Raw genomic sequence first — 55857 nt, forward strand, 5'->3', positions numbered from 1 at the left:
CATGAAGGCCTGGCCGCCAAGCCCATGCACGAGGTCGAAGAGCGCGGCGCGCCGCCCTTCGTCAAGATGGGCGGCGATCTCGTCCAGAAGCAGGATTGGCGCATAACCGGTCATGTCGGCCGTCAGGCGCGCATGGGCGAGCACAAGCCCGATCAGCAGGGCCTTCTGCTCGCCGGTCGAGCAGCGGGCCGCGTCCATGTCCTTTTCGCGGTGGCGCACGAGAAGGTCGGAGCGGTGCGGCCCATCGAGCGTACGTCCGGCGCTGGCATCGCGGCCGCGGCTGGTGCGCAGCATCTCCAGGTATTCCTCCTCGAGATCGGCCGCCGGGCGATCCATGGCGCCATCGAGAAAACCTTCCAGCGCCAGGACAGGGGTGGGGAAGGGGGTGTCGCCACTGCCGGCCGAAAGCCGGCGCAGCAGACCCAGCATCTCATGCCGTGCGGCCGCCATGGCGATACCAAGGCCCGCCATCTGCGCCTCGATCGCCGAAAGCCAGGCGGGGTCGAACCGACCTTCCGAGAGCAGGCGATTGCGGCTGCGCATGGCGCGCTCGAAGTCACCGGCGCGGCGGCCATGGCCGTGGTCGAGCGACAGGACGAGCCGGTCGAGGAAACGGCGGCGATCGGCTGAGGGGCCGGTGAAGAGCCCGTCCATCGCCGGCGTCAGCCACAACACGCTGAGATGATCGGAGAGCTCTTCGGTGGATTTGGCCGGCGTGCCGTTGATGCGCAGCTTGCGCGAGACCGTCTCGCTCTCGTTCGGTTCGATGCCTGTACCGACCGCGACTTCCCCTTCCATGCCGTCGAGATCGGCAAAGATGGTGAAGCCCGCTGGCGCGCCTACCCGCGTGACATCGGCCAGCACAGCGCGGCGCAGGCCCCGTCCCGGCGACAGGAAGGAGACCGCTTCAAGCAGGTTGGTCTTGCCGGCACCATTTTCCCCGGTCAGTACCACATGCCGCCCGTCGAGTGCCAGCGCGGCTTGCGCATAGTTGCGAAAGTCGGTGAGCTTCAGCCGGGAGAGGGAGGTCTTCTGCGCCATCAGGTATCTTGGGTTCGTTGCAGCAGGAGCTAAGGGCTCCGGGCCCGGATGGCAAGCGCGCATCGGTTTTCGGGGTGAATATTGCAGTCGAGGACCGGAGGACGATGGGGTTGATTCTGAGGCGCGGCTACGAAGCCGACGTCAAAAAGATCAATGCCAATTTGTCGTTAGTGAGAAAATAGGGGTGGTGACTAACAGCACGTTAAAGGCCGATTGCTAGATGTGTCACATCACCCACCATGCATCTCATCGCAGACCGCCATGTGGAAATAATCTGACAAGGGGGTAGCCTTGAGCGACCAGAACCGTAAGAACGACCTCGACGACCGTCTTGAATTTGCAGGCATCGGTCCGGAGCAGCGGCGTCAGCTCGCCGCGATCCAGCCGATCGTCAAGCAGGCGGCCGACAGCGCGCTCGACGTCTTCTACCGCAAGGTCAAGGCGCATCCGCATACGAGCAAGTTCTTCTCGAGCGACGCTCATATCGCGCATGCCAAGAGCAAGCAGGCCCAACACTGGGAAAAGATCAGCTCCGGCAAGTATGAAGCCAATTATGTCGAAGGCGTCACCGCCATCGGCAAGGTGCACGCCCGCCTCGGGATCGAACCGCGTTGGTATATCGGCGGCTATTCCGTCGTGCTTGACGGGCTCATCCGCGCCGTCATCGCCAACGAGATGAAAGGCTTCTTCCATGAGAAGAAGGGCAAGGTGCTGTCCGACCAGGTGACGGCCATCGTCAAGGCGGCGCTGGTCGACGTCGATTACAGCATCTCGGTTTATCTCGATGCGCTGAACGAGGAACGCCAGCGCGTGGAAGCTGAACGTCATCGGGTGCAGTCGGAGCAGGCGACGGCAGTTGCCGCGATCGATGCGGCGCTCCGCAGCCTCGCGGACGGCGATCTCACGGCCGAACTCTGGGCACAGCTTGCGCCGGAATTCACCAAGCTCAAGGAAAACTACAACTCCTCGCTCGCCGAGCTCGACGCTGCGATGCGCGAAATCAACGCCTCCGTGGAGCAGGTGCGCGCCGAAGCCGGCGGCATTTCGTCTGCCACAAACAACATGGCCAAGCGCACCGAACAGCAGGCGTCGGCACTCGAGCAGACGGCAGCTGCGCTCGAGCAGATCACCACGATTTCAACACAGTCCGCCCAGCGGACCCGCGAGGTCCAGACGATCGTGCGCGAATCCGCGTCCGACACCGTTCGCTCCGGCGAAGTTGTCCAGCAGGCCGTTGCCGCCATGGGCGAGATCGAGCAGTCTTCGCAGAAGATGAACCAGATCATCGGCGTCATCGACGAGATCGCCTTCCAGACCAACTTGCTCGCACTGAACGCCGGTGTTGAAGCCGCGCGTGCCGGCGACCAAGGCAAGGGCTTTGCGGTCGTCGCCCAGGAAGTTCGCGAACTGGCGCAGCGTTCGGCTGCGGCGGCCAAGGAGATCAAGGAACTCATCGACCGTTCGTCGGCCGACGTCGTACGCGGCGTCGATCTCGTCAACCGCACCGGCGAGGCACTTGTCGGCATCGGCCAGCGCGTGAAGTCGATCGACGAGCATATCAGCTCGATTGCCCGCTCGGCGCAGGAGCAGGCGTCCGGCATCGGCGAGATCAACGCAGCTGTCCGTGAAATGGACCAGATCACCCAGCAGAACGCCGCGCTGATGGAAGAAACCAATGCCTCGACCGAAAGCCTCGTCGGCATCAGCAGCCGCCTGGCGTCGCTGCTTGGCCGCTTCAAGACGCGGTCGACGGTCCGGGCCGTGCGCGAAGAGCGCCCGCGGCTCATCGCCTGAGCTTGACCCATGGACCTTGCGCTTGCCACTGATTAAGAAGCGGCAGCGCAAGGAGGTTCAACGGTCATGACCGACGAAGACAGACTGATACGGCTCGAGGAACTCGCCGCCCATCAGGCCAAGGTGATCGAGGAACTTTCCGACCAGCTTGCCGAACAATGGAAGGTGGTCGAGCAGATGCGGGCAAAACTCGATCGGCTGACGGAGCGGTTCCTCACGCTCGAAGAAGCATCGCTCGATGCGCCGCCGATTACCCGGCCACCGCACTATTGAGCAACCACAAACAAGAAACGCCGGCCACGAGGGCCGGCGTTTTTTGTTTTTGGCTCTGTCGGCAGCCTAGCTGTCGAAGAATTCCTTCATCCGAGCGAAGAAGCCCGTTGATTCCGGGTTGTTTTCCTTGGACGAGATTTCCTCGAACTCCTGAAGCAGTTCGCGCTGCCGCTTGGTAAGCTTCTGCGGCGTCTCGATCTGGATCTGGATATAGAGGTCACCCGTCTGCGACGAACGCAGCACCGGCATGCCCTTGCCCTTCAGGCGGAACTGCTTGCCGGGCTGGGTCCCTTCCGGCACCGTCACGCGCGACTTGGTGCCGTCGAGCGTCGCCACGTCGAAGGTCCCGCCCAGGGCGGCCGTCGTCATGGAGATCGGCACCGCGCAATAAAGGTCGGCTCCGTCGCGCTGGAAGAACTGGTGCGGCTTTACCGACAGGAAGATGTAGAGGTCCCCTGCAGGTCCGCCGCGGGTGCCGGCTTCGCCTTCGCCCTGCAGGCGAATGCGGGTGCCGTCCTCGATGCCGGCCGGGATGTTGACCGACAGCGAACGCTCTTCCGTCACGCGGCCCTGGCCGTGGCACTTGATGCAGGGATCGGTGATCGTCTGGCCGCGACCATGGCAGGTGGGACAGGTGCGTTCCACCGAGAAGAAACCTTGCGAAGCGCGTACGCGACCGGAGCCTTGGCAGGTGCCGCAGGTCTTGGGCTGCGTGCCGGGCTTGGCGCCCGAGCCGGAACACACGTCGCAGGTGATCGAGGTCGGAACCCGGATCTGCGCCGTCTTGCCGGTAAAGGCTTCTTCCAGCGTAATTTCCATGTTGTAGCGAAGGTCGGCGCCGCGTTCGCGTCCACCGGTGGACCGGCGTGCACGTCCGCCACCCATCATTTCGCCAAAGATGTCTTCGAAGATGTCGGAGAAGCCGCCAGCGCCGGCCGAGAAGCCGCCGCCACCACCCATGCCGCCATGCTCGAATGCGGCGTGGCCGAAGCGGTCATAGGCTGCACGCTTCTGGGGATCCTTCAAGGTCTCGTAGGCCTCGTTGATCTCCTTGAACTTCTTTTCGGCTTCAGCATCACCCGGGTTCTTGTCCGGATGATACTTCATGGCCAGCTTACGGAAGGCGCTTTTCAGCTCCTTCTCGTCAGCGGATCTGCCGACACCCAGCGTTTCGTAAAAATCTGCTTTTGCCATCAGGTAACCGGCTCCGGAAAGGATTCCGGCTGCACGATGGCAGCCGGATTACTTAAGTCAACTATGGTTCAGAACTAAAGCCATCAGACAGCCGGCGATCAGGCAGACTTCTTGTCGTCCTTGACTTCTTCGTAGTCGGCGTCGACGACATCATCGTCCTTGCCGCCTTCGGCAGAAGCACCGCCTTCAGCCTGCTGGGCTTCGTAGATAGCCTGACCAAGCTTCATGGAAACTTCCATCAGGGTCTGCGTCTTCGCCTGGATGTCGTCGGCATCCGGCTCGGATGCTTCAACGGCAGCCTTCAGCGATGCGATCGCATCCTCGATGGCCTTGCGGTCGGCCTCGGTTACCTTGTCGCCGTACTCGCTCAGAGACTTCTCGGTCGAGTGAACGAGGCTTTCGGCCTGGTTCTTGGCTTCAACGGCAGCACGACGCTTCTTGTCGGCTTCGGCGTTGGCCTCGGCATCCTTGACCATCTTTTCGATCTCGGCATCAGACAGACCGCCAGAAGCCTGGATACGGATCTGCTGTTCCTTGCCGGTACCCTTGTCCTTGGCCGAAACCTGCACGATGCCGTTGGCGTCGATGTCGAAGGTGACTTCGATCTGCGGCATGCCACGCGGTGCCGGCGGAATGCCGACGAGGTCGAACTGGCCAAGCAGCTTGTTGTCGGCTGCCATTTCACGCTCGCCCTGCGACACGCGGATCGTCACGGCCTGCTGGTTGTCCTCGGCAGTCGAGAAGACCTGGGACTTCTTGGTCGGGATCGTCGTGTTGCGGTCGATCAGGCGGGTGAAGACGCCACCGAGCGTCTCGATGCCGAGCGACAGCGGGGTCACGTCGAGAAGCAGGACGTCCTTGACGTCGCCCTGAAGAACACCGCCCTGGATGGCAGCGCCCATGGCAACCACTTCGTCCGGGTTGACGCCCTTGTGCGGCTCCTTGCCGAACAGCTGCTTGACGACTTCCTGGACCTTCGGCATGCGGCTCATACCGCCGACGAGAACCACTTCATCGATTTCAGCTGCGGTGACGCCGGCATCCTTGAGCGCTGCCTTGCACGGAGCAACGGTGCGCTGGACCAGATCGTCAACCAGGCTTTCGAACTTGGCGCGGGTCAGCTTCAGCGTCAGGTGCTTCGGACCGGAAGCGTCAGCCGTGATGAACGGCAGGTTGATTTCGGTCTGCTGCGAGGACGACAGTTCGATCTTGGCTTTTTCGGCAGCTTCCTTGAGGCGCTGCAGGGCGAGCTTGTCGTTCTTCAGGTCGATGCCGTTGTCCTTCTTGAACTCGGATGCGAGGTATTCGACGAGACGCATGTCGAAGTCTTCACCACCGAGGAAGGTGTCGCCGTTGGTCGACTTCACTTCGAAGACGCCATCGCCGATTTCGAGAACCGAAATATCGAAGGTACCACCACCCAGGTCGTAAACGGCGATCGTCTTGCCGTCCTTCTTGTCGAGACCATAGGCGAGAGCGGCTGCCGTCGGCTCGTTGATGATGCGCAGCACTTCAAGACCGGCGATGCGGCCGGCATCCTTGGTTGCCTGGCGCTGCGCGTCGTTGAAGTAAGCCGGAACGGTGATGACGGCCTTCTCGACCTTTTCACCGAGGTAGGACTCGGCGGTTTCCTTCATCTTCTGAAGGATCATCGCGGAAATCTGTGCAGGCGAATAGGGCTTGCCCTGTGCCTTGACCCACGCATCACCGTTGTCGCCCTTGGCGATCTCGAACGGAACAAGGCCCTTGTCCTTTTCAACGGTCGGATCTTCGTAGCGACGGCCAATCAGGCGCTTGACAGCAAACAGCGTGTTGGTGGGGTTGGTAACAGCCTGGCGCTTTGCCGGCTGGCCGACGAGGCGCTCGCCATCATCGGTAAATGCGACCATGGAAGGCGTGGTACGTGCGCCTTCAGCGTTCTCGATCACCTTGGCATCCTTGCCGTCCATGATAGCGACGCAGGAGTTCGTGGTGCCGAGGTCGATGCCAATTACTTTAGCCATTTCTTCTCTCTCCTTTAAGCGAACCGCCAGAACCCCTTGAAGGCATTCCTTTGACAGTTCCTCGACTGGGATGGTTTTCGCAGCATCGGCTGCGGTATGCGGCGTATATAAGGATGGGTTTTTGCGACTGCAAGGCGGGAAATCGCTTGCAGTTCAGCAAATAAAGCGACTCGCGCACGGGCTTTGCGGGAAATCTTTTATTCGCCCATCAGGATGTCGAAAAGCGTGGTCCGACGCCCTTCCGGATAGTTGTCGACGACCCCGACTTCACCCGGCGGAATAGGTCCGCGACGGGCACCTGCAGGCGCCACCGGCACGGGTGCGTCATAGGGCTCGCGATACTCGCGATACTCGCGATAGTCCCGGCGACCACCCACATCGGCGGGCGGCACGACGTCCCCATAAGTGCGGCGATAGTTGGGTTCCGGGCGCGCCTGATAGACCGGCTCATCCGGGTAGATGCGAGCCGGGGCAGGGGCGGCGCGGTTGCGTGAAACGGGCGGTTCGATCGAGGCGGAATCCTGGACAGGGCGCGGCGGCGCCGGTGGATATTCGTCCGGTGCCGGCTCGTTGCGGCGCGTACCGCCGCCGGGCAGGATCCCGGACAGGAAATCGCCGATCGACTGTTCGGGCTGCTGTTCGACGGGAGCTGGTGGCGGAAGCTCGAGGCTGCGGCCGGTGCCGAACAGCGGCGTCGGCGAATAGCCCTTCATCGCAACCGTCATGTAGTCCTTCCAGGCCCTGGCAGGCAGGCCGCCGCCGGTCACTTTCTTCATATAGGCGCCGTCGTCGTTGCCGAACCAGATCCCGGTGGTCATGATGCTCGTGTAACCGACAAACAGCGCATCGCGGAAGGACTGGGTGGTGCCGGACTTACCGGCTGCCTGCCAGCCATCGAGCCTGGCGGCCTTGCCGGTACCTTCGTTGATAACGCGGTTCATCATGCTGTTCATGGTGGCCGCCACCGGCTCGCTCAGCACGCGCGGCGGATTGGTATAGTCAGCCTCGTAAAGGACCTTGCCGTCCATGTCGCTGATGCGCTTGACGATATGCGGCGTCGCCTTGTAGCCGCCGTTCATGAAGGCGGCATAGGATGCGGTGAGCTCGACGAGCGAGACTTCCGACGTGCCGAGCGCGATCGAGGCATTCGGCTGGATCTCGGAGTCGATGCCAAGGCGGTGCGCAAGGCTCACGACCTTGTCGGGGCCGACCTGGTTGGCAAGTTGCGCGGCCACCGTGTTCAGAGACTGCGCCAGCGCCGAGGCGATGGTGACGGGTCCGCGGAACTTCTGGTCGTAGTTTTCCGGCGACCAATTGCCGATCTTGACCGGCGCGTCGTTCATCACAGTGTCCGGAAGGGCACCAGCTTCGAGCGCTGCGGCATAAACGAACGGCTTGAATGCTGAGCCCGGCTGGCGCTTCGCCTTGGCGGCACGGTTGAACTGGCTCTGGGCATAATCACGCCCGCCGACGACAGCGCGGATGGCGCCCGTCGCATCAACCGAGACGAGAGCGGCTTGCGAGGCGTTGAGCTTGGCGCCTTCCTTTGTCAGGATGGTGTTGAGCGCCTTCTCGGCAGCTTCTTCCAAGCGAAGATCGATGGTGGTCTCGACTACGACATCGGCCTTGGGCTCGCCGATCAGCGTCTTGACCTCGTCCATCACCATGTCCGCGGCATAATGCTGCGCGCCCGACCAGTAGCTCTTGGCCTTGGCTGGCGGCTGCGACATGGCCGTCTTCAAATCGCTGTCGGTGACGAAACCTTCTTCCCGCATGGCGCCGAGCACCACCTGGGCACGGGCTTCCGCCGCTTCCGGATGGCGTGCCGGGGACAGGCGCGACGGCGCCTTCAGGAGACCCGCGAGCGTCGCCGCCTCGCCAAGGTTCACGTCGCGCGCCGACTTGTTGAAGTAACGCCGCGAGGCCGCCTCGACGCCGTAAGCGTTCGAGCCGAAGAAGACCCGGTTCAGGTACATCGCCAGGATCTGGTCCTTGGTGAACTTCGTCTCCAGCCAGAACGACAGCAGCACTTCCTGGATCTTGCGCTCGAAGGTGCGCTCCGGGGAGAGGAAGAGGTTCTTCGCCAGCTGCTGGGTGATGGTGGAGCCGCCCTGGATCGGCTGGCCCGTGAGATTGTTGACGAAGGCGCGCGCCAGACCGAAGGGGTCGACGCCGAAATGCGAATAGAAACGTCGGTCCTCGATGGCGATGACCGCCTGCGGCAGGTAAGGCGACATCTCTTCGAGCGCCAAGGCCTCGCCGCCGGTGGAGCCGCGGTTGGCAATGACAGAGCCGTCGATGGCGGTGATCTTCATGTTCGGCGGTCGGTCCGGGATCGCCCAGGTGCTGGCAGCCGGCATCTGCGCCCCGTAATAGAGCACAAGCCCCCCGACGCCGATCCCGGCCCATATGCCCAGCACGAAACACCAGTAAATGAGCCGGCGGATCGGACCAAACAGGCCACCGCTCTTGCGGGCACGCCGCGCTTTCTTGCCGCGAGACCGTGGAGCCGGCTCCTCAGACGCCTGTTTGGGCGCGCGCTTGACCGGACGGCCATTGCCGACGATGCGCTCGTCGGCATCGATCCGGAAATCGCTGCTATCCCGCGAACCCTCGAACGATGGTTCGACGCGTCTGTCTGATTTGCCTCTTGGCGCCATTAAGCCGGCATGCCCCCGTTCGTCCTTTACCTGCTCGCGAGAAGCAGTTCCGTCTCGATTACTCCGCCCAAGTCATTGGTTGGACTGTAAATGCGGCGATTTAAGGAGGCGTAAAGCAACGCCGGATGCACGCCGTGCTTGAAACACTTGACCTTCATCCTCAGATATGAGAACAAATAGAGAACATATGGAGGTGCTGATGAGCAGAGCCGAACAAGTGATCGAGCGTGCCATGGCCGCGGTTGCGGCATCCAAGACGCTGCGCGAGGCAGAGGCCGAGCGCCGGCGCAAGGTGTTCGAGAGGATCCAGATCGCCAACCAGCGTCGTCCGAGCATCCCGAAGGGGATCCAGCTACCGCTCGATCTGCATTAAGTACCTAGCTCGTACATGAGCATTTGCTTGACAAGCTTCAAGCCGAGGCATTCTCTACCTTAGAAAAAACGGAATCGGGTGGGAGAAACGTTCTGTTTTTCGCAGGTTCTGCCTGGAGGAGGTAGGAAATGATCAAGATCGTGGAGGCGGTCGTCTTCAATGACGGACAGCGCGTCCCTGTCGGACTGGTGAACATCAAGCAGGCTCTGGAAATGCCGGAGCGGGTGAAGTTCGAGTTCAGCCATCCGGCGCATGAGGCAGGCAAGACGGATATATTCATCAGCCGCGAAGATTTGTCGAAGTTGATGTAACGGCTGGCTGGCAGCCAGGACGCGTATTCGTGATTTAGTATTTTCGGCATTACCGGTTATTCTCCCACCCGCAACCGAAGCGAAGGAGAATGACATGAAGACATTTCTCGCAATCGCCGCCGTTCTCGGGTTTACGTCGTCCGCTGCTCTTGCGGATTGCGCCGGCCACGTCACGGCCTCTGCCAAGGTGGACAAGGAAGTCACCACCGCCAGCGTCACCAAGTCCGATGAAAAAACTGCCGAAAAGGTCGTCCTTCTGAAGCGTGATCGCCTGAAGAGCGAAACACGCGTCAGCGACTGAGCATGAACCCGCGCCGTCCGCGGCGCGGGCATCCCCGGATGTGACAGCCGAAGTATTGTGGCTGCGCTGCGGCACGACCCTTCGGAAAGGAACCCTTCGCGGCCAAGCCCGTTGGTTCTGTTCAACCAAGGGAGATGACGCATGCCTAATCGCGATCCGTTACCCAATCCCGGTTCCGAAACGCCACGCGGCCCACAATCTGAAGGCGGCATCCCGGATCGGGTCCAGGAAAAGCCACCGCTGACGCCGGCCCAGGACCCGGGCGACAGCAAGAACCCGCAGGATCCGACGCTCAATCCGGCACTCCTGCCGATCGGTGACCCAGCCGGTATGGCCTGATTTTCAAGCCTTTCGGGAGCCCTCGCACAGGGGGGCTCTCTTTGCTTGCCAGAACGGTCGCATAGGTAAGAGCCGAGTTGCTTCCACCCCTATATTGTACCCCTCTAAAGTTATTGTTGCTAAACTATTTGTTAATGATCAGAGTGTAGCGACCTGTCGTCGAAAGGCCTCGGGAGGTTGTGGCTCGGCTGTACCGAACTTCGACCTGTGCCGGTACCGGGAGTAAAGGTATCGGTGCAAAAGGAGCAGCAATAGTCTGCCGATCGGGCTTTACAAGATCGGGAGGATGTATGCCTACGCAGTTGGTACGGAATCCGGTCAATCCCGAACAACTTACCCTGTTGCAGCAGGTCTTCGACCGCGCCTGCCAGGAGCATCAGATCGACAAGACCAGCCCGGATGCCGAGGCGCTGGCGTTGATCCTCGTCAACTCCCTCCAGAAGGGCAAGGACGACGAGGAAAAGCTTGCGGCCGTTGCTGCCGCGCTTGTTAGTAGCCGCTAGTTTTTCCGGCTTTCATCTGCCCCAAGCGGGTGCGGCGCTATACGCCAAACATCCAAAAGGAACATATCGTTCCTTCGGGAATTGACCGAACTCTCGATCAACCCCGAAGGAGGCCCGCATGGCAGAGCCCGTGAAAGATATGAAGACCCCTGTTGGATCCGGTTCGTCCTATGACGACGATGTCAGCAACGAGATCGCGACGCTCCGCACCGAGATCGCCAACCTGCGCGAGCTTCTGGCTGAAAAGGGCGGCAAGGCTTATGAGCGGTTGTCTGAACGTGCCGGCGCGGCGGCGAGCTATGTGCAGAGCGAAGCCGCATCGGTGGCTGGCACCGTGCGCGAACACCCGGCCGCAACGACCACCCTGTTCACGCTGATCGGCGCAATCGGCTTTGCGATCGGGTACGTTGTGGCAAGTGCCTCTGCCGAAAGCAAGCAGGCCTGGTACCGCCGCTACCTCACAGATCGTTTCTGAGAATGATGCCTTTCAGCGATACGCTTCACGCGGGCGTATCGCTGACGGCGACCTGTTCCTGGGCCACATCGATCCACACGGCACCGGTTAGTTCAGCCATGTGGTCCGGTGCGATGCGCACCGCCGCATTGATCGCGCCGGCGGCCGGCACAACGATTGCATGACGTTTCAGCGACACGTCACAATAAACCGGCAGCGGTGTCGCCAGGCCAAACGGGCAGACCCCGCCCACCGGGTGGCTCGTCAACGCCACGACTTCATCACCACCCAGCATGCGCGGCTTCGGGCCGAAACGGTCGCGGAACTTGCGGTTATCAAGCCGGCTCATGCCGGACATCACCACCAGCATGGTTTCATCGCCGGCGCGCAGGCAGATGGTCTTGGCGATCTGGTCTGCGTCCACTCCATGCGCCTCGGCGGCAAGCTGGACGGTCGCCGAACTCTGTTCGGTGACGATGACATCGATCTCAGGGGCTTTGAGGGAGAAGAAATTGCGAACGGATTCAAGGCTCATGGTGGCAAGATGGCCGAGCCTTGGGCGGCTCGCAAGCCCCTCTTCTTCTACCCATGCAGAAAATGCATTGCTGCAGTGCGAAATTTTGACTGTTTTTTAAGCCGTGCTCCTATATAGTCAAATCATCGACAGGCGCACTCCTCCTCCCAGCGCCTCCGATGGGACCAGCAACACCTCCTCCTCCCGGTTGTTGGTCAGTATCGAAAGCCCGGCGCTCCTCCTCCCGCGCCGGGCTTTCTCTTTGTCCGGGACTGACGAGAGGCACCTCACCGAGAGGCGCTGCATCTTGACGTTTGCACGTCGTCAGCCTAGATGATTTCGCATCGATATTTGTTTGATAAGCCAGCACGACACGCTTCCCGCGTCAGCGACGATCTTTCTTCAAATACGAAACTCACCGTTTTTCGCAGGCGACTGCGCGGAACAAGTCGGTCTTATTTGCATGAAAGGCATCGTTATGGCGACCGGTACTGTAAAGTGGTTCAACGCAACCAAGGGTTATGGCTTCATTCAGCCGGATGATGGCGCACAGGACGTTTTCGTTCACATCTCCGCTGTTGAGCGCGCTGGCATGGGCCAGCTCAAGGACGGCCAGAAGCTCTCCTACGAACTTGTAACCGACAAGCGTTCGGGCAAGGTTTCGGCAGACCATCTTCAGGCTGCTTGATCATTCTTGATCGCAAGTTCTTCGAAAAGGCCGGCTCGTCCGGCCTTTTTTCGTTCGGGGATCTTCCTCTTGTAAAGGGGTGGACCCATCCCCATCTAGGGTTCAGTCGCGTTTCCGGCGCACCTGGGGCTTGAGGGCAAAAATGCTGATCTGGTCATAGGTAACGGCAAATACGGGAGACCGTGCCGTCTTGAAGCAGGTGACATATCCGCGTTTACGGAATGTTAACCTTTCGGAGAGACGATGACTGCTAGAGCCGCATGAGTCGTTTTCGATTTGAAGCGGCCGCGCCGGAAATGCTTATCCCATCTCGAGTGACCACGGATGTACTGGCACCAATGATCGGGGACTGAAAGGTCGGGCTTGCCCCGGCCTTTTGTTTTTCTGGCTTCCCTCCAACCTGGCCGCGGACCGGACCGGCCAGGCTGAGAGATGGATGCCTCAGGCGGCCAACACTGCCATGATGCGGATCCACGAGCGGATGCCCTTGTGGAAGGACTTCAGGTCATACTTCTCGTTCGGGGAATGAACGCCGTCGTCGCTGAGCCCAAAGCCGACGAGAAGCGATTCCATGCCAAGCAGGTTTTGGAAGTCACCGACGATCGGGATCGATCCGCCAGAACCGATGACCAGAGCGGGCTTTGCCCATTCCTCCGACAGCGCCGTCTTTGCCTTCGTCAGCACCGGTGAATCGTAGCCGAGCTGCAGCGCCGGCGAGCTGCCATGTTCGAGGAACTCGACCGTGCAGTCCTTCGGCATCTTGGAGCGGACATAAGCGCGGAGGTTCTCGCGGATCTTTGCCGGGTCCTGCTGGCCCACCAGCCGGAAGGAAACCTTGGCCGAGGCCTTCGACGCGATCACCGTCTTGAAGCCCTGGCCGGTATAACCGCCGTTGATGCCGTTGATTTCGCAGGTCGGGCGCGCCCAGAGCAGTTCAAGCATCGAACGGCCCTTTTCACCCGCCAGTTCCGACAGGCCGACTTCACCGAGGAAGTCATTGCGACCGCCGGTCAGGTTGTCCCATGCCGACTTGATGTTGGATGGCGTTTCTTCCACGCCGTCGTAGAAACCTTCAACCGTCACGCGGCCTGTTTCATCATGCAGGCCGGCAAGGATCTTCGAGAGGATCTGGATCGGGTTGGCTGCAGCGCCCCCATACATGCCCGAATGAAGGTCGCGATTGGCAGCGGTCACGATGATCTCTTCGCCAACGAGGCCGCGCAGCGAGGCGGTGATTGCCGGCGTATCGGCATCCCACATGCCCGTATCGCAGACCAGCGCATAATCCGCTTTCAGTTCATCGGCATGGGCGTCGAGGAAGGGCTTCAGCGACGGCGATCCGGACTCTTCCTCGCCTTCGAACAGCACAGTGACACGCACCGGTAGATGGCCATGCACGTCCTTGTAGGCGCGGCAGGCCTCCACGAAGGTCATCAACTGGCCCTTGTCGTCTGCCGATCCGCGGCCGGTCAGCACCTTGCGGCCGTTGCCGAGGTCCTTGATCTTCGGGTCGAAGGGATCGTCTTCCCAAAGCTCGATCGGGTCGACCGGCTGCACGTCGTAGTGGCCGTAGAACAGGACATGCGGCGCATCGGCGCTCGGTCCGGGGTAATGGCCAACCACCATCGGATGGCCGGCGGTCTGGCGAACGGAGGCTTCGAAACCAAGTGCGGTGAGATCGGCGACAAGCCATTCTGCCGCCTGGCGGCAATCGTTCTTGAAGGCGGGGTCGGTCGAGATTGACTTGATCCGCAGGAGTTCGAAAAGGCGTTCGATGCTGGCGTCGAGATTCTGGTCGGCGCGGGAAAGGACGGAAGAAAGATCGGTCATGGAGAATCCTGACTGCGAAAAGATGATGTCATCCAGCCGGCAGGGAGCCGGCGCGTCCGCTGTGCGGGCTTAGGATGTGTTATCAAGCCATGCCGGCTTTGAATACTTGAAATCGAAGAACTTTGGTCGCAGCCGCGGCTAGAGCTTGCGGGCGTTGTCGATGATCATGCGCATATACTCGATCATCAACTCTCGCTCGAAACGCTTGAAGCCGGCGAACATCGTAGCATCCGCCTCTTGTGCCGCTTCCAGCGCGCGTGCTTCGAGATCGCGCCCGAGCTGCGTCAACCGGATGATCTGCGCTCGACGGTCAGAAGGATGTGGCGTGCGTTCGATGAGGCGGTCGCGCTCCATGCGCGCCAGCGTGTTGGCAAGCGTTGCCTGCTCCACCTCCAGCTTGTCGAGAAGCTGTTTCTGGGTGAGGCCGTCCTGCTGCCAGAGTTCGAGAAGCACGGGGAACTGTCCCGGAGAAAAGCCAAGTGCGGTGGCTCGCTTCTGAAGGGACCGGGAAAAGCTCTTGGCCAGTTGTCCGGCAAGATATGTCGGGGAATGCGCGCGGTCGAACCCCATCACGTCGACTCATCCTCCTTGAGCGAACCAAAGCTGGACGCTGAGGAAACGATATATTGCAGGCGGTGCTTTCGCCAAGCCTGCGTGCTCGCCATGGTAAATCCGTCGGCGCGGTCAAACAAAAACCGCCATGACCGGGAGGGGAATCGGCCATGGCGGTTCGATTGATGGACAAAGGCCCGGAGAGGGGGATAGGCCTTTGCCCGGTCTGGCGCGGCAGGGGACAGGCCAGCTTCCAGACTGCGGCGTGATCAGGCGCCGGTACTGCTGATTTGTGGGGCCAAATGGGGCTTTTCAAGGGAATGCTCTATTACAAATCGGTAACGTTCCGGTGACAGCCGGAGGCCTTGCGCAAGCAAGTTTTCATGGACGGATCAGCGGCTGGACGTTATTGCTTCTGCCCATGAAAAAAGGTGATCACCTCTTCCTCGTCGACGGCTCCGGCTTCATCTTTCGGGCCTTCCACGCACTGCCACCGCTGACCCGCAAATCGGACGGCCTGCCGGTAGGCGCCGTGTCGGGTTTCTGTAACATGCTATGGAAGCTGTTGACGGATGCGCGTGATACCTCGGTCGGCGTGACGCCGACGCATTTCGCCGTGATCTTCGACTATTCGGCCAAGACCTTCCGCAAGGACCTCTACGATAGCTACAAGGCGAACCGTTCGGCGCCGCCCGAGGAGCTCGTTCCGCAATTCGGTCTGATCCGGGAGGCGACACGCGCCTTCAACCTGCCGTGCATCGAGACCGAAGGCTTCGAGGCCGACGACATCATCGCCACCTATGCGCGCCAGGCGGAAGCGATCGGCGCGGACGTCACCATCATCTCCTCTGACAAGGACCTGATGCAGCTCGTGACGCCGAACGTCCACATGTACGACAGCATGAAGGACAAGCAGATCGGCGTGCCCGACGTCGTCGAAAAATGGGGCGTGCCGCCGGAAAAGATGATCGACCTGCAGGCCATGGTCGGCGACTCGGTTGACAACGTGCCGGGTATTCCCGGCATCGGTCCGAAAACGGCGGCCCAGCTTCTGGAAGAATTCGGCGATCTCGATACGCTGCTGGAGCGCGCCGGCGAGATCAAGCAGGTCAAGCGGCGCGAGAACATCATCGCGCATGCCGAGCAGGCGCGGCTGTCGCGCCGGCTGGTGCAACTGCGCACCGACGTGCCGCTCGACGTTGACCTTGAGGGGCTGATCCTGGAGCCGCAGAATGGCCCGAAGCTGATCGGCTTCCTGAAGGCGATGGGCTTTGGCACGCTGACCCGTCGTGTCGCGGCGGCCTGCGACTGCAATGCCGACGAGATCGACGCGGCGGTGGTCGAGGTCGAATGGGGCGGTGCAGCCCATGGCCCGGACCTTGATGCAACGGCACCGGTCGGAGAGGCTTCGCCTGCGAACGCTTCGGCACCGGCGAGCAACGGAAAACCGGCAGCGGCTGGCAGCGTTATCGTAGGAGAGGCGCGGCCCGCCGATCTCGCACAGGCGCGTGCTGATTTCTACGCTACCGCCAAGATCGACAAGTCCTGCTACATTACCATCCGTGATGTCGAGGTCCTCGACGACTGGATCCGTGCGGCTTACGAAACCGGTGTGCTGGCCTTCGATGCCGAAACGGCATCGATAGACCCGATGCAGGCGGAGCTTGCCGGCATTTCGCTCGGGCTGCCGGACAACACCCATACGCCGGCAGGCGGCGAAATCCGCTCCGCTTACCTGCCGCTGGGGCACAAGACCGGCGATGGCGATCTTCTGGGGGGCGGCCTGGCGGAAAACCAGCTGTCGATGAAGGAGGCGCTGGACCGGCTCAAGATCGTGCTTGAGGACCCGTCGGTTCTCAAGGTCGGCCACAACCTGAAATTCGCCTACCTTCTGCTGAAGCGCTACGGCATCGTCGTCCAGAGCTATGACGATGTGATGCTGATGTCCTACGTGCTGGAGGCCGGCAAGGGCAGCCAGACGCTCGACTCGCTGTCGGAGCGGTGGCTCGGCCATGTACCAATGACCTTCAAGGAACTGGCAGGCAGCGGCAAGTCGGGACTCGCCTTCGACATGGTCGATATCGAGCGGGCCATGACCTATGCCGCGGAGAAGGCAGATCTTTCGCTGCGCATGTGGTTCGTGCTGAAGCCGCGGCTTGTGGCCGAGCGGCTGACGCGGGTTTACGAGCGGCTGGAACGGCCGATGCTGGCGACGCTTGCTGAAATGGAAGAACGCGGCATCACCATCGACCGGCAGATCCTGTCGCGCCTGTCCGGCGAGCTTGCGCAGCGCGCCGCCGCCATCGAAGACGAGATCTACCAGTTGGCCGGCGAGAAGTTCACCATCGGCTCGCCAAAGCAGCTTGGCGACATCCTGTTCGGCAAGCTCGGGCTGCCGGGCGGCGCAAAGACCAAGACCGGGCAATGGTCGACCTCCGCCCAGGTGCTGGAGGAACTCGCTGCCGTCGGCCATGAACTGCCGCGCAAGATCGTCGACTGGCGTCAGCTGACGAAGCTCAAGTCCACCTATACCGATGCCCTGCCGGGTTATGTCCACCCGCAGACGAAGCGGGTCCATACGTCCTATTCGCTCGCCTCGACGACAACCGGGCGGCTGTCCTCGGTCGAGCCGAACCTGCAGAACATTCCGATCCGCACGACCGAAGGCCGCAAGATCCGCACCGCCTTCATCTCGACGCTGGGCCACAAGCTCGTCTCGGCCGACTACAGCCAGATCGAGCTGCGCGTGCTCGCCCACGTGGCGGACATCCCGCCGCTGCGCCAGGCCTTTGCCGATGGCGTCGACATTCACGCCATGACGGCATCCGAAATGTTCGGCGTGCCGGTGGAAGGCATGCCGAGCGAAGTGCGCCGCCGCGCCAAGGCCATTAACTTCGGCATCATCTATGGCATCTCAGCCTTCGGCCTCGCCAACCAGCTGTCAATCGAACGTTCGGAAGCGGGCGACTACATCAAGAAGTATTTCGAGCGCTTCCCGGGCATCCGCGACTACATGGAAAACACCAAGGCGTTTGCCCGCGAGCACGGTTATGTCGAGACGATCTTCGGCCGGCGTGCCCATTACCCGGATATCAAGTCGTCCAACCCGTCGGTGCGTGCCTTCAATGAACGCGCCGCCATCAACGCGCCGATTCAAGGGTCTGCGGCCGATATCATCCGCCGTGCGATGGTCAGGATGGAAGGCGCCCTGGCGAAAGCGGGGCTGCAGCACAAAGCCCGCATGCTCCTTCAGGTGCATGACGAACTGATCCTCGAGGTGGAAGACGACGCGATCGACGAGACGCTGCCGGTGGTGATCTCGACCATGGAGAACGCCGCCATGCCGGCGATTGCCATGCGTGTGCCGCTGAAGGTGGATGCGCGTGCCGCGAGCAACTGGGACGAAGCGCACTGAGTTGAAGGCTCAGTGATGTTGCGGCGCGCCCGGGTAAAGCGACTGCATCGCCGTCGACAGCAGTTCGTCGGCATAGGAGCAGGCAGAGAGCCTTGCCTCATCAGGCATCTTCAGCTCGCCGCAGCGCTGGTGCACCGTTTCCATGATCAGCCGGGCAATGCCGCGGGCATGGTCGACATCGGCTGTTTCGGAAGTATCCATGGCGAGCGCCAAGGCGGTCATGGACACGATCTCCAACACGACCACCCGCCCCTCAAGGTCGACTTTGGCCCTGTCCGTTTGCCCGTCCTGCGGCGTCGTCTCGGTCATTGCCTCGCCTCTGAAGTGTCAGGAGAAGCTAGCGCGGGTCAGCGAAGAGTAAAGTCGGCGGAGAAAAGAGTTTTGCTCAGGTGAAGTGCGTACCGCAGTAAAGCTCCTGAAGAGCAGCAATAAAAGCCCGAGCGCTTACTTCGAGGCTGTCGCTGTTGTCGATGGTGACGACCTGGTAGTCGCCGGTCACCTCCAGCGAACTGCGCGCCAGACGCTGCCTGATCTCATCCTCCGTCTCGCGACCACGTTCGGCCAGGCGTCGGGCCAGCACCTCCGGACGCGCCGTCACGTTGAAAACGACAAGGCGAGGGTAGGCGGCCTTGAAATGCGGTAGCGCCGAGCGCGAGCCATTGGCGATGACAAGCCGCCCTGTTTCGACGGCCTGCCGGCTCTCGACCGGGATGCCGTATCGCAACCCGTGTGCATCCCAGGAGACCGCAAAACGGCCGGATGCCGCAAGCGCCTCAAACTCCGCGTCGCCCACGCCGTCATGATCTTCGCCGCCGGCTGCCGCGTCACGGGTGATGATCCGCCGAACGAAGACGATGCCGTCGCGATCGCCGAAATGTGCCGCGGCTCGTGCGATCAGCGTGTCCTTGCCGGCGCCGCTAGGGCCAACGACGACTGCCATGCAGCCCGGCTTGGCCTCTGCCATCAGGCGACCCGCTGACCCTGGCGCCAGGTGGCGCGCACCACGGGAACACCATCGACACGATGAACCCGCACCAGATCCGCCCGTAGGCCGACGGCAATGCGGCCACGATCGTCGAGGCCGACGGTGCGGGCCGGGTTGGCGGTGACCATCGCCAGCGCTGCGGCCAGCGAGATGCCATCCATTTCATCGGCCAGTACGAAGGGCGCATGCAGCAGGCTGAGCGGCACGTAATCCGACGATAGGACATCAAGCACGCCGCGTTCGGCAAGGTCGCGCGCGGCGATATTGCCGGAATGTGACTTGCCGCGCACGATGTTCGGCGCTCCCATCAGCACGCTCATGCCGGCTTCGTGGGAGGCTTTGGCCGCATCGAAGCTCGTCGGAAACTCGGCCAGCCGCACGCCGTTCTCGATCGCTTCGCCAACATGGGCGAGAGTTGCATCGTCGTGGCTGGCAATGGTGATGCCGCGCTCCCGGCAGACCTTGGAGATGGCAGTGCGGTGCGGCGTCGAATTGCGCTGCGAGTCGCCGATCCGCTTGGCACAGAAGGCATCAAAGGCTTCGTCGCTCAGCCCGCGCTTCTTCTTGTAGTAATAGATATACTGGTCCATGGTCTGGAATTGCCGCTGGCCCGGTGCATGGTCCATCAGCGAGACGAGGCGCACAAACGGGTCAGTCTCGAAGTCGGCAAAATGCTCCAGCACGTTGTCGGCTGATACCTCGCAGCGCAGGTGGAGCAGGTGCTCGGAGCGCAGGCGACCCTGTTTCTCCGCCGCCTGGATCGCATCCGCCATGGCGCGCATCTCGCCGCGCGGAAAGCCGCCGTCCTCGTCTGCACCCATGCGCAGGCAATCAAACACGGTGGTGATGCCGGAGGTGGCAATCTGCGCGTCATGCGCCTGGATCGCCGCGGTGGTGTTCCAGCGCACGCCGGCCCGCGGCGAATAATGCTGCTCCAGGTGGTCGGTGTGCAACTCGACCAAGCCAGGAATAAGATAGTCGCCTTCAAGATCCTCGCCGCTGGTGACGGAACCTTCCGAGACGTCTGCGATCAAGCCGTCGCGGATTTGCAGCGAGCCATGGACGACGTGGTCTTCCAGCACGATCCTGGCATTGGTGAAAACCTGTTCAGTCATGGGGCAGTCTTCCTGCTATCGGCGGCCGGTGCGAGCGCGCACCAGCGATGGACGGTGAAGGGGGCGCCGCGCTCCGGCTCCACGAACAGGGCAAGCCCGTCGATCGAAAGCGGTTGCTGAATGAACGGCGCGAAACGCCGGCTGAGTTCTGCCTTCATCGCCTCCGCCTGCTCTGGTGGCACCTGGCCCGTTAGGGTCATGTGGAAGCGGAACTCGTCCATCACGTAAGGGTAACCCCAGCGGTCAAGGTAGGCCCGCTGGGTGGGCGGCAGGTTTTCCGGCTTACGTCGTGCGATATCGGCCTCGGACAACGGCGCGCGGAAAGGCTCGAAATCCTCGACCACGCGCGCCGCGAAATCCTGCAGTTCCGGATAAATCCGGTCAGGCACGATGGCAAAGAAGCGACCAAGCTGGCCTAGGATCACATTCGGGATTGTGAAAGCCGGTGTGGCGGCCGCAAACGCTGCAAGCGCAGCAAGCAATTCCGCCTCAGTCTTGCCGGGCGCCAGTTCGAAAGGCGCCTTCAGCGTCGCGTGAAAACCATATCGGCGCGGGTCGGCCGTCAGTTGATGGACATCGCCGCACGCCAAACCGCTCACATCGGAGGTCGGGAAACTTTCATCCAAGAACGCATTGCGTCCAAGCCAGCGCGATGCGGCCGCCGTCAGCGGATGGTCTTCGGCGGGCGAGTAATAGAGGGCGTAGCGCAATGAGGAAGTTCCGGAATCAGATGAAGGCACGCCACGAGACTAGCGCGGTGCCCGATCCGGAAACAGCACCCGCAACGAAAAGATGTGGGGTCTGAACAGGAGACCAAAAGAAAAAGCCGGCTGCGAGGCAACCGGCTTGAAGATCGTTCGAAGGATCAGACGCTCAATGCGCGCCGGACATGTCGCCGAGCACTTCCTTCGAGGCAACGGTCGAATCCGCGTTGAGGCGGTAGACCATCGGCACGCCGGTGGCGAGGTTGAGCTTGAGGATTTCTTCCTTGCTCAGCCGGTCAAGCACCATCACCAGCGAACGCAGCGAATTGCCGTGGGCCGCCACCAGAACCTTTTCGCCCCGCAGAACCCGCGGCAGGATTTCGGTGAGGTAATAGGGCCAGACGCGGGCGCCCGTGTCGCGCAGGCTCTCGCCGCCCGGAGGCGGTACGTCATAGGAGCGGCGCCAGATATGCACCTGTTCCTCGCCCCATTTGGCGCGCGCGTCATCTTTGTTGAGGCCCGACAGGTCGCCGTAGTCGCGCTCGTTGAGCGCCTGGTTGCGGATGGTTTCCAGGTCCGACTGGCCGACCTTTTCCAGCACGATCTTCAGCGTGTCCTGCGCCCGCTTCAGGTCAGAGGTAAAGGCGATGTCGAACTTGATGCCGGTGTCGGCCAAAGCCTGGCCGCCGGCCTGAGCTTCCTGGATGCCGAGCGGGGTAAGCTCCGGGTCTCGCCAGCCGGTGAACAGGTTCTTGAGGTTCCAGTCGCTCTGGCCGTGGCGAACGAGGACAAGGGTGCCGCTCATCAAATTCCTCCGAGGGATGTTGTCTTTCAAGAAAGCCCGAGAACATCGAGCATGGAATAATAACCGGGCTTCTGCCCGCGCGCCCAGACGGCGGCCGCAACGGCGCCGCGGGCGAAGATCGAGCGATCGCGCGCGCTATGCGACAGCGTCACCAGCTCGCCTTCGGCTGCAAACAGAACGGAATGATCGCCGACCACGGAGCCGCCCCGCAGCGTGGCAAAACCGATCGCGCCATCGGGTCTCGGGCCGGTATGGCCGTCACGGACGCGAACCGAGTGGGCGGCGAGATCAATGCCGCGGCCCTTGGCGGCTGCTTCCCCGAGAAGCAGCGCAGTGCCTGATGGCGCATCGACCTTGTGCTTGTGATGCATCTCGACGATCTCGATGTCCCAGCCGGCTGAGGGCAGGGCTCTGGCGGCCTGTTCGGTAAGCACGCCGAGCAGGTTGACGCCGAGGCTCATGTTGCCGGACTTGACGACCCGCGCATGGCGACCCGCCGCCTCGAACCTGGCTTCGTCTTCCACCGAGCAGCCGGTGGTGCCGATTACATGGACAATCCGGGCCTGGGCCGCGAGAACCGAGAAGTTGACGCTCGCCTGCGGCGCCGTAAAATCGAGCACACCGTCGGCATCGAGGAAAGCGTTCAGCGGATCATCGGTCACGCGAATGCCGAGCGTGCCGGCGCCGGCCATTTCACCCGCATCCTTTCCGATAAAGGGCGAACCTTCCCGTTCGATGGCTGCGTGCAGCGCCACGCCGGGCGTCTCGCTGATCACGCGGATCAGGGTCTGGCCCATGCGGCCTGCCGCGCCGACGACGACGAGTTTCATGTCATTTGCGATCATGGCGGCTGTTCCCGAATTTCGCTCCACCGCTTCTTAGCGGCTTGGATCCCTATTTGAAAGGTGCGGTCGCCGTCAGCGAAGCCAGCGGCGTCCGTCGGTTGCAATGCCATAGGCCGAGGGGGCCCGGGCAAAGCTTGCAAGCCCCGCCAGTGCCGCCTGTGGATGTGTCACAACGAAGGTCGGAATGGTGCTGAGCAGTTCCGAATGCGGTGCCTTGTCTTCAAAGGCCGCACGAAACTCCTGCTTCTTCAGCGCCGGGATGATTTTCTGCGAGATGCCGCCGGCAAGATAGACGCCGCCACGGGCCATGAAGATCAGCGCCATGTCGCCGGCGACGCGGCCAAGATAGGTGGCAAACAGCGAAAGTGTCTCGACAGCCTGGCGGTTCGAGCCATCCAGGCCACGGGCGGTCACATCCGCCGGATCGCTGAAGCTTGGCTGGACGCCATCTGCCTTGCAGACGGCCTGGTAGATGTTGATGACGCCGCGGCCGCTCAGGATTTCTTCGGCCGAAACACGGCCCTCGATCCGCTTCAGGTGCGGGAAAACCTCGAAGTCGCGATCGGAGCGCGGGCCGACATCGACATGCCCGCCTTCGCCCGGCACCGGAAACCAGATCTCGCGTGCATGGACAAGGCCTGCAACGCCAAGGCCGGTGCCTGGGCCCAGCACCACCCGCGAGGCAAGTTGCGGTTCGCCGCCCCGGCCGAGCTTGTCCAGGAAGTCACGCGGCAGGGCAGCCACGGCAAGCGCCTGGGCTTCGAAGTCGTTGACCACCAGCACGTCATCGAAACCGAGTTCGGCGATCATGCCCTTGGGGCGCACCACCCAATCGCAGTTGGTGAGGTCAATCTCGTCACCGTCCACCGGCGCCGCCACGGCAAGGATCGCTGAACGCGGCCGCACAGACGTGGAAGCCAGCACGACGTTCTGGATTGCCGCATCGATGGTCGGATAGTCGGCAGTGCGGATATTCGGGAAGGGGATCGGTTCGGCATCGGCGTCGGTCAGGACCGAAAAGCGGGCATTGGTGCCGCCGATATCACCGATCAGGATCGGAAAGGGCAGCTTGTCAGTCTTCATGCTGTCGGCCATTCGAACGCTTAGTCCTTCTGGAAGTCGATGAGTTTTTCGGCAGTGGCGCGGTTGAGCGCCATCGGAATGTCGTAGACGGTGGCGAGCCGCGTCAGTGCCTTGACGTCGACATCATGCGGCAGGGCGCTCAGCGGGTCGATGAAGAAGATGAGCATGTCCACTTCGCCGGTGGCGATCATCGCGCCGATCTGCTGGTCACCACCAAGCGGGCCGCTTTTCAGCCGGGTGACATCAAGATCGGGACACGCCTCCTGCACACGACCGCCGGTCGTGCCGGTTGCAACAATACGGAAGCGGGAAAGGGCGCCCTGGTGCTGACGCGCAAAATCGGCCATGTCGGCCTTTTTCTGGTCGTGCGCGATCAGTGCGATGCAGGGCTTTGCCGGCATGATTGGACGTTCTCCCCAAGAACGGTTTCAATCGATTTGCAAGCTTCTAGCCTGCGGTTCGTCGCTTGGGAAGGTGGCGGAGCGCCGGCCGGTTTCAAGAACCGGCTTTCGCAGATGAACTTCACGGCCGCGGCGATGGCAGCGGCACGTTGGTGAGGGGCAGCGAGGAATCCATCACGGTGCCGACGGCTTGTGCCGGTGCCGAAGCGGCAGGCTGCGCACTATAGGCCATGGCGCCGCCAAAGGTCGCTGCGTCCTCTGAGCGCGAAGGCGCGGCAAGCACTACCGAGCAGGCATTCGGCAGGTCGGCGAGCGTCACCTGGCGCGGCTTCACCGGCTTCTTGTTGGGATCCGGCTTCGGCGGCGGCGCCCAAGGCTCCTTGGTGAACCACCAGGCGAGCTCCTTGCTGTTGCAGTCATCGGTAGTCGGCGTCGGTGCCTGTTTCTTGCAGGATGTCGCGCCCGGCGGGCAGGCCATGCGGATATGGAAATGCTCGTCATGGCCATAAACCGGCCGCACCTTGCCAAGCAGCGAGCGGTCGCCGCGCCAGGTTTCGCAGAGCTTCTTCTTGATCGCCGGATTGACGAAGACGCGCTCCACCTGCGGATAACTTGCCGCCTGCATCACCAGCTTGGCATGCGTTCCGGTCCAGCGACGGTCGTCGACGGTCAGGAACTTGCTCTTGTCCAGCATGGAGGTGAACGGCATGTCCTCGCGCTGCTGCGGCGTCAGCGGCTGGGCCGGCTTCGGCGTGAACCAGATGTCGGCATCAAGGCCGATCTGGTGCGATGCGTGGCCGTTCAGCATCGGGCCACCGCGCGGTTGGGAAATATCGCCGACGAGGATGCCGGAACCCCAGCCAAGCCGGGCCGCGTCCTGGCTGAACTGCTGGAGAAGGGCGATCATCTGCGGGTTGCCCCAGCGGCGATTTCGTGAAAGCCGCATCGCTTGCCAGGTCGGGCCATCGGTTGGCAACGCAACGGCGCCGGACATGCAGCCCTTGGCGTAAAAACCGAACGGCTGGGCAGGCGAGCTCGAAGGCAGCTTCACCGCTCCGAACAACTGCTTGGCAGGCGTCTCGTCTTTCGCAAAAGCCGGCGCGGCAAGCGCCGCACAGAGTATTCCGGCCGCAGCAAAGCGCAGCATGCCACCCAAGGTCGATTCCATTTCAGCTCCGCGGCAAATCAGTTCCTATGGTGAATCTACCTGAAACAGGATTTTGGTGAAATGGAGATGGCGGCGTGCCGGCCCCCTGGCAGCAACCTGCGAATAAAATGCTTGTGAGTAGGTCGCCCTGTTTTTTGCCCGGTTTTGCCCTATGCTTCACCGCGAGATCGACGCTTGACCAAGAGGTAGAGAATGACGTTCGGCCGAATGAAGCGGGCTCTTGCGGTGGCTGCAGCCGCCTTTGTTGCCATCGCATCGATCGCGACCGCCCAGGAGCCCCAATGGCGCCACGGGATGGCGGTGATCGGCGACCTCAAGCTTCCGCCAGACTTCAAGCAACTGCCTTATGTCAACGTCGATGCACCCAAGGCCGGCGAGTTGCGGCTCGGCGACGAAGGGACCTTCGATAACGTCAATATCGTCATCGACCGGGGCACGGTCGCCTCCGGCGTCGGTCTGATCTACGACACGCTGATGAAGCGCTCGGAAGACGAGGTTTTCGGCACCTATGGGCTGCTCGCCGAGGCGGTGTCCTATCCGGAAGACATGTCGACCGTCACCTTCCGGCTGAGGCCGGAAGCGAAGTGGGCGGATGGCGAGCCGGTGACGCCCGAGGACGTGATCTTCAGCATGGAGACGCTGAAGAAGAACAGCGCCTTTTATTCGGGCTACTACCGCCATGTGACCGGCACCGAAAAGAGCGGCGAACGCGAGGTGACCTTCCACTTCGACGAAAAGAACAACAAGGAACTGCCGTCGATCGTCGGCGATTTCCCGATCCTTCCCAAGCACTGGTGGGAAGGCAAGGACAGCCAGGGCCGGCAGCGCGACATTACCCGCACCACGCTGGAGCCGGTAATGGGCTCCGGACCCTACAAGATTGCGGCGATCCAGCCGGGCTCGGTGGTGCGCTACGAACTGCGCGACGACTATTGGGGCAAGGATCTGCCGATCAATCGCGGGCAGAACAACTTCCGCTCCATCAGCTACACCTACTTTGCCGACGCCGATGTGGAGTTCGAGGCCTTCCGCGCCGGCACGATCGATTTCCGCCAGGAGAACAGTTCCAGCCGCTGGGCGACCCGCTACGACTTCGATGCCGTGAAGGATGGGCGGATCAAGAAGGAAGCACTCACCAATCCGTTCAAGGCAACTGGTGTCATGCAGGCCATGGTGCCCAACATGCGCCGCGAGATCTTCAAGGACGCCCGCGTCCGCGAGGCGCTGAACTACGCCTTCGATTTCGAGACGATGAACAAGAACCTCGCTTATGGCGGGTTGAAGCGGGTCGACAGTTTCTTCTGGGGCACCGAACTTGCCTCCTCCGGCCTGCCCGAAGGGCGCGAGCTCGCCATCCTCGAGGAACTGAAGGACAAGGTGCCGCCGCAGGTGTTCACCACGCCCTACAAGAACCCGGTGGGCGGTGATCCGGCCAAGGTGCGCGACAACCTGCGCAAGGCCGTCGAACTGCTGAAGGAGGCGGGATGGGACCTCAAGGGCAACCGGATGGTCAACGCCAAGACCGGCCAGCCGCTGAGCTTCGAAATCCTGCTCAACAGCGCCTCGCAGGAGCGTTCGGTCAATCCGTTCGTGGCCAGCGTCAAGAAGATCGGCATTGACGCCCGCATCCGCACCGTGGACTCCTCGCAATACATCAACCGGACGCGAAGCTTCGACTACGACGTGATCTGGGCCGTCTGGGCGCAAACGCTCAATCCCGGCAACGAGCAGATGGAATATTGGGGCTCGGAGTCGGTCAGCCGCGAGGGGTCGCGAAACTATGCCGGCATCGCCGATCCGGCGATCGATACCCTGATCCGCAGGATCGTCTTCACGCCGGACCGCGAGGACCAGATCGCAGCCGTCAAGGCGATGGACCGGGTGCTGCTCGCCAACCACTATGTGATCCCGCTGTTTTATTCCGGCGAGGTGAAGCTCGCCTACTGGAACCGCATCACACGCCCCGAAACGCTGCCCGAATACGGGATCGGCTTCCCGGATACCTGGTACGCCAAGACCGGCAACTGACGGGGAGAAGGCTGCAGGCTTGCACTGCTGGCCCGCACCTGTTCCATATTGATCGATTGATTCGCTCAGAACGAGGAAGACGCCTTTTGAGCCTCACTGACAGGACCGGCAGAGCGAAGCCCGCAGCAATGGGAAGGACGCCCTGATGGGTGCCTATATACTCCGCCGAATCTTGCTGATGATCCCGACCATGATCGGCATCATGGCGATCTCGTTCCTTGTCGTGCAGTTCGCGCCGGGCGGTCCGGTGGAACAGATCATCGCGCAGATCCAGGGTCAGGACACCGGCGACCGGCTTTCCGGTGCGGGCAATGATCTCGCGACCCAGGGCGGCGGCGACGATGGGCGATATCGCGGTGCCCAAGGGCTTGATCCGGAATTCATCAAGGAGCTCGAACAGCAGTTCGGTTTCGACAAGCCGCCTCTGACGCGCTTCCTCGAGATGATGTGGAACTACCTCCGCTTCGACTTCGGCGAAAGCTTCTTCCGCAACACCTCGGTGCTCGATCTCATCATCGACAAGCTGCCCGTGTCGATCTCGCTCGGCTTCTGGATCCTCATCGTCTCCTACCTAATCTCCATCCCGCTCGGCATCCGCAAGGCGGTAAAGGACGGGTCGAGCTTCGACGTCTGGACGTCCGGCATCGTCATCGTCGGATACGCGGTGCCGAGCTTCCTGTTCGGCATCCTGCTGATCGTGCTGTTTGCCGGCGGCTCCTTCTTCGACTGGTTCCCGCTGCGTGGCCTGGTGTCGGACAATTTCGCCGAGCTGACATGGTGGCAGAAGATCATCGACTATTTCTGGCACCTCACCCTGCCGCTGATCGCCATGTCGCTCTCGGCCTTCGCCACCACGACGCTTTTGACCAAGAACTCCTTCATCGACGAGATCAAGAAGCAGTATGTGACCACGGCGCGCGCCAAGGGTCTGAACGAGCGGCAGGTGCTTTACGGGCATGTCTTCCGCAACGCGATGCTGATCGTCATCGCGGGGTTTCCGGGCGCCTTCATCTCCGCCTTCTTCACCGGCTCCCTGCTGATCGAAAACATCTTCTCGCTCGACGGGCTGGGCCGCCTCGGTTACCTCGCCATCGTCAACCGCGATTACCCGATCGTCTTTGGCACGCTTTACATCTTCTCGCTCATGGGCCTCGTTGTCAGCCTGATCTCGGACCTGATCTACACCTGGATCGACCCCCGCATCGACTTTGAGCGGAGGGACGTGTGATGGAAGCATCCGCTGCCGCCATGACGACCGGACCGCAGAAGCGGCCGTGGCTTTCGCCCACCAACAAGCGGCGTCTTGCCAATTTCCGCGCCAACAAGCGCGGCTACTGGTCGTTCTGGATCTTCATGATCCTGTTCGTGCTGAGCCTGTTTGCCGAGCTGATCGCCAATGACCGGCCGATCATCGCCTCCTACAAGGGCGAGATCCTCTATCCCGTTCTGGTGGATTATCCGGAGGAGAAGTTCGGCGGCTTCCTGGCGACCACCGATTATCGCTCCGAGTTCATCTCCCAGGAGATCGAGTCGAACGGCTGGATGATCTGGCCGCCGATCCGCTATTCCTACCAGACGGTCAATTCCAACATACCGCATTCGGCGCCGACCGAGCCCTTCTGGCTTATGGACAAGGAAGAGCGCTGCAGGGCCTATCCCGAGCAGGACGCCGATCCGAACTGCATCCTCGGCAACATGAACTGGCTCGGCACCGACGACCAGGCGCGCGACGTGACGGCGCGGATGATCTACGGCTTCCGGATTTCCGTCCTGTTCGGCCTGGCGCTGACCATCTGCTCGGCCATCATCGGCGTCACGGCTGGTGCGGTACAGGGTTACTTCGGCGGCTGGACGGATCTGCTGCTGCAGCGTTTCATCGAGATCTGGTCCTCGATGCCGGTTCTCTACATCCTGCTGATCATCGCCGCGATCATGCCGCCCGGCTTCTTCGTGCTGCTCGGCATCATGCTGCTTTTCTCCTGGGTGGGCTTTGTCGGCGTCGTTCGGGCTGAATTCCTGCGGGCACGAAACTTCGAATATGTCCGCGCCGCCCGCGCGCTCGGCGTCGGCAACTGGACGATCATGTACCGGCACCTGCTGCCGAACGCGATGGTCGCGACGCTGACCTTTCTGCCGTTCATCCTGTCGGGATCGATCGCCACGCTCACCTCGCTTGACTTCCTCGGCTTCGGCATGCCGCCGGGTTCGCCGTCGCTTGGCGAGATGATCCAGCAGGGCAAGAACAACCTGCAAGCCCCATGGCTTGGCTTCACGGCCTTCTTCACCATGTCGATCATGCTGTCGCTGCTGATCTTCATCGGCGAGGCGGTGCGCGATGCGTTCGACCCCAGAAAGACGTTCGGATGACGAGCCCGCTTCTTTTCGTACGAGACCTGTCGGTTGCCTTCCACCAGGGCGGCAACACGACCACCGCCGTCGACCGCGTCTCCTTCGACATCATGCCTGGCGAGGTGATGGCGCTGGTGGGCGAATCCGGCTCGGGCAAATCGGTCACCGCCAACTCCATCCTGAAGCTGCTGCCTTATCCGGCCGCAAGCCATCCGACCGGCGAAATCCTTTTCGACGGAAAGGACCTGCTGAAGGCGTCGGAAGCGCATCTGCGCCATGTGCGCGGCAATGACATCACGATGATCTTCCAGGAGCCGATGACCTCGCTCAATCCGCTCCATACGATCGAAAAGCAGATCGGCGAGATCCTTGAGCTGCACCAGGCGGTTACCGGGCAGGCGGCGCGGGTAAGGACGCTCGAACTTCTCGCCCAGGTTGGCATCCGCGAGCCGGAAAAGCGGCTGAAGGCTTATCCGCACGAGCTTTCTGGCGGACAGCGGCAGCGCGTCATGATCGCCATGGCGCTCGCCAACCGGCCGAAGCTGTTGATCGCCGACGAGCCGACAACCGCGCTCGACGTGACGGTCCAGGCGCAGATCCTCGACCTGTTGCGCAGTCTGAAGGGCGAGCATGGCATGTCCATGCTGTTCATCACCCATGACCTTGGCATCGTCCGCAAGTTCGCCGATCGCGTCTGCGTCATGACCAAGGGCAAGATCGTCGAGACGGGCACAGTGGAGGAGGTTTTCCAGAACCCCCAGCACGAATACACCCGCCACCTCTTGTCCTCGGAGCCACGTGGCGAACCGCCCGTTCCCGATCCGACGAAGCCGGTGGTGATGGAAGGCAAGGACATCCGTGTCTGGTTTCCCATCAAGTCCGGCCTGCTGCGCAAGGTGGTCGACCATGTGAAGGCGGTGGATGGCGTGGATCTTACGCTGCGGGCCGGCGAGACACTGGGCGTCGTTGGCGAATCCGGTTCGGGCAAGACGACGCTCGGTCTGGCGCTGGCGCGCCTCATCTCCTCGCAGGGACGGATTGCCTTTATCGGCAACGAGATCAACAACTTCTCCTTCAAGGAGATGCGGCCCTTCCGCGACAGGCTGCAGGTCGTCTTCCAGGATCCGTTCGGCTCACTCAGCCCGCGCATGCCCGTGGGCGAGATCATTGCCGAGGGCCTGAAGGTCCACGAGAAGGGTTTGTCGGCCGACGAGCGCGACAAGCGGGTCGTGTGGGCACTGCAGGAAGTGGGGCTCGATCCGGCGACCCGCTGGCGGTATCCGCATGAGTTTTCGGGCGGCCAGCGGCAGCGCATTGCCATTGCCCGCGCCATGGTGCTGAAACCGCGTTTCGTGATGCTCGATGAGCCGACCTCGGCGCTCGACATGACCGTCCAGGCGCAGGTGGTCGATCTGCTGCGCGATCTCCAGAAGAAGCACGACCTCGCCTACCTCTTCATCAGCCACGACCTGAAGGTGGTGAAGGCGCTCGCCAACCATGTCATCGTCATGCGGCTTGGCAAGGTGGTGGAGGAAGGGCCGGCCGAGCAGATCTTCCGCGCGCCGCGGGAGGATTATACCCGCGCCCTGATGGCGGCGGCCTTCAACCTTGAAACCGTCGAAACCGCGGCAATCAACCAGTAACGAGAATGAAGCATGTCTGAGAAGAAAACGGTCGTCATCGATCTCAAGTTCGCGCGCCGGGAGGTGGACGAGGCACTGAGCAACGCCTTTGCAGGCCGCAACGTGCTGCGCGCTGCGGATGCGGCGGCCGACCTGTCTGACGCACGTTACGCGGTGATCTGGAAGCCCGATCCGACCCTGTTTGAGCGCGCGCCGAAGCTGGAGGTGTTGTTTTCCGGCGGGGCGGGTGTCGACTACATCCTCGCCATGCCGAACCTGCCCGACATTCCGATCGTCCGTTTCGTGGATGAAAGCTTGACGACGCGCATGAGCGAGTGGGTGGTCCTGCAGGCGCTCAGCCATCTGCGCCAAGTCCCGGCTTATGCAAAGCAGCAGCGCGAGCGGGTCTGGCGGGAATTAAGCCAGCCGGAAGCCAAGGATCTCACGGTCGGCGTCATGGGCCTCGGCGTGCTGGGTCAGGATTCGGTCGCCAAGCTCAAGATCATGGGCTTCAACGTCATCGGCTGGTCGCGTAGCAAGAAGCTGATCGACGGCGTCGAAACCTTCGATGAAAGCGGGTTGGACGAATTCCTCGCCAAGACGGATATCCTGGTGGGCCTGTTGCCGCTGACGCCGCAGACCCGCGGCATCTTCAACGCTGACTTGTTCGGCAAGCTGCGCCAGGGAGGCGCCCTGGGCAAGCCGGTCTTCATCAATGCCGGCCGCGGCGGCAGCCAAGTCGAGGTGGATGTGATCGCAGCCCTGAAGATCGGCGTTCTCGGCGGCGCTTCGCTTGACGTGTTCGAGCAGGAGCCATTGGCGGAAACGAGCCCCCTGTGGTCGATGGAGAACGTCATCATCACGCCGCACGCGGCATCGGCTTCGGATGTGCGGGCCCTGTTCCGCAACGCGGAAGCGCAGATGAATGACTACGAGGCTGGGCAGCCGCTGCGGCACGTGGTGGACCGAACGACCGGCTACTAAAGCGACCCTTTCCAATGAGCTCCAGCCATGGCGGAACATTCGCCGTGGCCTTTCGTTTCCTTGTCGATGAGCCGGATGTCACCGGCCCCAAACCAGGAGCGAAATCATGAATACCCGTTTCGATCCCAAGGACGCCGGAAACCGCCCAGCCGGTACTGCTGGTTCTCGCCCCGTGGTCGAGACTGCAACCGACGCCCGCCAGGGACGCCAGGGCCTTCCGGTCCTCAAAGTGCTGATCAGTGCCCTTGTCCTCGTGGCAATCGCCTTTGCCGTTGCGCAATGGTGGGGCGAGGCAAGTGATGCACCGGACGCCCAGACGGCAACGCCACCGGCCGGCAGCACCACCCCGCAGAACTCCAATGCCGCGCCAAGTGCGGATCCTGCGGCCGCTCCGCCGCCAGCTTCGGCCGCAAACGATTCCCAGTCGGGCAACTAACCCGCCAACTGATCGGACAAGAATTTCCCTCGGCCGCGCTCGTTCGCGGCCGGTTTTCGTCTAGACTTCATCTCCAAAGTTTTCGATAAGTCTGCCCGGAGGTGGAGCAGCCGTTGCCTCCGAATGCATCTCGAGTCGGCGGAGTCGATCTTCCGGAAGATCGAGGCAAGGGCAGGCATGACCAAGACGGATATCGCAGCCAGGGTCTATAACCATACCTGGAAGCTGGACCCCATCATCCGCAGCCTTATCGACACGGACTTCTACAAGCTTTTGATGCTGCAGATGATCTGGAAGCTGTATCCGGATGTCGATGTTACCTTCTCGGTGATCAATCGCACCACGAGCGTCAAGCTGGCGGAAGAGATCGACGAGGGTGAACTGCGCGAACAACTCGACCATGCGCGAAGCGTCACCCTTTCCAAGAAGGAGATGATCTGGCTCGCCGGTAACACCTTCTATGGCCGCAAGCAGATCTTTGAACCGGAATTCCTCAACTGGCTGTCGACTTACCGGCTGCCGGAATACGAACTGCGCAAGCAGAACGGCCAGTACGAACTGACCTTCCACGGCAAGTGGATGGATACGACACTGTGGGAGATCCCGGCACTCGCCATCATCAACGAGCTTCGATCGCGCAGCGCCATGCGCTCGCTCGGCTTCTTCACGCTGGATGTGCTCTATGCCCGGGCCAAGGCGAAGATGTGGGAAAAGGTGGAGCGGCTTCGCATGCTGCCCGGCCTGCGCATCTCCGACTTCGGCACCCGCCGTCGCCATTCCTTCCTTTGGCAGCGCTGGTGCGTCGAAGCCTTGAAGGAAGGCATCGGCCCGGCGTTTACCGGCACCAGCAACGTGCTGCTCGCCATGGACTCTGATCTTGAAGCCGTCGGCACCAACGCCCATGAATTGCCGATGGTCGCAGCGGCGCTTGCCAACACGGATGAGGAACTGCGCGCCGCACCCTACCAGGTGCTCAAGGATTGGAACCGGCTCTACCACGGTAACCTGCTGATCGTTCTTCCCGATGCCTTCGGAACGGCCGCCTTCCTGCGCGACGCGCCGGACTGGATCGCCGACTGGACCGGCTTCCGCCCCGACAGCGCGCCTCCGATTGAAGGCGGCGAAAAGATCATCGCCTGGTGGGAGAAGATGGGTCGTGACCCGCGCAAAAAGCTGCTGATCTTCTCCGATGGCCTGGATGTCGACGCCATCATCGACACCTACAAGCATTTCGAGGGGCGGGTGCGCATGAGCTTCGGCTGGGGCACCAACCTCACCAATGACTTTGCCGGATGCGCGCCGACGGAAAATGCCGGCCTGATGCCGATCTCGGTCGTCTGCAAGGTCAGCGAGGCGAACGGCCGTCCAGCGGTGAAGCTGTCGGATAACCCGCGCAAGGCCACCGGCGATCCGGCCGAGGTGGAGCGTTACCTCAAATTCTTCGGCCAGGATGACCGGGTCGACCAGGCGGTTCTCGTCTAGGCCAGACACGAAAAAAGCCCTGCTGGTGGCAGCAGGGCTTTTTTACACGTGATGCGCCAGGCTTAGTCGATGACCTGGACCACCGTGTGGGTTTCCGGATCAACGATGACGCGCTGCTTGTTGATCACGGTATAAGCGTACTTCGGGTTGCTCGGCACCGGCGTGACCACGACGCTGCTCGGGATCGGCTTGCCGACGACAACCGGCTCTTCGATGGTGACGGCCGTTGTTGCTGGCTGTTCTTCGACATAGGTAACGACTTCACGCGGCGGCGGGTCGATTGCGGTGCCGGCAACGGCGCCAACAACGCCACCAACGGCTGCACCAACCGGGCCACCAACGATGGCGCCGGTGACGGCACCACCTGCAGCGCCATTAACGGTGCTCTCCTGGGCATTGGCCTGGCCAACAAAGGACGCTGAAAGAATAGCGCAGGAAGCAAGGATGATCTTCTTCATGTGTCTTCTCCGTTCGTTGAGTTCCGGCGGATAATTCATGAAGGTCGAAAGTGGTTCCTCCCGATCGCTCACCTTTCGTGAGCCTCTGTTACATTGACCGGACGTAGCTCGATCACATTTCTAAAAAATGCGCAGCTAACATGGTCTTCCACTTGCCAAGTGGGGCTATAAGTCTATTTCGCGTGCTGGATCTGGAGGAGCAAGCTTTGGAATACCGTTTCCTGATCGTCGAAGACAGTCTGTTGGTGGCCATGGACATCGAAGACGCGATCCACCGCAGCGGGCATGATGTTGTTGGCATAGCACCGGACATGACCGTTGCGCTGAACTACACACGAGAAACCGACATCGCCTTCGTGGACGTGCGCCTCGCCGATGGCGAAACCGGCCCCGAAATCGCCAGGGCCTTGGCGGAATACGGCATCGTCGTCATCATGATCACCGGAAATCCGGGCCTCGTGGCATCCGGTGTATCCGGCGTGGTGGGAGTGATGGCCAAGCCTCTTACCGACCAGGCATCGATGGACCTCATCCAGTTTGCCGTCGACCGCAAGAACGGTCGTGAAGGCACGCCGCCCGCGCGCCTGCGCCTCTTCCACTAGAAAGCGCAATCTTTTCACCGGCACCCGTGTTGTCGAAAGTCCCTCGAGGCTCTAGAGCATCAGGAGTGACTTTCCGCTTCTGACGACAGGCTCGCACATGCGTTATTTCATCACCGGTACGGCAGGCTTCATCGGGTTCCATCTGGCGCGACGCCTGCTGGAGGACGGCCACGAGGTCCTGGGCTTCGATGGCATGACGCCCTATTACAGCCTGCGCCTCAAGGAAGCGCGGCATGCGGGGCTGGCGCAGTTTCCAACCTTCCGGCCGGTCATCGGCATGCTGGAAGACAAGGCGCTGCTGGAAGAGGCAGTCTCGAGCTTCAAGCCGGACGTGCTGATCCATCTCGCAGCCCAGGCCGGCGTGCGATACAGCCTTGAAAATCCGAAAGCCTATCTCGATTCCAATCTCGTCGGCTCCTGGAATATCCTGGAGATCGCCCGTGCACACCAGGTGGGGCACCTGATGCTCGCCTCCACCTCCTCGGTCTATGGCTCGAACCCGGAAGTGCCGTTCCGCGAGATCGACAAGGCGGACGAGCCGCTGACCTTCTATGCCGCAACGAAGAAGAGCATGGAACTGATGGCGCATTCCTACGCGCATCTCCACAAGATGCCGATCACCGCCTTCCGGTTTTTCACAGTCTACGGTCCTTGGGGACGGCCCGACATGGCGCTCTTCAAGTTCGTCAAGGCGATGATCGAAGACCGCGAGATCGAGATCTACGGCGAAGGCAAGATGAGCCGTGACTTCACCTATATCGATGACCTGGTGAACTCGATCATCGACCTGTCAAAGGTATATCCGGGGGAAGAAAACCGCGTGCCCGAAATCGACACGCTGTCGCATCAGGGCCCGTTCCGCGTCGTCAATATCGGTGGCGGACAGCCGGCCGGCCTCCTGGACTTCGTCGAGACGATCGAAAAGGTGATGGGCAAGCCTGCCAAGCGCAAGATGCTGCCAATGCAGAAGGGTGACGTGCCGCGTACCTTTGCAAGCCCGGACCTGCTCGTCGCTCTTACAGGCCGGAAGCCGGAGATCGGCCTCGATGTCGGGGTGAAGGCTTTTGTGGATTGGTATCTCGATCACCGCAACGAGATCGACTGATCGTTTTGCGATGGCTATTTGCGCTGTCGCTGAAGCCCGTTATCCTGGCTTGATCCAAGTGGGAGGAGGCCGCGGAATGAACATCGCAGCAGGATCGATTGCCTTTGCCGCGCCGCTGGCAGCGCTTGCATTCGTCATGGCGACCGGTGAGCCGAATGCGCATCCTTGCGCCGCCGACCTCGCGCTGGAAAAATCCGCGGAGATCGTCGAGGCACAGGCGGGCGTGGTCGGCTTCGCCCTGACAAATGTCCGGCACTACGGCTGCCGGCTTGAGACCCGGGGCTTGGTCGACGTCCGCGCGGCCGATGGCTTCGATCGCAAGCCTTTCAAGGTAGAGATCGCTTTCGACGAGCAGAACCGTCGCTGGCAAGACGTCAGCGTCGAGATGTAACGTGCCTGACGTCGTCTTGGCCTGCGTCCTCAGATGAGGCGGGTGATCACCGTGACGACACCGCTGATCAGGGCAAGGTTGATGCAAAAGCGTGCAAGCATGGGTTTGATCCTCTCGCATCGCGCTTCAAGGGCGATGTTGCATTCACGCGATCAAGATTGCGCGGCACGTACTGAACCGGCACTGAAGCTGAAGTTCAGGTGCAGTTCATCAAGAAGTAGATCGACTAGAAGCGATCGGCGACCTGTATGCCTGCCGGGCCGAGGATGACGGCGATCAGCACCGGCAGGAAGAACAGGATCATCGGCACGGTGAGCTTCGGTGGCAAGGCGGCGGCCTTCTTTTCCGCCTCGTTCATGCGTTCATCACGGCTTTCCTGAGCCAGCACGCGCAGCGCCTGCGAGATCGGCGTGCCGTAGCGTTCGGCCTGGATCAGCGCCTGCGTCACCGCCTTGACAATATCGAGCCCGGTACGGGTGCCAAGGTTCTCGAGCGCCATTCGACGGTCTTGGAGGAATGAGAGTTCCGCCATGGTCAGCACCATTTCTTCCGCAAGCGGCGGGGATTGCTGCGCCATTTCCTCCGCGACACGGCGCATCGCCGCTTCCATCGAGATACCGGATTCGACGCAGATCAGCATCAGGTCGAGCGCGTCCGGCCACGCGCGCTTGATCGACAACTGGCGCTTGCTGACGAGGTTCGAGACATAGATGTTCGGGGCGTAGAAGCCGATATAAGCGGCGCCGATCGTCACGAGCAGGCGCACGGCAAAGGACTGGCCGGCCAGGTTGCCAAGCCCGAAGACCCAGAAGGCGACCGCGGCCAGGAACACGAAGGGCAGCAGGAAACGCGCAAGCAGGAAGACGTTGAGCGCATTTTGCGAACGCAGGCCGGCGGCCTTGAGGCGGTTCACCGTGTTGTCGTCGACCAGCGCCTTGCGCAGGTTGAAGCGCTCGACGATCTGACGGACCGACTGGTTGTTCTGGGTGCGCAGAGATGTTTTCGACTGCTCGGCGTTCATCCGCGCACGTTCGCGGGCGCGGATCTGCTCGCGCTCGGTGGAAACGGCCTTCATGCGCTTGTCGAGGTTGCCGCGCTCGAGGAAGGGTGTTGCGAGCGAATAAAGCGTGGCGAACACGGCCACCGCCACCAATAGGGCCAGCAGTGTGGCGGGATCGGTCAGCGTCGTCGCAAGGTCTTTCACTGCCGTCTCCTCAGATGTCGAAATTGATCATGTTGCGCATGACGAAGATGCCGATCGACATCCACACACCCGAGACCAAGAGGATCAGGTGGCCGCGCGGGTCGGTGAACAGGATGCTGATATATTGCGGCGAGGTGAGGTACACGAGCGTCGCCACGATGAACGGCAGCGCGCCGATGATGACGGCCGATGCCTTGGCTTCCATAGACAGGGCGCTGACCTTGGCCTTCATCTTCTTTCGGTCACGCAGCACCTTGGAAAGGTTTCCGATCGCTTCCGACAGGTTGCCGCCCGCCTGGCTCTGGATCGCGATGACGATCGAGAAGAAGTTCACCTCCGGCAGCGGCATCGTCATCATCATGCGGGCGATGGCTTCGGGAATGCTCAGGCCCACCTGCTGGGATTCGACCACGCGCCGGAACTCGGTCCTCACCGGCTCCTGCCCGTCGGCCGCGATGAGCCGCAGCGCGTCGTTCAACGGCAGGCCGGACTTGATGGAGCGCGTCATCACGTCGAGCGCGTTTGGAAACTCCTCGAGGAACTTCTTCTGGCGACGCTTGACGAGGAAACCAACGACCCAGCGCGGCACGCCGATGGCGGATGCAAATGCGGTGCCGAGAGCCGCCAGCAGCGGCAGGCCCATCAACAGGGTAAGCAGGAACATGAAGATGCCGAACACGGCACTCAGGAGATAGAAGCGGCCGAGGCTGAGCGGATAGCCGGTCTGGGCGAGGCGGGCCTTGATGCTGCCCTTGCCCATCCGCCGGTTCTTTTCTTCCTGCTGCTTTTCCAGCTCCTTGAGCGAATCCTGGACCGATTTGCGGCGCTTGGAAAGCTCCTGCACGCGGTCGCGTGCGGCCTTCATCTTGTTGAGGTCGGTCTCGGCCGCTTTCACCCGGTTCAGGCGCGCGTCGGCACTTTTTTCCGCTTCCACGCGGGAGAACATCAACGCATAGCAAACAGCGCCCGCGGCAATGGCCACGAGCGCGATGATCGCTATGACGGTCATATCCATCCCAAACATGGAAGATCCTCCCTTAATCCCTCGCCTTGTCCATGGCGTCGAGGGCGGCGGCGAGGCGCTTGTCCTCGTTGAAGTAGCGGGCGCGGTCCCAGAAATGCGGCTTGACGATGCCGGTGCCGACATGGCGGCCGATCAGGCGGCCATTGGCGTCTTCACCGTCAATCTCGTAGCGCATCAGGTCCTGCGTCACGATCACGTCGCCTTCCATGCCGATCACCTCGGTGATCTGGGTAATGCGGCGCGAACCGTCGCGAAGGCGGGCAGCCTGGACGATGACATCAATCGAACCGACGATGATTTCGCGTACCGTCTTGGCGGGCAGGGTGTAGCCGCCCATGGCGATCATCGATTCCATGCGGCTGAGGCATTCGCGCGGCGTGTTGGCGTGGATCGTGCCCATCGAGCCGTCGTGGCCGGTGTTCATCGCCTGCAGCAGGTCGAAAACCTCCGGTCCGCGCACTTCGCCGACGATGATCCGTTCCGGGCGCATACGCAGGCAGTTCTTGACGAGGTCGCGCATGGTGATCTCGCCTTCGCCTTCGATGTTCGGCGGGCGGGTTTCCAGGCGCACCACATGCGGCTGCTGCAACTGCAGTTCGGCCGTGTCTTCGCAGGTGATCACGCGTTCATGGGCGTCGATGTAGCGCGTCAGGCAGTTGAGAAGCGTCGTCTTACCCGAACCGGTACCGCCGGAGATCACCACGTTGCAGCGAACGCGGCCGATGATCTGCAAAAGCGTCGCGCCTTCGGGGGTGATCGCCCCGAACTTCACGAGCTGGTCGAGGTTGAGCTTGTCCTTCTTGAACTTTCGGATCGTCAGCGCCGGGCCGTCGATCGCAAGCGGCGGTGCAATGACGTTGACACGTGAGCCGTCGGGCAGGCGCGCGTCGCAGATCGGCGAGCTTTCGTCGACACGGCGGCCGACCTGGCTGACGATGCGCTGGCAGATCGACAGGAGCTGCGCGTTGTCGCGGAAGCGGATCTCGGATTCGATCGTCTTGCCGCCAACTTCGATGAAGGTCTGGCCGGAACCGTTGACCATGATGTCGGCGATGTCGTCGCGGGCGAGCAGCGGCTCCAGCGGACCATAGCCCAGAACGTCGTTGCAGATGTCTTCGAGCAGTTCTTCCTGCTCGGAGATCGACATCGCGAAGTTCTTGATGGTGATGATGTCGTTGACGATGTCGCGGATTTCTTCGCGCGCGCTTTCGCCATCGAGTTTGGCGAGCTGCGACAGGTCGATCGTGTCGATCAGCGCGGAGAAAACCTGGCTCTTGGTGTCGTAATAGTGCTCGGTGCGTGGCGCGCGCTTGCGCGCTGCGGCCGGCGGCTGGGGCGCGAGCGGCGGGGGTGCCACGGGCTGGCGAGGGCCACCCAGGTCACGACCGGGTTCTGCAAGGATCTCCGGCGTGCCGGGTCTGGCCATGACCGTCGCGGCCGGAGCGGGTGCCGCGGCTGGCGCAAAGCCAGCGCTGACGCTCTTGCCAGATCCTTCGTTTCCGCGTTTTCCGAACATGACGACTTCCTGGTATTAGCTTTTCTTGCGAGACAGCATTCCGATGAGCCCGCCGAGGCCGGCCTTCTTTGCCTTCTTCACCGCCATGCGACCGGTCACGATGTGGGCGATCTGCGAGAAGGTTTCGGCAGCCGGCGACTTGGCATCGATCTCGGAAATCATCCGGCCGCTGTTGGCGGCATTGCCGAACAACTGCACATCGAAGGGCAGGATGGCGATCGGCTCGATCTCCAGCGGCTCGACAAAGTCGCTCGGGGTGATCTCCGGGCGCTTCGGCATGCCCACCTGGTTGAGGATGAGATGCGGCGGGCGGTCGTTCGGCCGCAGCTTCTTCAGCGCGTCGATCATGTTCTTGGTGTTGCGCAGGTTCGCGAGATCCGGAACGGCGCAGATCACCACCTCGTCGACTTCCGAAAGCACGGAGCGTGTCCACTCGCTCCAGGCATGCGGCAGGTCGAGGACCGCGACCGGTGCACTGCGCTGCAGGAGTTCGATGATCGGCGTGAACGCGCCGCGGTCGTAGTCATAGGCACGGTCCAGAAGCGAGGGCGCGGCCAGCAGCGACAGGTGCTCGGAGCACTTTGTCAGCAGGCGGTCGAGGAAGACTTCATCCAGCCGCTCCGGCGCGAACACGGCTTCCGCGATGCCCTGCGCGGGATCCTGGTCGAAATCGATATTCGCGGTCCCGAACGGCAGGTCGAGGTCTGCAAGGATGGTTTCGGTCGAAAACAGGCTGGAGATGCCGAAGGCGCAGTTGTGGGCGATGGTGGAAGAGCCCACGCCACCCTTGGCGCCGATGAAGGCGATCGATTTGCCGAGCGGTTCGGCTTCCGGATCAACGAAGATCGCAGAAATGGAGGCAAGCATGTCCTGCATCTGCACCGGCCCGACGAGATATTCGGAAATGCCGTTGCGGATCAGTTCGCGGTAAAGGCCGATATCATTGTAGCGGCCAACGATGATCACCCGCGTGGAGGGGTCGCAGACCTCGGCCAGCGGCGCGAGCTCGACCAGCAGGTTCTTCGGGTCGGCTTCCGTTTCGAGGATGATCAGGTTCGGCGTCGGCGAAGACGAGAACATGTTGGCGGCAGCATCCGTGCTGCCGATCGTCACCCTAAGGTTGACCTTGGACATCCGGCGGTCGCGCGCCATCCGGTCCATCATCCGCTGCATGGCTTCGCTTTCGCAGAAGGCGTGCACGGAGATGCGCGGCAGCGGGCGCAAGGCGTCGAGGTGGTCGGAACGCTCGGCAACTTCGGCGAACCGTTCATCCTCGCCAGGCGTGCGGATTTCGTAGTTGATCGCGCTCATGTGGGTCCCCCGCCTCCCGTTATGGTCTTGTGGTGGACGAGCCACCGGTGCGGTAGTCGCTGATGACCTTCGCCCGCTGCGTCGCATCGATCGGCGTCGTGGCCCGCGGTGCGATCAGGTCGGTCGGATTGGCGACTTGCGCAGCCAGGTTGTTCTGGCTGGCGCAGCCGAAATTGTACCAGTTCCGGTTGCCAAAGGTGTTGTCGGAGAGATCATCCGGCCACTCGCCGCAGGCGCTGGTCATGGCTTTCGTCGCAACATAGGCAAGACGGATCGGGGCCGCGTCGCCATCGGGAGAGGCAGAATAGCTGCTCATCAGGATCCGCTGCGGCTTGATTCCTGTGCCGATCAGCGTGCGGCGCACGTCGCCGGCAAGATGCTGGGCGGCACCTGCATTGTAGGAACCGCGCGGCACCTGGACCTGGATCACGCCAGCCGGCGAGGCAACGAAATTCTGGGCAAAGCCGCGAACCGTATCCTTCATGCCGGTGTTCAGGCGGATGTCGCCGGATGCGACGGGAATATCCAGCGTATGTTCGGCTTCGGCCATCACGATCGGGTGGCGGGTCCGGTAGTCGTCCGGGATCGAGCCGGTGGTGAGCTGGCTGTTGCCGCAGGAGGAAAGAAGCCCGACCGTTGCTAGAAGCACGGTTGCGGCAGCAAACCTGCGCGTGGTGCGGTGTGCCTTGTCATCTGTCATGACATCGTGTCCTTCGGCCGGAAATGCTTGAGTTTCAGTAGCCATGACCGCTCACTTGTAGATGAAGCCGACGGCGCCGTGGTATTGCCCTTTGGCAACGGGCTCCTTGCGGCCGTAGATCTTGTTCACACGGTTGAGGAAGAAGGTGGCTGCGTCGTTCTCGGGATTGAAGTTGTCATCCGGCCGCGCGATCTCGTTGCGTGCCACGGGGCGCACCAGATAGGGCGTCGCGATGATGACGAGTTCGGTCTCGTTGCGGACGAAATCCTTGCTGCGGAAGAGCGTGCCGAATACCGGCACCTTCGAGATGCCCGGCAGTCCCGACATCGCCTGGCGCACATTGTCCTGCACGAGGCCGGCAATCACGATCGAACCACCGGACGGCAGTTCCACGGAGGTCGAGGCTTCGCGCTTGCGGATCGACATGTAGGTGTTGCCTGCGACCCGCGGCGAGATGCCGTTGCCGGTCACGGCAGAACCCTCATAGGTCGGTTCGGAAACGTTTGTCTCGATCTGCAGGCTGATGCGGCCGGGGGAGAGCACCACCGGCTTGAAGTTCAGCTCGATGCCGTAGTCGACCGTCTGGATGGTCCGCTCGACGGTGGTCGCGTTGTTCTGGGTGCTGACTTCCTGGGTGCCCGGCAGGCGGTATTCGCCGCCGACATAGAACTTGGCCTGCTGGCCGGAGATTGCGGTGAGGCTCGGTTCGGCGAGCGTGCGCATCACGCCGGCCTGTTCCATGGCGTTCATGTAGGTGGCAAGGCTGGTATTGCCGACGAGGCCGCCCAGCGCACCCGTGGCGACCGTATTGATGGCATTGCCGAGATTTGCCGGGTTAGCGAAGGAGATCGAGCCGCGCGGACCCTGCACCGAGCCGTTGAAGCCGAGCTGCTTCAGCACCTGGCGGCTGACTTCGGCAACCGTCACCTTCAGCGTTACCTGGTCCTCACCCTCGATGGTGAGCAGGTTGACGATCTGCGATTGCTGGCGGTCTTCGGCAAAAATGTCCGCGTCGCCGTTGTTACCCTGCGCGGTGATATTACGGGTGGTGGCTTCACCGCCCTTGAGGAAGGCGTTGGCAAGCCGTTCGGCCTGCGCTGAATCCTGTGGCGTGCGCACGGTGCCAGACAGCACGATGTTGTCTGAGATGATTTCGACCTTGATGGCCGACTCCGGCAGGAACCGGCGAAGGTTCTGCTCGAGGCCGGAGATGTCGCGCTCGATCTGTACGTCGAGGCTTACAATTTCCTCGCCGCCCGGGCCGAAAACGAAGATGTTCGTCTGGCCGACCGTCTTGCCGAAGAGGTAGATGCGGCGCGAGGTGCGGGTGACCGCATCCGCCATGGTCGGATCAGCGACCAGGATGTCATGGGCGTCGGAGGGAAGATCGACGACGAGCGCCTTGTTCAAGCCGAGCGACAGGCGCTTGCGCACGCCAGGGCCGCCATCGGTGATGCGGATGACGCTATTGCTCGCGGCTTTCGCCTGCGGAATGCCGAAGCTCGCGTGGTCGAGGCTTGTCGGCATGCTTGAAAACGCAAGGCAGAAGGCCATGCTGGCCGCTGCCGAACTGCGAATTCTATGGATCAGCTTGCTCACGTGACAGCTCCGTTACTTCGCTTGCATCGGCGTGCTTTTGACGACCGTGCCAGACTTGATCACCTGAATCTCGTTCTTGCCGTCACCGTCGTGCAGCAGGTAGTCGGCGGCTGCGGTATCGGCTTCCTGGGAGTCGGCGACGGAGCGCAGGGCAAGCGTCAGGCGGTCTGCCATCTGCTGCGCCACGGCGATCACCTTGGCTTGGTCGGGGGTGAGTTCGAGCGTGGCAGTCGTACCAACGACAGCCTTCGAACCGTCCTCGCTCTCCTGGATCTGCTGGTCGATTGCCAGCACGCGGACGTTGTTCAGGATGTTTTCGGTGATGTAGCCGCCGCCATCCTTGTTCTGGCGGACCATGATGATGTCGACCCGGTCGTTCGGCAGCACGAAGCCACCGGCACCGGTCGCGACAGAGATCTCGGTCGCGACGGCGCGTTTGCCGGAGGGAAGCAGCGAGGCCATGATGCGGCTCGAGGCATCGGCGATCTTTTCGGCGCGAACCGGCTCGCCCTTGAACATCGGCATGCGCACGATCGTGCCTTGCAGCTCGGTGACCGCCTCCGGGCGGATCGAGTCGGTGATGAACCCGTCGATGAGACCGCTCTGCGGCCAGGCCACCCACTCGACCGCCTTGTCGCTGATGCGGCTACCGACGGGAAGGTTTTCAGCGGAGACGAGAACCCGAACCGTGGGCTCTTTCTGCACGATCGTCTCCACGACGCCCGGCGCTTTCGCTCCGGTCAACTGCATGGCGAGCAGTCCCGCGAGGCCTGCAGCCACGACGGCAACCGAAAGAATGATGATACGGGTCGGCTTCATGAGGCCAGTCCTTGGAAATACAATCTCCGGGAACAATGGCCTTCAAAGGTGTAATTATAGTTAACGACTTGCTGCCGTCTTTGGTTAACGGAAAGTTTCTTTTTTAACTTTCACTGAAAAGCCCGAGCGCCCACATGTATAGTGGAGATTGCGCAAGTGTCAGCATGCCACCAATCGCAATCGCGATCCCGTAAGGGATCTTCTTGGCCGTCACCATGGATGAGGGCAGGGGGACGCCCAGCGACACGACCCTGTGGGCCTGGCTGCGCAACAGCAGGAAGACGAGTGTCACCACGCCACCAGCAAAGGCGACAGCCGTGAGGAAGGCGATCAGCGAGCTGTTGAGTCCGTACCAAAGCGCAATCGCTGTCAGCAACTTGGCGTCACCGCCGCCCATGACGTTGACGGCAAAGAGACCGAAGCAGGCGATGAAGACAAGAAGTGCGGCGAGCGCGGCGAAACCCAGTTCGACGGCACCCATGCCGGCGAGCGGCGCCAAGAGGAGAAAAGCCACCGCAAGGCCTAGGGAGATGCGGTTGGGAATGGTCATCGTGATCAGGTCGCTGAGCGCCGCGTAGATCAACGCAGCGACCGGCACTGAAAGAACCAGGACGGCGACAACAACATCGACCATGCACTTTCCTTTCAAGAAGACCTGAGAGCAAAAAATAACGAGGGTCGCCAGTCGGCGGCCCTCGTTCATGTTCTACCGATCCAGGCTGATAGCAATCAGCAAGAAGTGGTGGCGGCGGCGCTGCAGTTCAGCTTGTTCGAGATGCTGGTGAACTGGGTATTCAGCTTGCTGCCGAGCGTAGTGGCGCCAGCGATCAGGGCGACGGAGATGAGGGCAGCGATCAGGCCGTATTCGATTGCGGTTGCGCCGGATTCGTCTTTGCGGAAACGGGCGAAAAGCTTTGACATGGGACTCTCCTAAGTAGAATTGTTGTTCAGCACTTCCCGACAACTGTTTCCGTTGTTCGGATGGACCAAATCTACAAAGGGACGATTTCCATCACCTTAAGGAATGCAGTTAAGAAGGTGTTAATGCCCCACGGTTTGGATCGAGGTGAATGATGTCTCCAGACTTTCCGTAGTATTTTAGCGATCTCGCCTCGCCTGTGTTACGGGCTAAATTAACGCCTGCTTGTGTTGTGGCGAGAATGTTTCTGTCGATTTATGAGGAATAGCTTGATCGCAGCATGTTCCATACCTGGAGCTGTCGAGCCGGGTGCTTGGCCCAGCTTGTCGTCTTAACGCTTGTTTCACCAATCACGTCCATTATCGGTTAAGCACTGTTTCCAGACTGAAGGCCGATCCTCATGTCCATACTCAGCCTCGTGGTTCGATTCGCGGCGTTTGGCGGCATTAGCCTTGCCTGTGCCGGACAGGTATCCGCCCAGGACGGCGACGTCGATCTCCTGCGGGTCTTCATGAATCACGCCCGCGTGCTGAAGCTCGACCGGCCGGTGAGCAAGGTCATTGTGGGCAATGCCAACGTTGCGGATGCGACGGTGGCGGATCCCACCACGATCGTGTTGACGGGCCGCAGCTTCGGAACCACCAACCTTGTCCTGCTTGACGCCGAGGGCAATGCGATTGCCGACGAGCGGGTGCTGGTTTCGATCGACGAGGGCAACACGGTCCGCGTCTTCCGCCAGACGGCGCGCTCCATCCTGTCCTGCACGCCGAACTGCGAACAGCACGCCGAATTCTCCGCGACGGCCGCCGGCGCGCCCTGAACGGCACAGATTGCTAAACTGAAAGCCATCTTGGCAACGGAATATCAATAGTCCGCCGATACCTTCCAGGATGAAGGAAGGGGTTTGGATGGTAGGCATGCGCCAGGACTGTGACGTCATCCACGACAGCTCGGACACGAAGCCGAAGCGCAAGGGCGTTTGGCGGCGTATCCTGCGTTCCGACGACGGCGCGGCGGCCATCGAGTTCACGATCCTCGCCATTCCCTATTTCATCATCGTCTTCGCGATCGTCGAGACCTTTATCGCCTTCACCGGTGAGCAGCTGATCTCCAACGCGGTCGACACCCTCTCGCGCAAGATCCGCACCGGGCAGATCACCAACACGATGAAGACGGAGCAGTTCCGCCAGGCGTTCTGCGAAGAAATCTCCATCATGATCCAGTGCGACGCCAACGAGGTGGCGCAGCCGAATAAACTGCTGCTGGATGTACGCAGCTACGCGAGTTTCGCCGATATCCCGAAGACGCTTCCGATCAATTCGGCAGGTGACATCGATGGTGCTTCCTTCGGCTTTGCGCCGGGCAAGCAGAACACGATCAACATGGTTCGTGCCTTCTACAAGTGGAATATCATCACCGACATCCTGCGACCGATGCTCAGCACCATCAAACCCGCCGGTGATGACTCCGGTTACTTCCTGATTGTTGAGACGTCTGCCTTCCGGAACGAGGATTATCCATGATCCAGGAGGCGAAGCTGAAGATGCGCCATTCCGGCATCCTGATCCGGCTGCGGGATTTCCTGCGCGATTGCCGGGGTGTGGGTGCGGTTGAATTCGCGCTGATCGCGCCGATCCTCCTAAGCCTCTACATCACCTCGTTCGAGATCACCGTCGGTTTGAGCGTTGCCAAGCGCGTCACCCGCAGCGCCAGCACGATCGCCGATCTGCTGACGCGGGAGTCCTCCGTGTCGAGTGCTACATTGGCGAACATGACGGCTGTTGGAGACAGCATCCTGTTTCCCTTCAAGCCGGCAAGCAAGGTAATCAAGGTTACCGGCGTGAAGCTCGATGCATCCGGTGCGCCCAAGGTCGCCTGGTCTTGGTCAAGTGCCGGCGGCGCGCCTTATGCGGTCGGCACGCCGGTTGATGTTCCAAACGACATGCGCTTGCCCGACACCTTCCTCATCCGCGCCGAAGTGGCGGTTGGTCACAAGCTGCTGATGTTCCTGTCCGGCCCTGAGGGCAGCGGTTACCAGAACATCACGATTGCGCGGGAATTCTTCTACCGCCAGCGCACCGGGAGCGAAATTTCCTGCAACGGCTGCAGCTAGGCCACCCTTTCACCCCTTTGCTAAAATACGGCTGCGGCTATATGAAAACAGGTTCCGTACCGGCAGGCACGGGATGAGCAGTTTTGCGACTTCCAGGTGACCGATGGCGCGTGCCTTTCTTTTCGTTCTTGATTCCTTTGGCGTAGGTGGCGCGCAGGATGCCGAAGTCTATGGTGACCTTGGATCGAACACGCTCGGGCACATCGCAGAGTTTTGCGCGGCGGGCATCGGTGATCGCGCGGGCCTTCGCGAGGGCCCGCTGACGCTGCCGAACATGTCCTCCCTGGGCTTGCTGGAGATCGCCAAGCTGGCGACGGGAGATTATCCCGCCGCCATGCCGATGCCGGAGCGGGTCTTCGGCCTCCATGGCGCCGCCAACGAAGTGTCGCGCGGCAAGGACACGCCGTCCGGTCACTGGGAGATCGCCGGCGCGCCGGTGATGTTCGACTGGGGTTATTTCCCGACCGAAGGTGATGCCTTTCCGCCTGAATTGGTCGAGGCGATCTGCCGCGAGGGCAATATCCCCGGCATCCTCGGCAATTGCCATGCCTCCGGCACAGAGATCATTGCAAGACTCGGGGAGGAGCATATCCGTAGCGGCAAGCCGATCTGCTACACGTCGAGCGACTCGGTTTTCCAGATTGCCGCCCACGAGACCCATTTCGGCCTCGACCGGCTGCTGGAGCTCTGCCAGGTGGTGCGCGAACTGCTCGACCCGCTGAATATCGGCCGCGTCATCGCGCGTCCCTTCATCGGCGAGAGCCCGGAAACCTTCGCCCGCACCGGAAGCCGCCGCGATTACTCAGTGCCGCCGCCGGAGCCGACCCTGCTCGACCGGCTGGTCCGCGGCGGTCGCTCGGTACATGCCGTCGGCAAGATCGGCGACATCTTCGCCCACCAGGGCGTCACTCGGGTGATCAAGGCCACCGGCAACCATGACATCATGCAGGCGTCGCTGGCGGCCATGGATGAAGCGGCCATCGGCGATCTTGTCTTCAGCAACCTTGTCGATTTCGACATGCTCTATGGCCACCGTCGCGACGTGCCAGGTTACGCGGCAGCACTCGAGGCTTTCGACCTGATGATCCCGGACATCCACCGCAGGCTGAAGCCGGGCGACCTCGTCATTCTCACGGCCGACCACGGCTGCGATCCGACCTGGAGGGGAACGGACCACACCCGTGAACGGGTGCCGATCATGGCCTTCGGCCCCGGCATCCGGTCGCGCTCAATCGGCATCCGCTCGACCTATGCCGACATAGCCGAAACCGTTGCCTCACACCTTTCCATCGCGCCAGGGCCGCATGGCCGGAGCTTCCTTTGACCCAGCATCTCCTGAAAGCCGAAATCCATTGTCACCTTGAGGGCGCGGCACCGCCATCTCTTGCTGAAGCCCAGGCCCGGAAATACGGCATGGAAACGGACCACATCATCCAGGACGGTTCCTACCGCTGGTCGGATTTTTCCGAATTCCTCGTCTGTTACGATGCCGTCGCCTCGCTGTTTCGCACAGCCGAAGACTACGCGCTGCTGACGGAGACCTATCTGGCCGAGCTTTCGGCGGCGAATACCATCTACAGCGAGATCATCGTCTCGCCGGATCATGGCGACCGTATCGGGTTGGGTGCCGATGCCTACCTCGCCGGGATCTGTGATGGCATCGAAGCGGCGCGGGAGAAGACCGGGATCGAGACGCGCATCATCATCACCGGCGAACGCCATTTCGGTGTCGATCGGGTCGTGGCCGCTGCCGAATATGCAGCGCGTAACCGCCATCCGCTGGTGACCGGCTTCAACATGGCCGGCGAGGAGCGGATGGGCCGCGTGGCGGATTATGCACGCGCCTTCGATATCGCCCGTGATGCGGGCCTTGGCCTCACCATCCATGCCGGCGAAGTCTGCGGCGCGTTCAGCGTCGCCGATGCCCTCGAGTTGGTGAAGCCGGCGCGTATCGGCCACGGCGTGCGGGCAATCGAAGATCCGGCCGTTGTCGAGCGGCTGGTGGAACTCGGCACCGTGCTCGAAGTCTGCCCGGGCTCCAACATCGCGCTCAATGTCTATCTGGACTTCGCCAGCCACCCGCTGAAGCAGCTGAAAGCGGCAGGCGTGCGCGTCTGCATCAATTCGGATGACCCGCCGTTCTTCCACACCTCGCTGGCGCGGGAATACGAGATCGCCGCGCAAGAGTTTGGCATGAGCGATGAGGAGATCAACGCGATGACCCGCACCGCGCTGGAAGCCGCCTTCGTGGATGAAGACACGCGCACACGCCTGCTCGCCCGGCTGGACGCGGCGCCCACAGCCTAAACGGGCGAGCGGCGTGCAAACATCACGCAGGCCGCTTGCGAAACCTGCCGTTTTCGCTGAAAGAAGGGCAGGTAACCAATAAGGGGAAGCTCATGGACGGCGTCACTGTCATCGATCATCCGCTGGTGCAGCACAAGCTGACGATCATGCGCAAGAAGGAAACCTCCACCGCAGGTTTCCGGCGTTTGCTTCGAGAAATCTCGATGCTCCTCTGCTACGAGGTAACACGCGACCTCGACCTGACGCTGGAAACGATCGAGACGCCGATCACCCAGATGCAGGCACCGATCGTCGAAGGCAAGAAGCTCGTTTTCGTCTCCATCCTGCGCGCAGGCAACGGCCTGCTCGAAGGCATGCTCGAACTGGTGCCGTCGGCACGCGTCTCGCATATCGGGCTTTATCGCGACCACGATACGCTGCAGCCGGTTGAGTATTACTTCAAGGCGCCGGATGATCTCGATGAGCGTCTGATGATCGTCGTTGATCCGATGCTCGCGACGGGCAACTCGGCAATTGCGGCCATCCAGAAGCTCAAGGAACGCGGCGCCCACAACATCCGTTTCCTCTGCCTGCTGGCAGCCCCGGAGGGCATCCGCAACTTCCAGGAAGCCCATCCGGACGTGAAGATCTACACCGCCTCGATCGATGAGCGGCTTAACGAGAAGGGCTATATCGTGCCTGGCCTCGGCGACGCAGGCGATCGCATGTACGGCACCAAGTAGAGCAACGCTTCGCTAACCATATCTTGAGTTTGAAGGGCCTGTCGCGACGCGGCAGGCCCTTTTGTTATGGTTTCGGAGCTAGGCGTGAGCAGTCAAGAGTTTCGCCAAAGAGACGCCATGCTTCTGCGCACCGCCACCATAGCCGCCATCGCAGCCGTGTTCGCCACGCAGATCCCGGCCTTGGTCGAACGCGCCAGGCCGCCGTCGCAGGTGCCTGCCACAGTCGAGGATGCTCCAGCCGTCCAGAATGCCGCTTATACGCCCGGACGCGCAGTGCTCGAGGCAGATGGTCGCGGGCATTTTGAAGCCGCCTTCCGTATCAATGGAAAGCCGGTGGAGGGACTTGTCGATACCGGCGCATCGTTGGTGGCGATCAACGAAACCACCGCCCGGCGCTTGGGTTTCGGCGCCAACAGCCTCGACTTCCGCTACAACGTCAACACCGCAAACGGCCCTACTGAGGCGGCACATATCAAGCTGTCGCGCATGGAAATCGGTGGCGTGCGGGTGCAGAATGTCGATGCCTTCGTGCTGCGCGACAAGGGCCTGTCCGGCACGCTGGTCGGCATGAGCTTCCTCAAGAAGCTCAAATCCTTCCAGGTCGAAGGCGGCAAGCTGAAACTGACGCAGTAGTCAGTTGACCCGCCCGAGGATTACCGCTCGAGCCTCCGGAGCCTTATCGGAGACGGAGTAAGCGGCCAACACATCCTGAACGGCCTTGTCCGCATCCGCCTCGCTGGCAGCATGCACCACGGCGATCGGGTCACCGGCTTCCAGTTTGGCGCTAAGTGGCCTGATTTCCGCGATCCCGACGCGATGATCGATCGGATCGGCGGCACGCTTGCGCCCGCCACCCAGTTCCACCACCGCAAGACCAAGCGCGCGCGTATCGCAGGCGGCAAGATAACCGGACCGCGGCATCGGCACCGCGACCCGGACCGGGGCCTGCTGCAGGTAGGCATCCGGCCGCTCGCAGAAGTCTGCCGGGCCGCCAAGCCCATGCACCATGCGGGCGAAGTGCTCCAGTGCATGGCCGGATGAAAGCGCCACGCGGGCCTTGTTTTCGGCTTCAGCCAGATCGGCCGCAACGCCCGCCGAAACCAGCATCTCGGCGGCTTCAGCAAAAACCACCGTCTCCAGCCGGGTGCCGGCTTTCCGGCCGGCCAGAAAATCAAGGCAGTTGACGACTTCGAGCGCATTGCCGGCGGCATCGGCCAGTGGTTCGTTCATGTCGGTGAGAAGCGCAGTTGTCTTCAACCCGGCACCGTTTGCCACGTCGACCAGCGAGCGGGCAAGCGTCTCGGCGTCCTCCCGGCTGTTCATGAAGGCACCGTTGCCGACCTTCACGTCGAGAACCAGGCTCTCCAGCCCTGCCGCAAGCTTCTTGGACAGGATGGAAGCCGTGATCAGCGGCACGGATTCCACCGTCGCGGTGACGTCGCGGATCGCATACAGACGGCGGTCGGCCGGCGCCAGTTCACTCGTCTGGCCGATAATGGCACAGCCTGCCTCGGACACCACCTTGCGGAATAGTGCGTCATCCGGGGACACATTGTAGCCGGGGATCGACTGCAGCTTGTCGAGCGTTCCGCCCGTGTGGCCAAGCCCGCGGCCGGAGATCATCGGCACGGCGAGACCGCAGGCTGCTACGATCGGCGCGAGCATCAGAGAAACATTATCACCAACACCGCCGGTCGAATGTTTGTCCGCCACGGGTCGGCCGACACCGGTCCAGTCGAGAACTGTGCCGGAATCGCGCATCGCCAGCGTCAGCGCCACCGTCTCATCCCGGGACATGCCCCGAAAGAAAACAGCCATGGCGAAGGCCGCTGCCTGTCCTTCGCTGATCTTCTCCTTCGCAAGCGCGTCGATGAACGCGGCAATCTCCTGCTGTTGCAGGACCTCGCCGTCGCGTTTGCGGCGGATGATCTCCTGGGGGATCATCAGTAGCCCGTCGAGGCGCGCGGTGCCGTGTTGCCGTTGAGGACGGCGAGGATGTCGTCGAGCAGGCCGGACGCACCAAAACGGAAGGTGGACGGCATGATCCAGTTCGGCCCCATCACGGTTTCCGCAAGCCGCAGGTAAAGATCGGCATCCGCCACGGTGCCGATGCCGCCGGCGGGCTTCAGCCCGACGCGTTTCCTGGAATCGCGGATCGCCCGCAGCATGATATCGGCCGCCTCGAGGGTTGCATTGACGGCAACCTTGCCCGTCGAGGTCTTGATGAAATCCGCACCCGCTTCGATGGCAAGCTCCGAGCCGCGACGCACCAGTGCCGCGTCCTTCAACTCGCCGGTCTCGAGAATGACCTTGAGGCAGGACTGCGGGCAGGCGGCGCGCACGGCCTCCACCATTTCCGTCACCGCGGCTTCGTCGCGTGCAATCAGCTTGCGGTAGGGAATGACGAGGTCAATCTCGTCTGCCCCGTCGGCCACCGCCCGGCGTGTTTCTTCCACGACTTCGGCGACCGGAAGATCACCAAAGGGGAAGTTCACGACCGTCGCGATCCGCACCACATGCTCCGGCCCTAGGATGGAGCGGGCATGCGCCACGAAGCGCGGCCAGATGCAGATGGCGGCCGTATGGCCGTTCGGCGTCTGGGCACGCAGGCACAGCTTCTCGATCGCCGCATTGTCGCAGTCGTCGCGCAGGTTGGTCAGGTCAAGAAGCGAAAGCGCGAAAGCGGCAGCTTCACGCGGGCTCAGGAGTTCCATGGGCGTGTCTCTCCGGCTGATTTGAGTGGCTATATTGGTCGTCGGACCCGGCACATGCAACCCGCTCCGGTCAATGAAGTGGTTGCGGCCGATGAAGGGGATCGCTTTTAGCGAAGTCTCGGCGGCTTGTCTTCAAGCCAGGATTTCCTTCAGGCGAGCATTTCCTTGAGGATTGCCGCCAGGCGCTGGCCGCCAATTGGCGCCATGTCCTTGGTTTCGTCGTGGCTAAGCTCCGCGCCGGTCATTCCCGCAGCAAAATTGGTGATGACGGAGGCGGCGGCGACCTTCAGCCCGAAATAGCGCGCCAGGATGACTTCCGGCACCGTCGACATGCCGACGGCATCTGCGCCGAGCGTGCGCGCCATGCGGATTTCCGCCGGCGTTTCGAAGCTTGGGCCGGAGAACCACATGTAGACGCCGGAAAACAGCGGCAGGCCGCAACGGATCGCGGCATTACGCATGTCGAGCGCAAGCGCTGCGTCATAGGCGGTTGTCATGCCGACGAAACGGCGGTCACCGCGCTCGCCGATCAACGGGTTCATGCCGGAGAAGTTGATGTGGTCGGTGATCTGCATCACCGAACCGGGCGGCATGTCTTCGCGCACGGAGCCGGCGGAATTGGTCAGGATCAGCGTCTGGACACCGATGCCGCGCATCACCTCGATTGGCAGCCGCATGGCGGAGGCGTCGCCGTGTTCGTAATAGTGCGCCCGGCCGGACAGCATGATGATCGGCTCGTCGCCGAGATAACCCGCGACCAGTTCGCCCGCATGGCCAGTGACGCCGCTGACGGGAAAACCTTCAAGCTCCGTATAGGACACGCGAACCTGGTCGCGCACTTCGCCAACCAGCGAGCCGAGGCCGGAGCCCAGAACGATGGCGTGCCGCGGCACCAGGCCACCCAGCCGGTCAACGAGGAGATCGATGACTTCCTTCATGGCCTTGGCTTCATCCAATCACGTCCGTCTCGAAGGCGAAGGGCAGGAGTTCCGCCATGGTGACCGTCTTCTGTACGCCGGCCTCGTCGCAGAGGTAGATGCGCGTATCGGCCGAAGCGAATTCAGAAATTTTCTGGCGGCAGCCGCCGCAAGGCGTGCAAAGCGGCAACTTTTCGGCAATGACGGCGAGCTCGGAGATCTTCTTGGATCCGCCCATGATCATCGCGCCGATCGCGGTGGGTTCGGCACACCAGCCCTGAGGGAAGGACAGGTTCTCGATATTGGCGCCGAGATAAACCTTGCCGTCGTCGGCCCGGATGGCAACGCCGACCGGAAATTTCGAATAGGGCGCATGCGCCTTCGTCATAGCCTCGCGGGCTGCTTCAAACAGTGCGTGGGACGCGGGATCGGACATGGCGATTAACGCTCCTTTGTGTAGGGCACGCCGCCGGCCTTCGGCGGACGGGCGACGCCGATAAATCCGGCGAGCAGCACGCAGGTGAGGATGTATGGCAGCGCCTGGAAGATCTGTACCGGCACTTCGCCGATTCCCGGCAGCGCCTTGCCCTGCATGAAGTTGGCGAAAGCATCGAGGAAACCGAACAGCAGACAGGCGAGCATCACCGGCACCGGCTTCCACTTGGCGAAGATGAGCGCCGCGAGCGCGATGTAGCCCTTGCCGGCCGACATGTTGTTGATGAAGGCAGCCGACTGGGCGATCGAGAGGTAGGTGCCGGCAAAACCGCACAGGAAACCGGCGACGATCAGCGCGCGGTAACGCAGCCAGGCGACCGAGATGCCGGCGGTATCCACCGCACCCGGATTTTCACCCACGGCGCGAACGCGCAGGCCAAAGCGGGTCCGGTACAGGATCCACCAGGAAATCGGCACCATCAGGAAGGCGATATAGGTGAGGATGTTGTTGCCGGAGATCACGTTCGCATAAAGCGGCCCGATGATTGGCACATCGCGCATCATCTCGGCACCGGGCAGCGTGATGCCGGAGAAGCGACCGGAGGCCGGCACCTGGCCGGTACGCCCGCCCTGGCCAAACCATGCCGAGCCCAGCACAATCGTCAGACCCGCCGCCACGAAGTTCAGCGCCACGCCGGAAACGATCTGGTTGCCGCGGTTGGTGATCGAGGCAAAGCCGTGGACCAGCG

Annotated in this window: 58 protein-coding genes (2 of these 58 only partly in view); 27 read left to right on the forward strand and 31 right to left on the reverse strand. The window is 61.9% G+C overall.

Going from position 1 to position 55857, the window contains the following annotated elements:
* Window positions 1–1041, reverse strand: partial view of a DNA replication/repair protein RecF gene (recF, locus tag CYG48_RS15900; RefSeq protein WP_118851262.1) — the 5' portion only. It extends 96 nt beyond the left edge of the window; 1041 of the gene's 1137 nt are visible here — the first part of the coding sequence; the start codon lies at window positions 1039–1041; the stop codon falls past the left edge of the window.
* A gap of 291 nt (window positions 1042–1332) precedes the next feature.
* Here recF and CYG48_RS15905 point away from each other — a divergent pair, with 291 nt between their 5' ends.
* Together CYG48_RS15905 and CYG48_RS15910 are read left to right on the forward strand one after the other, a co-directional pair.
* Window positions 1333–2835, forward strand: coding sequence for a globin-coupled sensor protein (locus tag CYG48_RS15905; protein ID WP_118851263.1), 1503 nt, complete (start codon window positions 1333–1335; stop codon window positions 2833–2835).
* A gap of 66 nt (window positions 2836–2901) precedes the next feature.
* Window positions 2902–3108, forward strand: a complete 207-nt coding sequence (locus CYG48_RS15910; RefSeq protein WP_118851264.1) for a SlyX family protein — start codon at window positions 2902–2904, stop codon at window positions 3106–3108.
* Window positions 3109–3174: 66 nt separating this feature from the next.
* On the opposite strand, the gene dnaJ is transcribed toward CYG48_RS15910, so the two are convergent.
* From dnaJ to CYG48_RS15925, 3 genes are all read right to left on the reverse strand, one after another.
* The gene (gene dnaJ / locus CYG48_RS15915) at window positions 3175–4302 is read right to left on the reverse strand and encodes a molecular chaperone DnaJ (protein WP_118851265.1); all 1128 of its coding nucleotides are present in this window, start codon (window positions 4300–4302) and stop codon (window positions 3175–3177) included.
* 98 nt (window positions 4303–4400) lie between these two features.
* Window positions 4401–6305 carry a molecular chaperone DnaK gene (gene dnaK, locus CYG48_RS15920; protein ID WP_118851266.1) on the reverse strand — a complete coding sequence of 635 codons (1905 nt, stop codon included), beginning with the start codon at window positions 6303–6305 and terminating at the stop codon, window positions 4401–4403.
* 197 nt (window positions 6306–6502) lie between these two features.
* Window positions 6503–8965, reverse strand: coding sequence for a transglycosylase domain-containing protein (locus CYG48_RS15925; RefSeq protein WP_118851267.1), 2463 nt, complete (start codon window positions 8963–8965; stop codon window positions 6503–6505).
* Between the two features lie 199 nt (window positions 8966–9164).
* Here CYG48_RS15925 and CYG48_RS22555 point away from each other — a divergent pair, with 199 nt between their 5' ends.
* From CYG48_RS22555 to CYG48_RS15955, 6 genes are all read left to right on the forward strand, one after another.
* Window positions 9165–9338: a hypothetical protein gene (locus tag CYG48_RS22555; RefSeq protein WP_199925161.1), complete on the forward strand. Its 174-nt coding sequence runs from the start codon at window positions 9165–9167 to the stop codon at window positions 9336–9338.
* Window positions 9339–9466: 128 nt separating this feature from the next.
* Window positions 9467–9649 (forward strand): hypothetical protein, encoded by a 183-nt coding sequence (locus CYG48_RS15935; RefSeq protein ID WP_118851269.1) that lies wholly within the window; start codon window positions 9467–9469, stop codon window positions 9647–9649.
* 94 nt (window positions 9650–9743) lie between these two features.
* Window positions 9744–9950: a hypothetical protein gene (locus CYG48_RS15940; RefSeq protein ID WP_118851270.1), complete on the forward strand. Its 207-nt coding sequence runs from the start codon at window positions 9744–9746 to the stop codon at window positions 9948–9950.
* 141 nt (window positions 9951–10091) lie between these two features.
* Window positions 10092–10289, forward strand: coding sequence for a hypothetical protein (locus CYG48_RS15945; protein ID WP_118851271.1), 198 nt, complete (start codon window positions 10092–10094; stop codon window positions 10287–10289).
* A gap of 290 nt (window positions 10290–10579) precedes the next feature.
* Entirely contained in the window at window positions 10580–10792 is a 213-nt protein-coding gene (locus CYG48_RS15950) for a hypothetical protein (protein WP_118851272.1), read from the forward strand.
* A 118-nt stretch (window positions 10793–10910) separates the two neighbouring features.
* Entirely contained in the window at window positions 10911–11267 is a 357-nt protein-coding gene (locus tag CYG48_RS15955; RefSeq protein WP_118851273.1) for a hypothetical protein, read from the forward strand.
* Window positions 11268–11292: 25 nt separating this feature from the next.
* Here the strand turns inward: CYG48_RS15955 and CYG48_RS15960 are convergent, their stop codons facing one another.
* Window positions 11293–11781: a YbaK/EbsC family protein gene (locus tag CYG48_RS15960; RefSeq protein WP_118851274.1), complete on the reverse strand. Its 489-nt coding sequence runs from the start codon at window positions 11779–11781 to the stop codon at window positions 11293–11295.
* A gap of 457 nt (window positions 11782–12238) precedes the next feature.
* Between CYG48_RS15960 and CYG48_RS15965 the strand changes: the two genes are divergently transcribed.
* Entirely contained in the window at window positions 12239–12448 is a 210-nt protein-coding gene (locus CYG48_RS15965; protein WP_118851708.1) for a cold-shock protein, read from the forward strand.
* Between the two features lie 441 nt (window positions 12449–12889).
* On the opposite strand, the gene CYG48_RS15970 is transcribed toward CYG48_RS15965, so the two are convergent.
* Window positions 12890–14278 carry a dipeptidase gene (locus CYG48_RS15970; RefSeq protein WP_118851275.1) on the reverse strand — a complete coding sequence of 463 codons (1389 nt, stop codon included), beginning with the start codon at window positions 14276–14278 and terminating at the stop codon, window positions 12890–12892.
* A gap of 138 nt (window positions 14279–14416) precedes the next feature.
* Entirely contained in the window at window positions 14417–14848 is a 432-nt protein-coding gene (locus CYG48_RS15975; protein WP_118851276.1) for a MarR family winged helix-turn-helix transcriptional regulator, read from the reverse strand.
* A 403-nt stretch (window positions 14849–15251) separates the two neighbouring features.
* Between CYG48_RS15975 and polA the strand changes: the two genes are divergently transcribed.
* On the forward strand, window positions 15252–18245 hold the full coding sequence (gene polA, locus CYG48_RS15980) for a DNA polymerase I (protein ID WP_118851277.1): 2994 nt from the start codon (window positions 15252–15254) through the stop codon (window positions 18243–18245).
* A gap of 9 nt (window positions 18246–18254) precedes the next feature.
* Here the strand turns inward: polA and CYG48_RS15985 are convergent, their stop codons facing one another.
* The 9 genes from CYG48_RS15985 to mepA all read right to left on the reverse strand — a co-directional run bounded on the left by CYG48_RS15985 (window position 18255) and on the right by mepA (window position 25351).
* Window positions 18255–18554: a hypothetical protein gene (locus tag CYG48_RS15985; protein ID WP_118851278.1), complete on the reverse strand. Its 300-nt coding sequence runs from the start codon at window positions 18552–18554 to the stop codon at window positions 18255–18257.
* Between the two features lie 76 nt (window positions 18555–18630).
* Entirely contained in the window at window positions 18631–19209 is a 579-nt protein-coding gene (gene phnN, locus CYG48_RS15990) for a phosphonate metabolism protein/1,5-bisphosphokinase (PRPP-forming) PhnN (protein WP_118851279.1), read from the reverse strand.
* Window positions 19209–20345 carry an alpha-D-ribose 1-methylphosphonate 5-triphosphate diphosphatase gene (locus CYG48_RS15995; protein ID WP_118851280.1) on the reverse strand — a complete coding sequence of 379 codons (1137 nt, stop codon included), beginning with the start codon at window positions 20343–20345 and terminating at the stop codon, window positions 19209–19211. The genes phnN and CYG48_RS15995 overlap by 1 nt, the downstream gene beginning before the upstream one ends.
* Window positions 20342–21055: a DUF1045 domain-containing protein gene (locus CYG48_RS16000; RefSeq protein ID WP_118851281.1), complete on the reverse strand. Its 714-nt coding sequence runs from the start codon at window positions 21053–21055 to the stop codon at window positions 20342–20344. The genes CYG48_RS15995 and CYG48_RS16000 overlap by 4 nt, the downstream gene beginning before the upstream one ends.
* A gap of 163 nt (window positions 21056–21218) precedes the next feature.
* A complete protein-coding gene (locus CYG48_RS16005) occupies window positions 21219–21854 on the reverse strand; it encodes a 2,3-bisphosphoglycerate-dependent phosphoglycerate mutase (protein WP_118851282.1) in 636 nt (211 codons plus the stop codon).
* Window positions 21855–21880: 26 nt separating this feature from the next.
* Complete coding sequence (gene dapB, locus CYG48_RS16010) at window positions 21881–22699, reverse strand: 4-hydroxy-tetrahydrodipicolinate reductase (RefSeq protein ID WP_118851283.1); 819 nt, start codon at window positions 22697–22699, stop codon at window positions 21881–21883.
* 72 nt (window positions 22700–22771) lie between these two features.
* Complete coding sequence (locus tag CYG48_RS16015; RefSeq protein WP_118851284.1) at window positions 22772–23794, reverse strand: glucokinase; 1023 nt, start codon at window positions 23792–23794, stop codon at window positions 22772–22774.
* An 8-nt stretch (window positions 23795–23802) separates the two neighbouring features.
* On the reverse strand, window positions 23803–24183 hold the full coding sequence (locus CYG48_RS16020) for a methylglyoxal synthase (protein WP_118851285.1): 381 nt from the start codon (window positions 24181–24183) through the stop codon (window positions 23803–23805).
* Between the two features lie 121 nt (window positions 24184–24304).
* Entirely contained in the window at window positions 24305–25351 is a 1047-nt protein-coding gene (gene mepA / locus CYG48_RS16025) for a penicillin-insensitive murein endopeptidase (RefSeq protein ID WP_118851286.1), read from the reverse strand.
* A 192-nt stretch (window positions 25352–25543) separates the two neighbouring features.
* Here mepA and CYG48_RS16030 point away from each other — a divergent pair, with 192 nt between their 5' ends.
* The 7 genes from CYG48_RS16030 (at window position 25544) to pncB (ending at window position 34252) form a co-directional block, all read left to right on the forward strand.
* Window positions 25544–27379: an extracellular solute-binding protein gene (locus CYG48_RS16030; RefSeq protein WP_118851287.1), complete on the forward strand. Its 1836-nt coding sequence runs from the start codon at window positions 25544–25546 to the stop codon at window positions 27377–27379.
* A gap of 145 nt (window positions 27380–27524) precedes the next feature.
* Complete coding sequence (locus CYG48_RS16035; RefSeq protein ID WP_118851288.1) at window positions 27525–28607, forward strand: microcin C ABC transporter permease YejB; 1083 nt, start codon at window positions 27525–27527, stop codon at window positions 28605–28607.
* Window positions 28607–29746 carry an ABC transporter permease gene (locus CYG48_RS16040; RefSeq protein ID WP_118851289.1) on the forward strand — a complete coding sequence of 380 codons (1140 nt, stop codon included), beginning with the start codon at window positions 28607–28609 and terminating at the stop codon, window positions 29744–29746. Before CYG48_RS16035 ends, CYG48_RS16040 begins: the two co-directional genes overlap by 1 nt.
* Complete coding sequence (locus CYG48_RS16045; protein WP_118851290.1) at window positions 29743–31371, forward strand: ABC transporter ATP-binding protein; 1629 nt, start codon at window positions 29743–29745, stop codon at window positions 31369–31371. Before CYG48_RS16040 ends, CYG48_RS16045 begins: the two co-directional genes overlap by 4 nt.
* Window positions 31372–31383: 12 nt before the next feature.
* The gene (locus CYG48_RS16050; protein WP_118851291.1) at window positions 31384–32334 is read left to right on the forward strand and encodes a 2-hydroxyacid dehydrogenase; all 951 of its coding nucleotides are present in this window, start codon (window positions 31384–31386) and stop codon (window positions 32332–32334) included.
* Between the two features lie 106 nt (window positions 32335–32440).
* Window positions 32441–32770, forward strand: coding sequence for a hypothetical protein (locus CYG48_RS16055; RefSeq protein ID WP_118851292.1), 330 nt, complete (start codon window positions 32441–32443; stop codon window positions 32768–32770).
* A gap of 177 nt (window positions 32771–32947) precedes the next feature.
* On the forward strand, window positions 32948–34252 hold the full coding sequence (gene pncB, locus CYG48_RS16060; RefSeq protein ID WP_118851709.1) for a nicotinate phosphoribosyltransferase: 1305 nt from the start codon (window positions 32948–32950) through the stop codon (window positions 34250–34252).
* A gap of 62 nt (window positions 34253–34314) precedes the next feature.
* Here pncB and CYG48_RS16065 read toward each other — a convergent pair whose 3' ends face one another.
* Window positions 34315–34710, reverse strand: a complete 396-nt coding sequence (locus CYG48_RS16065; protein WP_118851293.1) for a DUF1236 domain-containing protein — start codon at window positions 34708–34710, stop codon at window positions 34315–34317.
* A 206-nt stretch (window positions 34711–34916) separates the two neighbouring features.
* On the opposite strand from CYG48_RS16065, the gene CYG48_RS16070 reads away from it, so the two are divergent.
* The 3 genes from CYG48_RS16070 (at window position 34917) to CYG48_RS16080 (ending at window position 36808) form a co-directional block, all read left to right on the forward strand.
* Window positions 34917–35312 (forward strand): response regulator, encoded by a 396-nt coding sequence (locus tag CYG48_RS16070; RefSeq protein ID WP_245450354.1) that lies wholly within the window; start codon window positions 34917–34919, stop codon window positions 35310–35312.
* A gap of 97 nt (window positions 35313–35409) precedes the next feature.
* Entirely contained in the window at window positions 35410–36417 is a 1008-nt protein-coding gene (locus CYG48_RS16075) for an NAD-dependent epimerase/dehydratase family protein (RefSeq protein ID WP_118851295.1), read from the forward strand.
* 76 nt (window positions 36418–36493) lie between these two features.
* A complete protein-coding gene (locus CYG48_RS16080; protein ID WP_118851296.1) occupies window positions 36494–36808 on the forward strand; it encodes a hypothetical protein in 315 nt (104 codons plus the stop codon).
* 226 nt (window positions 36809–37034) lie between these two features.
* On the opposite strand, the gene CYG48_RS16085 is transcribed toward CYG48_RS16080, so the two are convergent.
* The 9 genes from CYG48_RS16085 to CYG48_RS16125 form a co-directional block, all read right to left on the reverse strand.
* Window positions 37035–38012: a type II secretion system F family protein gene (locus CYG48_RS16085; protein ID WP_118851297.1), complete on the reverse strand. Its 978-nt coding sequence runs from the start codon at window positions 38010–38012 to the stop codon at window positions 37035–37037.
* 10 nt (window positions 38013–38022) lie between these two features.
* A complete protein-coding gene (locus tag CYG48_RS16090; protein WP_118851298.1) occupies window positions 38023–39036 on the reverse strand; it encodes a type II secretion system F family protein in 1014 nt (337 codons plus the stop codon).
* Between the two features lie 13 nt (window positions 39037–39049).
* Window positions 39050–40552, reverse strand: a complete 1503-nt coding sequence (locus CYG48_RS16095) for a CpaF family protein (RefSeq protein ID WP_118851299.1) — start codon at window positions 40550–40552, stop codon at window positions 39050–39052.
* A gap of 15 nt (window positions 40553–40567) precedes the next feature.
* Window positions 40568–41863 carry an AAA family ATPase gene (locus tag CYG48_RS16100; protein ID WP_118851300.1) on the reverse strand — a complete coding sequence of 432 codons (1296 nt, stop codon included), beginning with the start codon at window positions 41861–41863 and terminating at the stop codon, window positions 40568–40570.
* 19 nt (window positions 41864–41882) lie between these two features.
* Window positions 41883–42563: a CpaD family pilus assembly protein gene (locus CYG48_RS16105; protein ID WP_245450355.1), complete on the reverse strand. Its 681-nt coding sequence runs from the start codon at window positions 42561–42563 to the stop codon at window positions 41883–41885.
* Between the two features lie 51 nt (window positions 42564–42614).
* Window positions 42615–44117: a type II and III secretion system protein family protein gene (locus CYG48_RS16110; protein WP_118851302.1), complete on the reverse strand. Its 1503-nt coding sequence runs from the start codon at window positions 44115–44117 to the stop codon at window positions 42615–42617.
* A gap of 57 nt (window positions 44118–44174) precedes the next feature.
* Window positions 44175–44981: a Flp pilus assembly protein CpaB gene (gene cpaB / locus CYG48_RS16115; RefSeq protein WP_118851303.1), complete on the reverse strand. Its 807-nt coding sequence runs from the start codon at window positions 44979–44981 to the stop codon at window positions 44175–44177.
* Window positions 44982–45084: 103 nt separating this feature from the next.
* The gene (locus CYG48_RS16120) at window positions 45085–45615 is read right to left on the reverse strand and encodes an A24 family peptidase (protein ID WP_118851304.1); all 531 of its coding nucleotides are present in this window, start codon (window positions 45613–45615) and stop codon (window positions 45085–45087) included.
* 95 nt (window positions 45616–45710) lie between these two features.
* The gene (locus tag CYG48_RS16125; protein ID WP_118851305.1) at window positions 45711–45902 is read right to left on the reverse strand and encodes a Flp family type IVb pilin; all 192 of its coding nucleotides are present in this window, start codon (window positions 45900–45902) and stop codon (window positions 45711–45713) included.
* A 398-nt stretch (window positions 45903–46300) separates the two neighbouring features.
* On the opposite strand from CYG48_RS16125, the gene CYG48_RS16130 reads away from it, so the two are divergent.
* The 7 genes from CYG48_RS16130 to CYG48_RS16160 all read left to right on the forward strand — a co-directional run bounded on the left by CYG48_RS16130 (window position 46301) and on the right by CYG48_RS16160 (window position 51675).
* The gene (locus tag CYG48_RS16130; protein ID WP_118851306.1) at window positions 46301–46720 is read left to right on the forward strand and encodes a pilus assembly protein N-terminal domain-containing protein; all 420 of its coding nucleotides are present in this window, start codon (window positions 46301–46303) and stop codon (window positions 46718–46720) included.
* A gap of 88 nt (window positions 46721–46808) precedes the next feature.
* Complete coding sequence (locus CYG48_RS16135) at window positions 46809–47423, forward strand: TadE/TadG family type IV pilus assembly protein (protein WP_340162631.1); 615 nt, start codon at window positions 46809–46811, stop codon at window positions 47421–47423.
* Window positions 47420–48013 (forward strand): TadE/TadG family type IV pilus assembly protein, encoded by a 594-nt coding sequence (locus CYG48_RS16140; RefSeq protein ID WP_118851307.1) that lies wholly within the window; start codon window positions 47420–47422, stop codon window positions 48011–48013. Before CYG48_RS16135 ends, CYG48_RS16140 begins: the two co-directional genes overlap by 4 nt.
* A gap of 103 nt (window positions 48014–48116) precedes the next feature.
* A complete protein-coding gene (locus CYG48_RS16145; RefSeq protein ID WP_118851308.1) occupies window positions 48117–49337 on the forward strand; it encodes a phosphopentomutase in 1221 nt (406 codons plus the stop codon).
* Entirely contained in the window at window positions 49334–50320 is a 987-nt protein-coding gene (locus CYG48_RS16150; protein ID WP_118851309.1) for an adenosine deaminase, read from the forward strand. The genes CYG48_RS16145 and CYG48_RS16150 overlap by 4 nt, the downstream gene beginning before the upstream one ends.
* A 92-nt stretch (window positions 50321–50412) precedes the next feature.
* Entirely contained in the window at window positions 50413–51042 is a 630-nt protein-coding gene (gene upp, locus CYG48_RS16155; protein ID WP_118851310.1) for a uracil phosphoribosyltransferase, read from the forward strand.
* Between the two features lie 117 nt (window positions 51043–51159).
* On the forward strand, window positions 51160–51675 hold the full coding sequence (locus CYG48_RS16160; RefSeq protein WP_118851311.1) for a TIGR02281 family clan AA aspartic protease: 516 nt from the start codon (window positions 51160–51162) through the stop codon (window positions 51673–51675).
* On the opposite strand, the gene deoA is transcribed toward CYG48_RS16160, so the two are convergent.
* The 5 genes from deoA to CYG48_RS16185 form a co-directional block, all read right to left on the reverse strand.
* Window positions 51676–52986, reverse strand: coding sequence for a thymidine phosphorylase (gene deoA / locus CYG48_RS16165; protein WP_118851312.1), 1311 nt, complete (start codon window positions 52984–52986; stop codon window positions 51676–51678).
* Entirely contained in the window at window positions 52986–53756 is a 771-nt protein-coding gene (gene deoC, locus CYG48_RS16170) for a deoxyribose-phosphate aldolase (RefSeq protein ID WP_118851313.1), read from the reverse strand. The genes deoA and deoC overlap by 1 nt, the downstream gene beginning before the upstream one ends.
* Before the next feature lie 149 nt (window positions 53757–53905).
* The gene (locus tag CYG48_RS16175; RefSeq protein ID WP_118851711.1) at window positions 53906–54694 is read right to left on the reverse strand and encodes a purine-nucleoside phosphorylase; all 789 of its coding nucleotides are present in this window, start codon (window positions 54692–54694) and stop codon (window positions 53906–53908) included.
* A gap of 10 nt (window positions 54695–54704) precedes the next feature.
* Window positions 54705–55109 (reverse strand): cytidine deaminase, encoded by a 405-nt coding sequence (locus CYG48_RS16180; RefSeq protein WP_118851314.1) that lies wholly within the window; start codon window positions 55107–55109, stop codon window positions 54705–54707.
* A gap of 5 nt (window positions 55110–55114) precedes the next feature.
* Window positions 55115–55857, reverse strand: partial view of an ABC transporter permease gene (locus tag CYG48_RS16185; protein ID WP_118851315.1) — the 3' portion only. 229 nt of this gene lie beyond the right edge of the window; the window shows 743 of its 972 coding nt (coding positions 230–972); the start codon falls outside the window, past its right edge — the gene reads right to left on this strand; its stop codon occupies window positions 55115–55117.

Source organism: Neorhizobium sp. SOG26 (genome assembly GCF_003491345.1).
GTDB lineage: Bacteria > Pseudomonadota > Alphaproteobacteria > Rhizobiales > Rhizobiaceae > Neorhizobium > Neorhizobium turbinariae.

Excerpts from the sequence above, each read along its gene's own strand:
- CYG48_RS15970 (WP_118851275.1), bottom strand. The coding sequence starts at position 14,278 with ATGACCGATCTTTCTTCCGTCCTTTCCCGCGCCGACCAGAATCTCGAC.
- CYG48_RS16050 (WP_118851291.1), top strand. The coding sequence starts at position 31,384 with ATGTCTGAGAAGAAAACGGTCGTCATCGATCTCAAGTTCGCGCGCCGG.
- CYG48_RS16035 (WP_118851288.1), top strand. The coding sequence starts at position 27,525 with ATGGGTGCCTATATACTCCGCCGAATCTTGCTGATGATCCCGACCATG.
- CYG48_RS16020 (WP_118851285.1), bottom strand. The coding sequence starts at position 24,183 with ATGCCGGCAAAGCCCTGCATCGCACTGATCGCGCACGACCAGAAAAAG.
- dnaK (WP_118851266.1), bottom strand. The coding sequence starts at position 6,305 with ATGGCTAAAGTAATTGGCATCGACCTCGGCACCACGAACTCCTGCGTC.
- CYG48_RS16160 (WP_118851311.1), top strand. The coding sequence starts at position 51,160 with ATGCTTCTGCGCACCGCCACCATAGCCGCCATCGCAGCCGTGTTCGCC.
- CYG48_RS16080 (WP_118851296.1), top strand. The coding sequence starts at position 36,494 with ATGAACATCGCAGCAGGATCGATTGCCTTTGCCGCGCCGCTGGCAGCG.
- CYG48_RS15950 (WP_118851272.1), top strand. The coding sequence starts at position 10,580 with ATGCCTACGCAGTTGGTACGGAATCCGGTCAATCCCGAACAACTTACC.
- CYG48_RS16180 (WP_118851314.1), bottom strand. The coding sequence starts at position 55,109 with ATGTCCGATCCCGCGTCCCACGCACTGTTTGAAGCAGCCCGCGAGGCT.
- CYG48_RS16125 (WP_118851305.1), bottom strand. The coding sequence starts at position 45,902 with ATGTCAAAGCTTTTCGCCCGTTTCCGCAAAGACGAATCCGGCGCAACC.
- CYG48_RS16135 (WP_340162631.1), top strand. The coding sequence starts at position 46,809 with ATGGTAGGCATGCGCCAGGACTGTGACGTCATCCACGACAGCTCGGAC.
- CYG48_RS15965 (WP_118851708.1), top strand. The coding sequence starts at position 12,239 with ATGGCGACCGGTACTGTAAAGTGGTTCAACGCAACCAAGGGTTATGGC.
- deoA (WP_118851312.1), bottom strand. The coding sequence starts at position 52,986 with ATGATCCCCCAGGAGATCATCCGCCGCAAACGCGACGGCGAGGTCCTG.
- CYG48_RS16055 (WP_118851292.1), top strand. The coding sequence starts at position 32,441 with ATGAATACCCGTTTCGATCCCAAGGACGCCGGAAACCGCCCAGCCGGT.
- CYG48_RS16015 (WP_118851284.1), bottom strand. The coding sequence starts at position 23,794 with ATGGCCGACAGCATGAAGACTGACAAGCTGCCCTTTCCGATCCTGATC.
- CYG48_RS15935 (WP_118851269.1), top strand. The coding sequence starts at position 9,467 with ATGATCAAGATCGTGGAGGCGGTCGTCTTCAATGACGGACAGCGCGTC.
- CYG48_RS16045 (WP_118851290.1), top strand. The coding sequence starts at position 29,743 with ATGACGAGCCCGCTTCTTTTCGTACGAGACCTGTCGGTTGCCTTCCAC.
- polA (WP_118851277.1), top strand. The coding sequence starts at position 15,252 with ATGAAAAAAGGTGATCACCTCTTCCTCGTCGACGGCTCCGGCTTCATC.
- CYG48_RS15910 (WP_118851264.1), top strand. The coding sequence starts at position 2,902 with ATGACCGACGAAGACAGACTGATACGGCTCGAGGAACTCGCCGCCCAT.
- CYG48_RS16005 (WP_118851282.1), bottom strand. The coding sequence starts at position 21,854 with ATGAGCGGCACCCTTGTCCTCGTTCGCCACGGCCAGAGCGACTGGAAC.
- CYG48_RS16040 (WP_118851289.1), top strand. The coding sequence starts at position 28,607 with ATGGAAGCATCCGCTGCCGCCATGACGACCGGACCGCAGAAGCGGCCG.
- CYG48_RS15955 (WP_118851273.1), top strand. The coding sequence starts at position 10,911 with ATGGCAGAGCCCGTGAAAGATATGAAGACCCCTGTTGGATCCGGTTCG.
- CYG48_RS16145 (WP_118851308.1), top strand. The coding sequence starts at position 48,117 with ATGGCGCGTGCCTTTCTTTTCGTTCTTGATTCCTTTGGCGTAGGTGGC.
- CYG48_RS16130 (WP_118851306.1), top strand. The coding sequence starts at position 46,301 with ATGTCCATACTCAGCCTCGTGGTTCGATTCGCGGCGTTTGGCGGCATT.
- CYG48_RS16140 (WP_118851307.1), top strand. The coding sequence starts at position 47,420 with ATGATCCAGGAGGCGAAGCTGAAGATGCGCCATTCCGGCATCCTGATC.
- CYG48_RS15985 (WP_118851278.1), bottom strand. The coding sequence starts at position 18,554 with ATGACCGAGACGACGCCGCAGGACGGGCAAACGGACAGGGCCAAAGTC.
- CYG48_RS16120 (WP_118851304.1), bottom strand. The coding sequence starts at position 45,615 with ATGGTCGATGTTGTTGTCGCCGTCCTGGTTCTTTCAGTGCCGGTCGCT.
- CYG48_RS16030 (WP_118851287.1), top strand. The coding sequence starts at position 25,544 with ATGACGTTCGGCCGAATGAAGCGGGCTCTTGCGGTGGCTGCAGCCGCC.
- CYG48_RS16100 (WP_118851300.1), bottom strand. The coding sequence starts at position 41,863 with ATGAGCGCGATCAACTACGAAATCCGCACGCCTGGCGAGGATGAACGG.
- CYG48_RS15975 (WP_118851276.1), bottom strand. The coding sequence starts at position 14,848 with ATGGGGTTCGACCGCGCGCATTCCCCGACATATCTTGCCGGACAACTG.
- mepA (WP_118851286.1), bottom strand. The coding sequence starts at position 25,351 with ATGGAATCGACCTTGGGTGGCATGCTGCGCTTTGCTGCGGCCGGAATA.
- deoC (WP_118851313.1), bottom strand. The coding sequence starts at position 53,756 with ATGGAACTCCTGAGCCCGCGTGAAGCTGCCGCTTTCGCGCTTTCGCTT.
- dapB (WP_118851283.1), bottom strand. The coding sequence starts at position 22,699 with ATGATCGCAAATGACATGAAACTCGTCGTCGTCGGCGCGGCAGGCCGC.
- pncB (WP_118851709.1), top strand. The coding sequence starts at position 32,948 with ATGACCAAGACGGATATCGCAGCCAGGGTCTATAACCATACCTGGAAG.
- CYG48_RS15960 (WP_118851274.1), bottom strand. The coding sequence starts at position 11,781 with ATGAGCCTTGAATCCGTTCGCAATTTCTTCTCCCTCAAAGCCCCTGAG.
- cpaB (WP_118851303.1), bottom strand. The coding sequence starts at position 44,981 with ATGAAGCCGACCCGTATCATCATTCTTTCGGTTGCCGTCGTGGCTGCA.
- CYG48_RS15925 (WP_118851267.1), bottom strand. The coding sequence starts at position 8,965 with ATGGCGCCAAGAGGCAAATCAGACAGACGCGTCGAACCATCGTTCGAG.
- upp (WP_118851310.1), top strand. The coding sequence starts at position 50,413 with ATGGACGGCGTCACTGTCATCGATCATCCGCTGGTGCAGCACAAGCTG.
- CYG48_RS16175 (WP_118851711.1), bottom strand. The coding sequence starts at position 54,694 with ATGAAGGAAGTCATCGATCTCCTCGTTGACCGGCTGGGTGGCCTGGTG.
- CYG48_RS15945 (WP_118851271.1), top strand. The coding sequence starts at position 10,092 with ATGCCTAATCGCGATCCGTTACCCAATCCCGGTTCCGAAACGCCACGC.
- CYG48_RS16065 (WP_118851293.1), bottom strand. The coding sequence starts at position 34,710 with ATGAAGAAGATCATCCTTGCTTCCTGCGCTATTCTTTCAGCGTCCTTT.
- phnN (WP_118851279.1), bottom strand. The coding sequence starts at position 19,209 with ATGGCAGAGGCCAAGCCGGGCTGCATGGCAGTCGTCGTTGGCCCTAGC.
- CYG48_RS15995 (WP_118851280.1), bottom strand. The coding sequence starts at position 20,345 with ATGACTGAACAGGTTTTCACCAATGCCAGGATCGTGCTGGAAGACCAC.
- CYG48_RS16095 (WP_118851299.1), bottom strand. The coding sequence starts at position 40,552 with ATGTTCGGAAAACGCGGAAACGAAGGATCTGGCAAGAGCGTCAGCGCT.
- CYG48_RS16075 (WP_118851295.1), top strand. The coding sequence starts at position 35,410 with ATGCGTTATTTCATCACCGGTACGGCAGGCTTCATCGGGTTCCATCTG.
- CYG48_RS16110 (WP_118851302.1), bottom strand. The coding sequence starts at position 44,117 with ATGGCCTTCTGCCTTGCGTTTTCAAGCATGCCGACAAGCCTCGACCAC.
- CYG48_RS16090 (WP_118851298.1), bottom strand. The coding sequence starts at position 39,036 with ATGTTTGGGATGGATATGACCGTCATAGCGATCATCGCGCTCGTGGCC.
- CYG48_RS16105 (WP_245450355.1), bottom strand. The coding sequence starts at position 42,563 with ATGACAGATGACAAGGCACACCGCACCACGCGCAGGTTTGCTGCCGCA.
- CYG48_RS22555 (WP_199925161.1), top strand. The coding sequence starts at position 9,165 with ATGAGCAGAGCCGAACAAGTGATCGAGCGTGCCATGGCCGCGGTTGCG.
- dnaJ (WP_118851265.1), bottom strand. The coding sequence starts at position 4,302 with ATGGCAAAAGCAGATTTTTACGAAACGCTGGGTGTCGGCAGATCCGCT.
- CYG48_RS15940 (WP_118851270.1), top strand. The coding sequence starts at position 9,744 with ATGAAGACATTTCTCGCAATCGCCGCCGTTCTCGGGTTTACGTCGTCC.